This is a genomic window from Bacillus sp. 2205SS5-2, assembly GCF_037024155.1.
Taxonomy (GTDB): domain Bacteria; phylum Bacillota; class Bacilli; order Bacillales; family Bacillaceae_K; genus Bacillus_CI.
In genome coordinates, this window is the sequence record NZ_JAYKTS010000019.1 from 1 (window position 1) to 57,671 (window position 57,671).

The following is a 57,671-nucleotide window of genomic DNA, read 5'->3' on the forward strand; positions in this document are numbered from 1 at the left end:
TTGAATCAAATTTGGGAAAGTGGTAGACTGTTTCATAGGGACGCTCCTTTTTAAATTGTTTGTGTCGTAACAACAATTTTACTAAAAGGGCGTCCTTTTTTGTAGTTTTTTAATGGATTTAATTGGTTAATCAACACTCTTGACATTAAATATCAAAATGGGAAGAACCACAAAACTAGTGAATCCATAGAGAATCGAATCAATGCAAACAAACAAATATCACCTATCCTACTCATTCAGTCATCCCCATTTTCTTCTTTTCGTTTTTTGGCAAACTCTGACTTTGAGTACAAACATTCTCACTTCCCACCTCAATTTGACTTAATTTACTTTTCCAAAATAATAATATAATTCTCAATGTAATTTCGCCATATTACTATTTAAGAGCTACTTTCGGTAGTTATTTCATCAAAAACTTGTATGATATGGCACTTCCAACTCATGCTGAAAACAGCATTTCCAGAGAAAATACCCTTATTAATAGAGGACATAAAATTACCAGCCATACTGTATAGGTACCGCTCCAAATTCTTCTTCAATTGATACGAAATCAGGTTCTACTCCCTCCGCGATTTTTAATACTTCTACATTGAATTCCCACTCATCTCCGAAATCAAATAAGTAGAGGAAACCCTTCCCATCGTATAGTTGTAAGTCACCTATTTTCACATCCGTCACATACGGTCCTTGTAAATCATTAGGGGAATTATAGCAATCTTGACTAAATTTTTTTCCGTCCATAAAAAAAGAATATAAATGGTCATCGTCAAGTTCAAACGCTAGCTGGATTATGTTATGAACATCTAGGAGCGTGTGAGAACTAGAAACTCGGATTATTCTCCAGCATGATGAACTCAGTTTTACTTTAAGTAAATATGATCCTCTCTGAAAACAAGGTCGTTTCTTTGTTAACGTCCGGAATAATTCGCCTTTAGGAAACAAGGAGCTCATTTGTACACTTAGTGGTTCGATATTCTTCTCTTCTTCTGACATCAATTCATTTGATAGCTCATCGGATAGATTTAGTAGGCTACCCAATAAATGTGTTGAATGCATAAACGAATGATGTTCACTCGGCTCCCATGTTTCGAGTAATATATGCTGAATCTCCTTGAAAAAAGGAGTTAAACGAATCGATAATGCATTTGTTGAGTTCGCTTTTCCCTCATAGTCATCCTTTCCCTGATCTAATTCAAAAGTCCAAAATCCAAAATAACTAAAATAATATAAAAAATGTCCATAAGTTTTAGTATATTTCTCAATATCCGGGAACTCTTTCAAATTGATCTCTTGATTAGAAGGTACACTCTCCAATACTTCAAAGAAAAAGTCAATATCAGTAGGTGCTTTTTTCCATTTCTCTCCTTGTAGATTCTGCCAATCAACCTCCTGCCAAAACGTTTCAAACAGGGTGATAAATTGTTCGGTATCTGTCAGCTTCTTGAACTCCTCAATTCGTTGGTGTTGAATCATGGCGATTACTGAAGATTGCTTTCGATTCACTTTGATGAAATCTAGCACGACAGAAAGGTGGTAAAACAGATGAATGATTGGGTACCCAATTTGAGTCGCAGATGGGGAAACATCTCCCTTCACCCCTTTCATTTGCTCCTGAATAGACATTAAATCTTTTTTGGTAAAGTACCCTTTTGCTTTAGTTAATTTAATTGAATGTGTTTTTAGATAAGATAAATAGATTCTAAAGTTTTCGACTAGATAGGCTGGTTTTTCTTTGGTAATCCTTATTTCATTTTTATCGTTAAAATTTTTTGTCAACATCATTCATCTCCTTTGCTGATATTATAAATTAGAGCATACGTGACTATTATATCCTGCAGTATTTTCGATTTCACTACTCTTTTAAAGGATCCTTTCGTAAACGTGGTTGTTATAGAATTTATTATTTTGAGGAAACATTTATTTTTCAGAAAAATATCCTTAATCTCTAACGGTGAAATAACCCAAAACCACTCATATACACAGTTTGTTGAATACTAGCGAACAATGTGAAAACTGTCTCTTCAATAATGGCTCTATTCGAATAGTTTGTTACAAAAAAATTATAATAGATGGATTTAACTATTTCATTTTCATCAGAAATTTTTGATTAATAATACAAGAAGATGCTCGAAACCCTTCTTAATCATGATTTACAAACTAATGTAAAGAGCAACAATTCTTTCGAAAACAGCTTTAATAGAAGAATTTAACGAAAGTGGATAGATAACTTAGCTTCTGCCCATGGTTACACTTAAAAAAGGCTGTTTTCTCAAAGATTTTGGCTTTTCGAATAAGAAGAAATCACTTGACTTGTAGGACTTCGTGATCTTTTCATAATGAAAACTTCTTCATTTCTAGATAAAATGGAAGAAATCAATCGAGAAAAAACCCCTACTGCCTGTTTTTCCTTTGTGTCAAGAGCAACAAAGTATCCGAAAAGAGCCAACAAAAAATAATATATACTTTTTAGCAGATATTAATTTATTTTGTCTTTCATGATTCAGAATTTACAAATAAAAATTGAATAGCTTCATGAACGGAATATGAGAGGTAAATGAATAACCTAATTTATTACAACAGACATGACACCCTGGGACTAGAATATAATGATTTCATTTTTCGTTTTTAGTTAGTGGCTACATGATGCGGTTTCCGGGCGAAATCAACTTACATTTATGCTTTGTCATATCACTAGTCCTACAATGTCTCCTTCAATTCTGTCATTTTCATTTCAAGAAATTCCACTTTTCTTAGTGTAAAAATCATTATTGTATCCCCTTTTTTCAAAAATGGAAGCTGACCACACTTCCATCTTTGAAAAAAAATATCTAGCTATTCTAATTCATCTTCCGCAGCCTTTTAGTGACAGAGCTCTTATATTTGTACTATACAAGGAGAATATTTTTAACATAGACAGGAAAAAGAAAAGTGCATGGTTCAGGAAGAAATACCAAAAAAATTTCTATTTTTATCTTTTCTTGATTTTTCAAATTAGCCAACTTTTCCAATCAACCCGCTACTAATATGATAAACTAAAAAGTATCGACGGATTAATAAGAGGTGTATTTTATGAAACGCTTTACTATAATCGGAGTAATTGCTCTGATTGTACTAATACTTTGTATAAGTATTTTAAATAATGATTACGAGGAAATTGGAAAAAGTATGATTTTAACAATTTCTATTGGTGGAGCAATTCTTTCGGGAGTCATCACTTATTTTTTATTTCCACAACACGAAAAGGATGTAACAGGTAAGTAAACGGTGTAAAGCAAACTACTTTGAATAGTAGTTTGCTTTTTTTTGCATTTCATCTAGTTTTATTTTAAATATACCTTCTTTCATTTAATGAAAGTCTCTATTTTCTAACGTAACGGTACAAGTCTCCAACTTCTTTGGCCGAAAATTCGAAGCAGTTGGTTAAGCGGATAATGTCGTTTTTTTCACTACCTTGGATCGAATAAAGCGCATGGAATTTCCATCTTGGTGCTATATTGAATATTCCCTAAAAAGAGTGCTTGATCATGAAAAAAGTGGTTTTCTGGCACTGCCAATAGTTCGGAAAGATCTACATTCATGGCATTTTTCTTTAATCATATGATGAATCAAACATCCTAGTCACAATGTCGATTAAACTGATTATTGACACTATTCTCTTCCAAATAAATGAATGGCATTGGAATCGATTCCGATGCCATTCAACCGTTTGCGACCGATCAGAGTCCTTGGCGGATAAAATGGCTTCTAAATCGACACAGTTCATTCATTCTTTATGACCACTAGCGAATGAAGACGACACTTCCCTTTAGTCTTCCAAAAAGTGATCAAGGCTTTTGGCTCAATCTCAAGTACCTGGTTGAGGAATCGATCACATGTAGGCGACTAATGGCAAGAAAAAATCGGATGGTTTTAATTCTCTTTTGTTTGGATCATAAGGCTTGTTTGGAAAGTTTATTCTTCGTACCAGTTTATAATCTATATATAGCTTTGTTTCGGGCATCATATCATCGAGTTTTTGATGGAAATCAACAGTAATAGGGCAGGTTTAATCAAAAATCAGATGAAATAGCTACAATTTGTACGGAAAGAGCCTTTCATATAGACATGATGTGCATAGACCTTTCATACAAATCTGAAGAAAGTGAATACCACGTTCACGGAAGTTGAGAAGCATGTATATTTTCAAACTCAATAAATCTTTGAAGTACTTTCTTATACTTCAGCTGTTTCGCAACCTTCTCCGGACTTTCGCATTCATTTAAATGGACACCAATAGAGAGTTGATGAATTTTATTGGTCGTTCACTTATGTGGATGTTGTGGTATTCCAGCCCATGAATTTGCTCCTATTAATTAGATTTTTGGGCGAGAACTACCCACCGTAATAATATGGAGTTTTATTATTCACAGAAACGTGGTTTTATCATAATTTACAGGAGAACATATTCTACTAATTTTTCAAAAAATATTGATAAATCAATAAATCATTAATTCAAATCTAATGATTTATTTCACTTAAATTAGACAAGTATCTATACAAATTCATTCAAACAACCATATGTTAATATGAACCAACCTATAAGAGGAAATTTTTTTACACCTATGTTGAATCTGCTTTTCGGAGGTGAAATGAATGCCGTTTTACGGATATAGATTTGGCCGTTTTGGTCGCGGGAGAAGATTTGGAAGACGTGGATTCCATGTTAGATTTGGGAGACGTGGATTTGGAAGACACGGGAGATATTAATACGAAATTTACAAGGAGTCTTCCGGATAAGGAGTCTCCCTCTTTTGCTAAGGCTCTTTTCGCAATTAATCAAAAATCAGATGAAATAGCCACAGTGTATATGAAAAGAGCTTTTGCAAAATACTTAAACTAAGACTTTATTCGTAAATTTTGTTGGTATTCGCAAAAAAAAGGATGACAATCCCGTGCTATATCTTTATTGAAAATGAAGTTGGTACGAAATGAACACTGAAGTTTTTCTCTATCGTAATTTACTCACTTCCGTGAAAAGTAACAATCTTTGAGAATACTGCCAAAGCTAAAAATCATGAAAAAAGAGAACAGTTTTATCTGTCCTCTTCGAATTTTTAGTATCCTCCGCCGTAACCACCTACAGCTGCTGCTCCAACGATAATTAACAAGATGAATAATACGACAATTAACGCAAATCCACCTGCATATCCGCCTCCTGACATTCACTACACCCCATTTCATCGAAATATTCCGAATGGAAAGGACCATTCTCTATACTATATTGTGATAAGTAACAATCAGTGTAGGCATTCTAATGTTATTTTGAAAAATAGTTCGTCCATTTATTAGGATGATTTTGTAAAGTTTGTTGGTTTCAGTCCAGCCTACAAGTTTTGGAAAAAAATGAATTGGATCATCTATTTGAAATTAAGAACTGGTTATTTGCACAAAATGATTGATTCGTTAGCATCAATGTGCAAGAAATGAGCCATTCATTTTTATTGATGAAGGACCGATAGCGCTTTTTATCAATGTTGATAAAATTAATTTTTCTTTTTCATCATCTTGGCCAAACCAGAAAAATCCTTTGGTACCTTTCCTGTTAAAATGGCATGGACAATCTTATCTTCCTTTTCTTTTGAAATTGGTCGATTGGCTACATTTGAAACTTTCTTCACAAGATTTCGAACGGTTGTTTCGTCTTTTAAGTTGGCTCCTTTTGCAGATTGGGCTAGTTTCATAACTTCATTCATTTTGACTCCCGTTTTTTTTTCAATATTTCCAAAAAATTTATTAAGCATGATTTTCCTCCTTTCATTAGAAGGTACTGCTACTATTGAATTGATTGTTCTAAAAGGTATTGATACAATTTAGTGAGGAAACCTCTCCCTTTCTGAGTGAGATTGTTAATTGAGTCAGAATATATTCACAATGGGGATGAGTTTAGAGTCTCAAGGACTGCTGTATATTGTATTCTTGAGTAATAGATTCATTAGAAATAGTAAAAAAAGGACCTATCTTATTGATAGGCCTCATTGAAAACTTAATAAAAACAAGCGGCGCCTACAATAATCAACAAGATAAAGAGGACTACGATCAAAACAAAGCTATTCCCATAGCCTCCGCCGTATCCATAACCTCCAGTGCTACCACAACACATATGACTTCACCACCTATACTTATCATTTGAGAAATTGTCTCTAAGATAGACTATGATGAAGGGGTGTAAATTGTATAGGGTATGTATCACAAGTATCGAAATTTCCTCATCGAAGAAAGGTTTAATAACTGGATTAATAAAAATCACAGAAAATCTCCCTCTCATTAAGAGCATTCCGAAAATTACTATGTTGTAAATTTATTTGAAAAAACTCTTCATCCATAAACAGAGTTAAATCTAACCTATATAGTTCAATCTCATGAATAACAGAAATATTTCCACTTACAATCATGACCCCAAATTCTCAAAAAATGCATTTCAAATCGCCTTTAATTTTCATTGATATCGTCTTCAAATTTAAAGTCCCCTGTTTTGTATCACTAAAAGAACTTACCATTCATTCTTATGGAAGCACTGATAAAACTTACTTTTCTCGACTGAAATAGTGTTTCCTTACTATCAAACTTGTTAATTAAAATCGGGTTTCATCCCAATTGAAGAGTTTAATGTATGAATTACCAATATTTACTCACAATCATCTTGAACTGAATTTTTTTAGATAAATAGTTGGTCTAAGGTAGGCACATCAATGACAATTCTATGAAAATACTTAGGGTAATACTACCTTTATTAGAGATAGATACTACTTCGAAAAGCTATATCCCCTCGAGAATACAGTCTTAGTACTTAATGAAGGAAATAAGAAAGGATGTACAAAATGAAGAAAACTATCAGTATGATAATTTGTTTTTGGTTGACATTTGTCTGTGTCACATCTGCTCAAACAAACTTATCAGACTCTTCTACCCTCTTAGAAAAAACACTCACCGCTAGCTTACAAAATGAATACAAAGCACAAGCCAGGTACAATGCAATAATTCAAGAATTTGACCAGTTTATTCCATTTGTTCAAATCAAAGAAGCGGAACAGAGGCATATCGATGCTATTCAAAGACTGTTTGAAGACTATAATCTGCCTATACCTGAAAATAAGGCGCAATTGACTATCAACACACCAAACTCGTTAAAGGATGCATTCAACCAAAGTGTTAGAGCTGAAATTAATAATATTGAGATGTATGAAGAATTCATTCATCTTGACAACTTGCCTTCCGATGTCGAAAGGATTATGAACAATAATGCGAAGGCTTCACGCATGAATTTATCCGCACTGGAACGAGGAGCCGGTCGATATCGATGATTTTTATGCTTAATTGAGGATTAAACTAGGGTAAAAATGATGGACAAATGAGGAAGATTAAAAGGTAATTTCACATCATTTATTAATTGCAACTATATTTTTCGTGGAAATCGCTTACATTTTTTAAAATATGAATACTCTATAAACATTGACTAATTTCTCTTGCCGGACACTTCTAATTAAGGTAGAGTAATTGTAATATTAATGTGAAATACATCACACACTATTGGAAAGAAGTGTTTCAATTGAATGATGGAATTAGACAATGTACTGAGCTTGCCTTAAAGAAGAAAAGAATTTTAGAGGGATCTGTTGTCAACTACTTAGTTCGTGCTGCCTTAGCTGGAGTCTATATTGGATTTGCTATAATTTTATGCTTTAAACTAGGAGAATCCTTTCGACTAGTCGATTCCCCGGCCATTTATTTAATGACATCGATTTTTTTCGGAATCGCATTATTATTGATTATTTATGGTGATGCGGAGCTATTCACTGGAAATACAATGTATTTTTCAATCAGTACATTACGAAAAGAAACATCATGGAGAGATCTTGTTAGCAATTGGCTTGCTTGTTATTGCGGAAATATTTTAGGTGCCTTATTTTTTACAGCCATATTTATTGGAACAGGGCTATTCAGTGATATTAGCGAAAATCATCTCCTTTTTTATTTTGCTGAAAAGAAAATGCATGGTACTACTTTAGAGTTAGTATTCAGAAGTATTCTTTGTAATTGGCTTGTATGCCTAGCCATATGGATTCCAATGCAACTCAAAGGGGATGGCGCTAAGGTAATGGCTATGATGTTACTTGTGTTTACCTTCTTCCTTTCTGGTTATGAGCATAGTATTGCTAATTTTGTTTTATTCTCATTAGCACTAGCACTACCACATCCGGAAACTATTACATTCGCTGGCATGGTTCACAATATTCTCCCGGTAACGATTGGAAATATCATTGGTGGTGCAGTATTTATGGGAGCCCTTTACACCTTTTTGTCTTCTCCTGCAAAAAGAAAAGATCCTGCACTTGTAGTGGTAAAAGAACCCCTCTTTCATTTTCCGAAATTAAAACGCAATTAAGCAAACGTGAAACTATGTAAAATAAATGGACAAAAGCACAAGGGAAGCCCTTGTGCTTTTTGAACACAACCAAAATAAATGTTAAAATTCAAAATCTCCAGCAATATCAAAGAAAATAGGTTGTGAAATTATTTTTTTGATTGTTGATTTGAACTATTCCGTATAAAAATAGTATTGTTCTCGTCTATCTGTTTGAGAGAATCCTTAATGATTAAATTGCTCTCTTAGTCTATCCTTATCTTATACATTAGTAAGCAATCAGCAAACTCCACTTCAACATTAAACAGTCTCTCAGCAGAGATCGTCCTTGTCTTTAAAAAAGTTGGAGACAAATATAATATGAAGATGAGTTTCTGATGCAATAACAAAATAATGCAATAATCATGTAAGGCGATTGATTGTCGATAGATCATTTAAGCTAAACTGTCCGCTTTACTTTCTGAGACAATGAAAGCCCTACCTCTCTTTCATCCTTACGGCTCCTAGGCCGTGCCAGCGTGAATCAGTTCATTAATTGGAATAAAATTAAATGGAATAAAATGAGTTTTGAGAGGAAACGAAATTCGTGGTTTCTTCGGCGCAAAACTGTGAGATCGTCTAGGCCGGAATTCATAAGTGTGAGATTTCTTATGTGAAAATACAAGGTAATTTAGTCTTGCCCTCCCAATATTAAATTTCAAGATTTTAGCTAACAGACTAGATACGGTTAGCAAATATTTTGCTTCATTCTATTATGGACATTTAGCCAACCTTTATTATATAACAGTATCCTATTTCTGTCAATCCGATTAACCTATCATTTCTTAGATACCTCTCTCAATATTATTTAGGTCTTTAAGCCGCGAAAATCGGTAAAGTACTATTCCTGCAAAATGACCAACACTGGAAGTATTCAGTTTGGGTTATTTGGTTGATATGTTACCTGAGGGGCTTTCCTCATAACTGAATCCCCTGAAGTTGATTCCCTTTAACACTAAACGTCAAACCATTCCCTCCTTATTTTTTCTATCCTTCTTTTAGAAATGCTCCTTTCGTATACATTATGGCTACTTTACCTCATCTTTGATTAAATCCTTCATTTCACTATTGATTTCCATCAAAAATAGACGAATGGATGTCCGAAACAAAGCAATATCTTAGATGATAAACTATCACAAACTATACGAAAACAGCCCTTTGAAAAGAAATTGAATATACTTTAATGAAGATCAACCTCGTATTTTCATACAACTTTTTAATTTATCCAAAATTTTTTCGTTTTAATATCTGAAAATTTAAAATAAATCGAATTTAGTAAAATTATGGTAGAATCAAACTAGGTTTTTAAAAGGGAGGATAATTTATGCAAAAATTAAAAACTATTGGTATACCTATTTTTACGAGTTTTCTCTTTCTAGGGCTATTATTTCTGCACCAACTTAGTGAAGTCAGACAAGTACCCAATGAGACATGGAGCCGCTCCGTTCCATTGAATGTTTCCTTAAATGAAAAACCGGAAGTATTTAAACAAGAAGACACCGTTTATTATTCCACTTCAACGAATGTTCAAAAAGTAACATTCAAGGAAAACATGACATTCAGGGAAGAAAACTATCCCATTTCATTTCCAAAAGGAAGAGGATTTTGGTCTGATGGAGAACAATTTATCTACATAAAAAACGATCAATTGATTCTAAGTGATACGAAGGAAGAACAAGTCATTGCTGATGCTGCAGTAGGAGTTCAAGGTCAGCACCATAATGTAGTATTTTGGAATGAGGAGTCCTTATTCACTTACAACCTCAACAATGGAAAATCTTCACTATTAACAGAATTTAAGAATTCTATATCTAATGCCTATTTCTTAAACAGTGGAGAATTGGTTGTCGTAGTTCCTGATAAGGATAATGTTCTTGCTGATTTGTTCTATATTACTGAGGAGAATCCTTCTCCCATTCTTTTGACAAAATTAGCGGATAATCAAAATGATAAAATTCAGGGACTTACTGGAACATTGGATGAAGCAGGTGAACTTTTAATTATCATCGAAAAGACTAGTCGCTCTCAGGGTGTCCTTGCATATAAAGCATCAAAGTTAGTCGGAACACTTGATGATTTTTCTTCAAATAATATAGAACCAGAGACCATATCTTTTACCCATAAAAATTATTCTTATGAGTTCTCTACCCCACAATCACTCAGCTTAATCACAACGGCAGATGAAACGACATTATTCTTTACCGCCGAAGACCTGAACATTGGAAGAGAGAATACTATAAGTCTATATGCGGGAAAATTGAATGGAAATGAAGTGCAAAGTGAAGTAGTATCTACAACCAAAAATATCACATATGCTCCCATTCATGTTCCCAAACTATCCTCTTTTTACTGGTTGAATTATGATGGAAAAGAATTAAACTTATATGGTGCTTCTACCAATGAAAATATCATTGAACAAAGCTTAGCTTTAAGCAAAACTGATTATTTGGACGCCTTTTATAATAGCTTTCTTATGATTTTCAGTGGCTTTATTGCTCTATTAACATCCTTTTACGTCTTTCTTCCTTCTTTATTTCTATTAATAATGTTAAACATATTCAAACCAAACATATTTGAATCAGATGGAATCAATTGGGCGGAATATACTTCAATAGGCATATTCCTTTTCATGCCTATATTTTATCTAAACCAGGCAATGGATTCATATTTTTATCAAATGGCACCTTCGTACTATTCATTTGATGGAAGTATATGGTTTATTTTAGTATTACTTTCCATTGTCACAACTATATTATGGAAAATCGGACGTGATCCCGATTGGAGCGCATTTGCAGGAGCGTTCTATTTCATGGGGGTGTACATGATGCTCTTCGTTTTGAGCGTAGGCCCATATTTTTTCAATCTATTCTAGTTTCAAAATAGAATTTCTCCACAACAAAAATTACGAGTGATTTCTTCCTATGGGATCACTCGTTTTTTGTCTAATATTTCTTAGTATAGATGTGCATAAACTCCATCAGAAGAAAAGGACGATATTAAATAGTAGTAATTCACCACGACTCATTCTTCATGCAGCACCCATCAGTTTTAATCAATTCATCCCTTCAATAAAGTCTCATCTCAAAAAGATTGTGGTTATTTATAGACTCTTTTCGTATACATTTTTGCTATTATATCTGATTGTTGACTAAATCCTCCATTTCATTATTGATTTCCATCAAAACAGACGAAATGATGCCTGAAAAAAAGCTCTATCATAAATGATAACCGGGTACGAAAAGCAACAAACTTTGCGAAAACAGCCTATTTAAATGACATTCGCTTAAGGTCGCCTCAGTTAAAGGATTCACTTGATCCCCTAGTTCTTATACTATTATTCCTCCTATCTCTAATCTAGCTCGATTAATCATAGATTCAGAATAAATTTCTCCTTGCTACCTCTTCATTTCAAGAGTATCTACCTTGAATCTCATTTTCTATGTTCTTCCCTTTAACTTGGCCATATTCAGTTATGATTATCAATTTCCCAGTAGCCATCTTTCAGAAATATTCTTCATAAATTGCAACCACTCTAACATTAATAGTATCGAGATAACTATCACTAATGTCATAATTGTGTTTAGCTCATTACGCTCAAAAGAAGATTGGATGATGGTAGAGCTATTAGATTCATCTTCACCTTTGCCCTGAGGTCATTTGACTTTTCGAATACGGTATATTTCTAAGTAAGATTATTCGTTTAACAAATATCTTAAACAGGGTTTCTCAAAACATGATGAACCTCTGTACAACCATGAAGAATTTTTTTAGTTTTTCAAAGTAGATTCTCATTCTGACAGAGTTAGATTCTTTTCCTAAAATTGAATAGAACAACATACAAAATAGTACAAGTGATCAACCAAGCCCCTCCTGCTGAAAATCCACCAACCACATCACTAGGAAAATGAACACCTAAATAAATTCTACTAACTCCAATCAGTATGGAAAAAAGAATACCTAATACTGCAATGGTCACTTTTGCCCAGCGATATTCGACCAAACGGTAAATAACAATTGTAAGGGCTCCGTAAAAAATGATTGACCCCATTGAATGTCCACTCGGAAAACTATACCCACCCTGCTCAACAAGATGCTCAATCGCTGGACGTTCTCGTTGGAAAATATTTTTCAACAGTGCATTAAACCCTGCTCCCAACGCATTCACACTAGCAAAATAAAATGCCAATGGATATTTTTTAAATACGATTAATCCTAAAGTAATAAGTAATGTTAACAATGTAATCCATTCAACTCCACCAAAATAGGTGACGAATGTCATCACATTAGTCACTCTTTCTGTTATCGAGATTCTCACCACATTAGTCACATCATTATCAAAAGCGTGTATCTCATTTTCTTGGAGCTCATCAACAATTTCAACAAATCCCCATGAAAAAATAATTAGTGTGCTTAAGGCTAACGCCAATAAGACAACGGTTTTATTAATTAGCATCTTTTTTTCTACATTGATCATGGTAAGCTTACCTCGCTTTACTATTTTCTTTATGGACATCATCTCAGATAATCCTCTAGATCTTTATTTTATTCCACAATACAGCTTAGACAAACCTTTTACAGTTTTTAATTGGCAAGATCGCGAGGATAATATGGTTTAATATATAAATTTAGATAAAGTCGAATGTGATCTCTCCCTAAAATATTGGTCCCCTAATCAATTTTCAATGCTATACCTCATCAAATTACAACAGAACACGATTTTTCGTGATTCCCATTCAAAAAAGGATCCTATGTCCTCTTGCTCATTATTTTTCCGTTCTCGCACATCCCCAAAGGAAATACTTCTTAATGGGAATCGTACAATCAAGGTTCACCCCTATATATATTTATTCCCCGTTTATCTCCATACCTTATTACTTATCATTACATCTGAATCGGTGTTTTCTTGTATTCCCTCGTTCCAATGATACTATTTTAATTTGGTATGAGTAAACGAGCGGCGGTTTTTTAATTCCCTTTTCATAATATTTCGGTAGTCCTTGTCAATTTTCTGTGATAAAAAAGCATAAATATACCTTGAAATTGAAGCTCTCTAAAGTCAAGCTCCTTGAGAATTGATGCATCTGCCGTGAGCATCATCGTTTGAACTAAATTTGTCCTCCAACAAAATCAGCCTCCTTCTATTCATTCAACAATCTCCTTTCTTCTTGTCCATTCGATGTGCCTAACTTGACATCATTTCAAGAGAATTATTTTGTTTTCAGCTGCCTCGATATGCATGAACTTTTTTCAAAAAATCAAATTCAATAGTTATGGTGCTCGGTAATAAAGGATGTTTTCGTAAACTCATTTGCTTTTTTTACTAGGCTATTTTCATATACTTTGCTGCTCTTGAGACAAAGAAAAAACAGTCTGTAGGGTTTTTTTGATTGATTTCTTTCTTTTTATCTAGAAATGAAGAATTTTTCATTAGGAAAGGCTGTTTTCGCAAAGTTTGTTGCTTTTCGTATCAGTCTATCATCTATGATTTAGCTTAGTTTCGGGCATCATTTCGTCTATTTTTGATGGAACTCAACAGTGAAATGAAAGATTTAATCAAGAGTATGATGAAATAGCCACAATGTATAGGAAAAGAGCACGAAATCATACAAGTCATGAGATTCCTACTTATTCGAAAAGACACAAACTTTGCGAAAATAGCCTTTTACAATTGAATATTGAGTTAAACAAGCTATCAAAATGATTTTTTTCAATATTTTCTATTTTCATTTAGAGAAGGCACTCATGCCTGGAAGGTTTTGTCGAAGTGATAAAAATTGGTTTGATCTGTCTGGGTGAATACTTGAAGTTTCTTCTAATATTCCATCGCGTAAAAAAATTTAAATATTTAGCAAAGTGGAATCATTCTAAACAAAGCCAATATTCACCCCGAAATAAGCCATTTCTATGGAGGAATACACCTAATTGTTGAACCCAAGCGAAGCTGCTTTGCTCACCTCTCAACATCAACAATAATTTTCAAGTGATATCTCCACTTATTATCCAATAAAAAACGATCGACTCCGATTAGGAACTTCGATCGTTTTAGACATACTTCTTAATTTTGCGATAAATGAACTGCTACGAGAGATTTCGCATATTCTTTAAGATTAGAATATTCTTTTTCTTCAAGAGTGGAATGCTTCTGAATGAGGATACTGTTTTCAGGCTTATGAAAATCAAAATCCACTATTGCTTCATATACAAACGTTGCATTTCCAATTAAGTCAATAGAATACGTTTCATCCTCTTGTAAATGAGGAACACATTTTACCATACCACCATCGTTATAAACAATCATAGGTTGACCGACGGACCCAGTTCTGGCTAATTGAAAAATGAGCGTCGATGCACTCATTGCAGTTCCGCATGCATTCGTAAATCCTACTCCCCGTTCATAGGTTCGAACATAAATCGTTCCTTGGGCAAGTTCTGAGACAAAACTTACATTGACCCCATCTGGGAACATTGTATTCTGACCATTTACTGCTTGAGCAATATCTTTTTGTTCTTCAGTTCGTAAGGATTCAGCTTCAACAATCGCAATTAAATGAGGATTTGGTACAGCGACAGCACTAAACGATAAGCTAGGAGATAATTCTTCGAGTGAAGCGTTTAAGAGAATTTCTTCTTGGTTCCTACACATAGGTAAATCAGCCAATTCAAATGAAACGGGAGATACTTCAACTTGATACGTAGGAATATTTTCATAAATAGATGGCTTTTTTGAAACGCTCAAATCCGCCTTTAAAGTTTCAATAATCGCTTGACTTACACCCTCTTTTTCACAAACGTAGCGAGCCACACATCGTAAGCCATTTCCACACATGGAAGCTTCTGATCCATCAGCATTATACACTCGCATTTTGGCCATAGCATGTTCGCTATCCATGACGAATAAAATCCCATCCGCGCCAATACTGTTTTCTCGGTTACAAAGACCGATCGCTAAGATCTCTCTTTCTTGGTTCGTTAAGTCAAACTCATGCTCTCTTTCATCAATAAGAATAAAATCATTACCCGATCCATGGCACTTAATAAAATCAAACTCCATTATATTTCCTCCTCTTGCTCACTTCTAATCTCTTTTCTTAGATTGCCATATTGACCAGGATAGTGCAATAATATTAAAATGAAAAAAAGAGGTGATTCATATGTATAAAGACTATCGCTTTCGTTTTAAAGTGCAAAAAGTGGAAGAAATTAGCCTCCAACAGGATTCTAGGATGGTTACTGTTGAAAATAAAGTATTTACTGCCGACCAGGAGATACTTTTTCAAGGTAACATCCGGGTAGAGATCAACAAAATCGGAATATACCCCCAGCCAGCCGATTTAAAAGCAGTACCTCTCCCAGCCTCCTTAGTCCGTCTATTGACAGTAGAACTAAAAAGATACATTAAACCGCAAAGAAAGTTTTTAACTCCAGGTCTTTATGTTTAAATGAATAACAGATTGAATACTATATTCCTATTATTTCATTTTCTAGTAAGTTCTCGGACCATTCACGGGCTCCTTCATACCATGGTATTAACATATGCGGTGTTATGTGCTTGCCTTCGATAAATCTATCCATCACTTTCCAATTCCCTTTTTCAAGAGCAATTACCGCTTCTAGGGTTTCTTTTAACTCATTCTCTGTCCCCATTAATGCATCTTTCATTTTTTTATCTAGAGGTAAGTCTTTGAGTATCACTTCCATAGACCTTTGTAATATCGTCTCCATTAATGAAAACATGCCGAGAAGAAAATAAGTGGATGACTCTTTTACACCCAATTGATGTTTCCCTATATATTCACACAATTTCCCTCTGATAAGACAAAGGCGCATAACTTCTTTCGAGAGAGATTGCGTGCTCCCCCATTGTTCTCTAACAGCTAAAATATAAATCCACTTTTGAACTTCGTTTAAGCCGATTAAAACTATGCCTTGTTGAATGGATTTAATTGGTTGAGAGGTTCTATAGGTGAAAGAATTAATAAGTTTTAATAACTTGTATGATAAAGACAAATCTTTTTCAATAAATGATGCGATTTTCCTCACATCAGGATCTGAAGTACTTAATTGCCTAATCACTTCAATATAAGAATGAAAATATATCGGGACGTCATGGCTACTTATTATCTTTGGCCTACTAAAAAAATAGCCTTGAAAATATTCATAACCTTTCATTTTCGCTTCCTGGTATTGTTCCCTTGTCTCAACCTTCTCCGCTAGCAGTTTAACTTTGAAAGCTTTCGCTAGCGTTTCAATATTCTTTCGGTTTTGGAGGGTTGAATTCATAAAATCAACCTTGACAATGGTTGCACTTCGAAGCAATTCCACACTAAAGGGATTTTTTGTGTCTAACACAAAATCATCAATTGCAACCTGATATCCAAGTGACTTTATATTCTTTACTTTTTGTATCAACTCATTTGTCGGGAGAACTTCTTCTAATATTTCCACTACTAATAATGTCTTTGGAAAGTGATTCGTGATGTCATCTGAAAGCATTCCTTCTGTAAAATTGATATAATACGGCTTTCCATTTGTGACTTGCTCGATACCAATCGTCAAAAAACTATTTACGAGAACTTCGGCTGTCGCAATGTCACCGTTTGAATGGTCAAAGGAATTGACAGAACTATGTCTATAAAGCAATTCATAAGCAACGCATTTTTCATATATATCAAAGATAGGTTGGCGAGCAACAAAGACCTCCAAATAATATACACTCCTTATCTGTTTCACATACCTTCATCATACCAATATAGTAAAAATCTGTCTATTTTATAAGAAAAAACACCTAAACATTAGCATAAAAAAACGCTCCGAGTGCGAGAAAACTCAAAGCGTTTCTTTTTAATGTTCTATTCAACTAGAGTTCCTTTTAACGGGATAATCCCTACTATTTTAAGTTTTCATAATCATATATTAAAGTTACAACAAAGTCGCCATCCTAGGACACCCAATTAACCAAATCGATGTGAGCCAATTCATCTGTTAATTCATCCATGTTTTTCTGAGCAACACTGGACATTTCTTTTGTTTTTTCATCATTATTAGAGGCTCTTTTCGTATCCATTGTAGCTATATCATAGATTATTAATGGATACGAAAAGCCACAAACGTTGCGAAAACAGCTAACTAAAAAGGAAAGTGATTTATTTTTAATATTACCTAGTATTTGTTGATAAATCTTTTCATATCAAAAAAATAGCAGACCAATTAAATTACTAATTGGTCTGCTATTTGATGTGTTATTTGCCGTTTTGCGCTCAAAAACCGAATCCATAAAAATTATTATGGGAATTTTTCAAGAAATATGAATTGCGACAAAATTCATTAAGAATAAACCAGCAATGATATATAATGAGAAAGAAACTTCTTTTCCTCTCCCATTTGCTAATTTTAAAATAGGATACAGTATAAACCCGATTGCAATGCCATCTGCGATACTATACGTAAAAGGAATCATTGCTATGATGAAAATCGCAGGAAGTGCCTCGGTTAAATCCTTTAATTCCATATGACGTATATTTTGAATCATTAACCCGCCGATTAAAATCAAGATGGGGGCAATAGCATGATTTGGTATCCACTTAATGTATGGAATAAAGAAGATAGATGCTAAAAACAAAACACCGGTAGTTAACGAGGTTAATCCAGTACGTCCACCAGACGCTATGGCTGCCGAAGTTTCAACGGTCGATACCGTCGGACTTGTTCCAAATACTCCAGAAAACATGGAAGAAATGGAATTTGCTTGAAATGATTTACTGTATTTCTCCGGTTGTTTCAGCAGATCAACATGACCATGAACAAGACCAATGTTTTCAAAGACCAGAACCATCGTAACTGAAAACACACCAACAAAAAATGGAAAGCTGAGTAGATTACTGAACGAAAGTGCACCAAAGACATCACTGTAAGATTGCAATGATAGTGTTGAACTTTCAACGGTTGGCTCTATTTGAAAAATAAGGGCCAGGACTGTACCAAAAGCGATACTCCATAAAAAGCTTCCTGGAATATTACGCAAAAATAAAATGAGTGTGACAAGTAAAGTTAAGATTGTTGCGATTACCGTTAAGTCACCAAAATTTCCTAGTGCAATCAACGCATCTTCTCCACGGGTCACGATTCCACCCTTTTCTAGTCCAATCAACATTAAAAACAGTCCTAGACCTACCGTTATGGCATCCTTTAATGAGGAAGGGATGGCTTTACTTAACACTTCAGAAAGTCTTGTAAACGCAACAACCACAAACAATATTCCCGATACAAACACTACCGCAAGTGCCTCTTGCCAACTCAGGCCCATTGAACCAACTAAGGTGAATGTGAACATGGCGTTAATTCCCATACCAGGAACAAGCAAAATTGGAGCATTTGCCCAAAATGCCATTAAGGCGCACCCAAAGAATGATGCAAATATTGTGGCTAGGACGGCCCCTTCATACGGAATACCCGCTTCGGTTAAAATCAAGGCATTCACCGCAATAATATAAGCAATGGTTATAAAGCCAATAAAACCTGCCATAACCTCTTTCCTTACCGATGTTTCATGTTGTTTTAATAAGAATATTCCTCTTTCTTTTTTCATAAATATCTGTCCTCACGAACAAATCCCTCTCCCAACCCGCTACGTTATGTAGTAGCCACAAATTATTATTCTAGCAGACTCTCCTTCTTTTGCCAATGGTCTGACCTCTTATTTTTCAAAGCTGTTAATTCCTATTTCAGCAAGAAATGGTCAAATCCCACTCCAATTAAATATACAGAGATGTATTCACCGCTATATTCCCAGGTGTTTTCACCGAATAGTAAATGCCAAATCGATTATTGAATTCTTTCGCCACAGCTTTATGGAGAGCAGGAGTTTTCACTCCCGTTACAGGATCAATGGTAATCATATTGCATCTTTCGCATTCTTCCAGCGGTTGAAGTACCACATCCCCAATTGTAATATCGCTTGCTAGTAAGGTCTCTTCCTCAACATCATCTTCCAATTCCACAAGAAAGTTCGCCCTAAAGCGTAGTAAGTTTACCTCTTCTCCCCAAAGTGCTTTAAGCGTATTTAATTTTTTTGTCGTAATTATTAAGATTGGTGCTACGTCATTATATAACCCTGCCTCTTTTTGAACACTTTCTAAAGAACCGAACTCGATTGGTTGTTGGTAGAATCTTTCAATCACTTTCTTTAAAGATGGTGTCCCCCAATTAAAGTGGTTACCTTTTCGGTCCTTGATTACCACTTCTTCTGAATGATCACTTTGAAAGGAAGCTTTAAAATTGATCAGCTCCGGAATTTCAGATTGACTTAACAATCCCTGGCTATCTGCATCTTTAATAGCAAAATAACGATCACCCTCTAGTCCATATAGGGTGACAAGAATTTTTTGAAGCGATTCTCCTTCAAATGACTTAACAGGATACCGAAAAATTTTTGAAATTTCACCAATTTTTTTCAAAAGACAACCTCCTTTTAATTTATCTTTCTTCCTTTATTTTATTGGCTAGAACAAGAGATACTAGACATTTTCTTATGGGAATAGATGATAAACTACCATTTCTATTACGTCTTTATGATGTTCAACGATTTATCAGAGTGTCAGACGATACCCATGTTTTATATCAGTTTTCCTCTAATTTAATATCGCTTTTTGCATGTAGATTATTGCTATTCAATCTAATTTCCAATGGGAAACTCTCTTTTATTATGGATTTCGTACAATACTTTACCAAAAGCTGTTTTAGTAACGAGTGTTGCTTTTCGCAATAATCCATAGATCGTGATGAAGCAAGGATTCGGAGACGTTTCGCATCATTGTTAATCCGATGTATGGAAAGAGAGGAAGGTTTCCGGCCATTTGTCTATACTAGAGCAACAATGAATGCGTAAAGTAACATTGTTCTTGATATATCCTTTACCATAGATTCCTCACCTATTTTTCTCACTTAATACGGTAGAGGAATGTCGGTATATGCTTTGTAATCAAGTGAAATTCACTAAAATATCTAAATTTTCAATTTTTTTCACAAAAAAAAAGGAAAATTTGCTTTATTTAGCGAATTTAATAATGTAAGAACATACGTTTTCGAGAGGTGGAAAATATGGATAAAATCAGTTGCATTGCATTCATTTTGTTCCAATCCGAAGATCCAAGGGTTAAAGATATTTCGTTGAAGCTTGTCGCTGGTGATCTTTCTCTTAAAGAAGTGAAAAAAATCAAGTATTGTTTACCCTATCTCAAGAAATCTGAAGTAATTCTAAAAAATAAGACTAAATTAAATCAAGAAGAAGTTTGTCGATTTGTTGAGGAATATCTCTTTGTCCATTAAATGGTAGGAAACTGACGAATTATCGCCAGTTTCCTACCAAATTCTTATTGAAACGAACGCAATAGATTTCCCATTTCAATCGCAGAAACAGCCGCTTCCCATCCTTTATTTCCTGCTTTCGTACCTGCTCTTTCAATGGCTTGCTCAATAGAATCAGTGGTGAGCACCCCAAAGATTACAGGAGTATTTTCTGACATTCCAGCATTCGCCACTCCTTTTGCCACTTCACTGCTCACGTATTCAAAATGAGGAGTTGCCCCGCGAATTACCGTCCCTAGGGTGATAATAGCATCATATTTTTGCATTTGAGCCATCTTTTTAGCGACCAACGGAATTTCAAACGCTCCTGGGACCCAAGCAATGTCGATATCTTCTTCTGACATCCCGTGACGTAGTAAAGCGTCCTGAGCTCCACTTAGAAGTTTACTTGTAATAAATTCATTAAACCTACCAACGACGATTCCAATTTTCAGACCTGTTCCTACTAGATTACCTTCATAGATTGCCATGATTGTTTCCTCCTTATTATTGTTCGCTGTTTTGGCAGCCGTAAACATATCATTTAAATTTTAGTTTTTGGGATATCTTTTCATAGTTTATTAAACGAAATCCCTGAATAATCAAGGGTTCCATCCAATTGTAAATCAAATAGCTACACTGATTACGGTAATAAATTATTGAAAAATATGCCCAAGTTTCATTTGCTTAGTTCTTAGGTATTTTTGATTGTTTTTATTAGAATCTATTTGAATCGGAATTCTCTCAACCACTTCCAGCCCATATCCTTTGATTCCTGCTATTTTACGAGGATTATTGGTTAACAAATTCATCTTTTTAATTCCTAAATCACGTAAAATTTGCGCTCCAATACCATAGTCTCTCAAATCAGCCTCAAAGCCTAATTTATGGTTTGCTTCTACCGTATCAAGACCTCCTTCTTGAAGCTTGTACGCCTTTAACTTATTAATTAAGCCAATACCCCTTCCTTCTTGTCGCATATATAATAGAACACCGGAACCTTCTGTTTCAATCCGTTGCAAAGCAGCTTCTAGTTGGGGGCCACAATCACAACGATTTGAACCAAATACATCTCCAGTTAAACATTCTGAGTGAACTCTAACTAAAAGAGGTTCCTCGTTGATCTCTCCTTTTACAAGTGCGATATGCTCTTTATTGGTCAATTTTTCTGTGTAGGCAATCGCACGAAATTCTCCGAATGCGGTAGGTAGTTGAATTTCAACTTCTCTTTGAATGAGTGCTTCATTCTTCCGGCGATACGAGATTAAGTCTTGAATGGTAATGATTTTTAAATCTAATTTCTCAGCAAGTTGAGTCAGATCGGGTAAGCGAGCCATTTGCCCATCTTCTTTAATAATTTCACAAATGACTCCTGAGGGTTTAGAACCAGCTATTTTCGCTAAATCTACCGCTGCTTCGGTATGGCCTGCACGAGTTAATACTCCACCCTCTTTAGCGACTAAAGGAAAAATATGCCCTGGTCTTTTAAACTCTTTGGCGTCTGAAGAGTCATTCATTAACTCTAAAATTGTAGTTGCTCTTTCAAAAGTACTAATACCCGTATGAGTGGATATATGATCCACACTAACAGTAAAAGCTGTTCCGTGTGAATCGGTATTTTGACTCGTCATGTAAGGGAGATCAAGTTGTTCTGCTTTGTCTTGGGTGATAGGCACACATACTAAACCACGACCTTCTTTGATCATAAAGTTAATCGTTTCTGGAGTAATTTTGTCCGCAAGTGCGACAAAATCTCCTTCATTTTCACGGTCCTCATCATCAACGACGATCACCATTTTCCCCTCAGTTAGATCCTTTACAGCTTCTTCAATCGTATGAAACATCAAAATTCCCTCCTATTCTGTGAATCCATGTTGTTTTAAAAATTGAACATTTATCGATGAATTAGATGTGGATGAACCGTTCTCTTTCTTCAGGAGTCGATTCAAATATTTTGCGATCATATCACATTCAATGTTTACAACATCGTTCTTTTTTTTGCTGCTTAAACTCGTATCTTTTTGCGTTTGGGGAATGAGTGAAATCGTAACGCAACTTTCCTGATCATTGACAGAAAATATCGTTAGAGAAGTTCCATCAATCGCAATCGATCCTTTCTCCATCATATATTGCATGAATTCTTTTGGCAGGTGAATATTTAGGTAGAGTGCATTCTCAATATATTCTTTTCTTTTGATGACGCCGGTTGTATCTACATGTCCTGATACAAAATGACCGCCAAAACGACCATTTGCCTTCATGGCTCTTTCTAAGTTCACTTTTGACCCTAGTGGAAGGACTTTTAGAGAAGTGGCATGAAAGGTTTCTGGCATCACATCTGCTGTAAAACTAGACGGAGTATATGTGGTTACCGTTAAACACACACCATTCACAGCTATACTGTCACCAATGGCCAAGCCAGAAAGAATCGTGCTACATTTTATGTACAATTCCATCGATTCCGTTTTTTTGCTTACTGCTCCTATCACGCCTATTTCTTCAATCAGACCTGTGAACATTTTTCGACCTCATTCCCTTTTGGCTTAGCAATAATTTTCAAATCTTCCCCAACAAATTCAATACTTTCAAATGTGAGGGACAATCCATTTGAAATAGTCTCAGCGCCGTTTCCACCGAACACATTAAGACTATTTTGCCCGCCAATAATCGTTGGAGCCATGTATAAAATAAGTCGCTGAAATAATTTTTCAGATAAAAAGCTACCGTGAATACTCGCTCCCCCTTCAACCAACAAAGAAGTAAGCTGTCTCTTACCAAGTTCTTTTAAAACAAATAGTAATGACACCTCGTCGATTGGACTTCTTATGATGACACAATTACGACTTGCTAATTCTGCTTCTTTTTGTAATGATGCTTGGTTACCACAAATGACGATAGTTTCACTTAACCCATCTTGCACTACATGGCTGTTAAGCGGGATTTGTAAATGAGTGTCTAAAACAATTCGAATAGGGTGATTTCCTGTGCGGGGCAATCGCGTAGTCAGGTTGGGGTTATCGTGTAAAATGGTGCCAATCCCTACCAATATGCCGTCATGCCAATGACGATATTGGTGGGCATCTTGTCTTGCGAGCTCTGAAGTGATCCACTTGCTATCCCCTGTCGAAGTAGCGATATTCCCGTCAAGCGTCATTGCTGCCTTTAAAGTGACATACGGAGTTTTATGTAAGAGATAATGAAAAAATTCCTTATTCAAATCTCTTGCCTCTGCTCCCATCTGCCCAACTTCAACATCGATTCCAGCGCTTTCCAGTAGGGATACACCCTTACCAGCTACTAACGGATTTGGATCTAGAGTAGCAATAAACACTCGTTTAACTTTTTTTGAAACAATCAACTCTGCACAAGGAGGTGTTTTTCCGAAATGGGCACACGGTTCTAACGTGACATATATATCCGCATTTTTCGCATCTTCACCAGCTTGCTCAAGGGCATAGACCTCTGCATGTGCCTGTCCAGCTTGTAAATGAGCTCCTGAACCTATGACCTTCCCATCCTTCACAACAACTGCACCTACAGTTGGATTTGGGGAGGTTTGTCCTTTGGCCGCTAAAGCTAATGAGATCGCTGTTTTCATATAGATTTCATGCACACAATCAGCTCCTCTAACGTTCATTCAAATATATGAACTTTTAAATAAAAACACAAAAAACCTGAGCGTAATGATCACTCAGGGCAAATGGCATGACTAAATAGGCGAAAAATAATACTATTTTCGCAGAGTTCCTTCTCCCATCCAGACTTTAACTGTCGGCTTTGGAGTTTCACCAAATCCACCGCAAAATGCGGGTCACGGACTAAGAGCTAGCGCTCATCACCGCCGGTTGGGAATTCCACCCAGCCCCGAAGGATAACCTATTGAATTACTATTACTATACCATATCTAGAGTATAGTATGAACAATTGATACTTGGAGAAAAATTTGTTGCCATAATGCTTAGCTTTTCATTGAATGGTGTATGTAGAACAAGAAACCAATTTCATTTTTTGAATTCCGTTATCACACTTCAAATAAATCTTTTTCGCAAATTTTGTTGTTCTTCGAACTAGATTACTAACTGTGTTATAACTTTGTTTCTTGTTATTACTTGGGCTATATTTAAACGTAGGTAGTAAAAAAAAGGAATCCATCAATAATTAATTTGAATAACATCAATGAATACGAATATACTTTCGCATAAAAAAAGACGAGTGCACGAAGCAACTCGTCCCTTCTTTTACAAATTAAGAAACTTACAACACCCTTCAGCAATGTGAAAAAGCTACTATACCCCGGCAGTTATGATAGTTTGGTACTTACTCCTTTAATGAAATTCTTCCATTCGGAAATGGGTAGCTTTATGTCAATGAATGAAGGACTAAGATGGCAATGCCTAGATACTTACTGATTCATCTAAGACATTTACACATTTTGTTTTTTTAACTGATTGGTTTTATGCATTTACATTCAGATTTACAGATGAGTAAAGAAAATCTTGGTTGAATTGAATTTCCTTATCCGTGAACTACACGCCACTTAACACCCTTACGGTTCGTTTGAAGTGGGTGCTTCTTGGGAAGTAGATCCTTTTTTAGCTATCTATATTTACCAAACTATGAGGGTAGTTCCTCCCCCTATGGAAGATACCATTTACATGGCTAATTTTAGCAAGTTGATACTTGCATTTATGTCTCTATCATGATGGACATGGCATTCAGGACAATCCCATTCACGAAGTTTGAGATTTTTCACTTCTTTGTTTTTGTAACCACAACACGAACATAATTGACTGCTAGCATAATTCTTAGGCGCGATAATCAAATCACGACCTTTCCACATTACTTTGTAGCCAAGATATTCTCTGAATTTAGCCCAAGAGACTTCACTGATTGCTTTTGCCAACTTATGATTCTTTATCATATTTTTCACCTTCAAGTCTTCAATCACAATCACTTGGTTTTCGTTTGTGATTTCATTACTTACTTTGTGAAGGAAATCATTTCGTTGATTGGTAATCTTTTCGTGAAGTTTAGCCACTTGTAGTCTAACTTTAGTTCTATTACTAGACCCTTTCTTTTTGCTTGACAAAGAACGTTGAAGAAAAGCTAGTCTTTTTTCAGCCTTTCTCAACCATTTAGGATTTTCGTATTTTGTACCGTTAGACAATATTGTAAAGTCTTTCAATCCAACATCAATGCCAACCATTGTATCAAGTTTAGGGTACAACTGTTCGTTTTCCTCCACCAAAACAGAAGCAAAATACTTTCCTGTTGGAGTTTGAGAAATTGTAACAGACTTAATCAGCCCAGAAAATTGTCTATGTTGCTTGATTCTTACCATTGTTTTCAACTTTGGAAGTTTGATATAACTGTTTTCAATGCGAACAGTTCCTTTTTGGTTGTTGGTCGTATACCTATGATGATTGTCTTTTTTGCTTTTGAACTTTGGAAATCCAGTGGACTTATCACGAAAGAAATTAGCGTATGCTTTGTTTAGATTCATTTGTGCATTTGCTAAAGCAAGGCTATCCACTTCCTTTAGAGACGGAAATTCAGCTTTATATTGTGCAGGAGTAGGATGTTTAATGGATTTGTCTATGCATTCTTGAGATTTTTTATAAGAATCGATTCTATCAGCAAGCATTTTGTTATACACCAAACGCACACATCCGAAGGTTTTTGCGAACAATATTCGTTGTTCCTTATTTGGATAGAGACGATACTTATATGCTTTCAACATTACCAACACCTACTTCCTACCTTGCTTTTCAATGGACTGTTTGATTGTTTCTATGGAAGCACCGCCCGTTGTAATCAAACAGAAGCTTCTTGACCAAAACATTTCTTTCCAAAGCTTTTTTCGAACCAAGGGATAGTCACGTTTTATCAATCGAGAACTGGCACTCTTATAAGCATTTAGAAACTTGGATAATTCACTATTAGGATGTGCCTTGAACATGACCTGTATATGGTCTTTATCGTGATTCCAATCTTCAACCGAAATATTATACGACTGGCCTATTCTCACAAAAATATCTTTTGCATAGTTGGACATACTATCATCAAATATTTGTCTACGATATTTCACTACCAATACTAGATGATAGTGCAAAAGAAAGACTGAATGTTTATTACTATCTAATTTCATTATGTTATCAACCTTTATGTATGTACAGACTGATTTTAACATAATTTACTAATAGCTACAAATACTTTGGCTGACGCCAACCGAAAATTCATCTCCCACATACTCATTGGGCTACGCCCTTCACATTCCTTGAAGTGAGAGAATTCTTTTCGGAAACCTAGTTAAATATTCTTTCTTCTTCCCTAATGACTATCATTTTAATCATAATTTTTTAATTTAATTTGATTTTTTATGATAAAATGCGTCAATAGTAAGATCATCCTTTTCTCCCATTCTGGTGTTTTTATGTGAAAGGCTAATACATGCGAGGATGGGTCAAAAAGTACTTGCAAAGAAGTTGGCATAAAGTCTTTCATTAAATGTGCAAGAGCAATTTTTTGTTTTTTAAAAATGATCTGTTCATTTTCCAAACATATATCAATTCTTTTCCCTCCCATTTCATGAGAATGAGAGAGGTTAATTTCTCCATCAACTAGTTTTCCGTGTAGGAGAAGGTTATTTTCATTGTATAAGAGAAAATGGAGTTCTTTTTGATTTAAAAAAACGGCTTTTGAATGATAGACTCTTTGGCCATTTGTATTATAAAAATTCACACAGTGGTTTTTCCATTTAATTGCCACTAACTGTTGACCTTTTGCTCGGCATCTGATCCTATTTTTCTTAGACACTCTAAACGAAGATTCTGCTTGCATTTGATATAGAATTGAAATGAACATGAATGCAGTTGATAGAATCATCGATATACTGTAAATCAAGTCTACCTTTTGACTGATCAGAAAAAGATAGAATACACTCAAAAACAGCGCAAAGACACTCAATCTAAGATATCTCCCAGCTAACTGATTATATATATCCACGATGGTCATGTTTTGCTCCTTTTTCAGTCGTTCTAACTGACTTGTATCACCGACTTAGAGTCATTTGCTTCATAAACCTAGGATTTTTCACTTTATCTATTAGGCTCATTTCGCATGCTTTGTGGCTCTAGCATATAAAAACGGATGTGAACACACTTTTCTTTCCTCATCTCGAGTTAAAAATAATACGAAAAAATGCCCGAAATCACTCTTCATCTCGAAATAGGGACTAATTCGAAAAACCACATTCTTTGCGAAAACAGCCATTTATTAATAAAGCATATGCAGTAATGAATTGATTTAGTAGAACTTTTCATACAGAGTTATGCAGACATTTCAAAACCTCCACAAACTAATTGTAGAGGTCAGTAGATCAGTTATAGAAGAGTGCGTCAGCATTATCCCGCAATCTCTGTAAATCTATCAATGCTTCTAATCCATCACGAAATCCTTCTAAAAAAGGCTTTCAAGCTTGGTCGTATCTCTTTCAATTCTCCCTACTTTCAATGGTTGTTTAGGGCGGATCAAAAGGACATTCCCTTGTTTTACTTGCTCTTCTAAGGAAGCTATGGTTTGATTATACACAAAATACCGACTTTTCGTGGTTTCAATTAGTTTTGGATATTGTTTGCACTTCTTTTTTAACAGAGGCTCGTTTGATATTCGGCATTTCTTGTTAAGATGACAACTTTTTTTGAAAGCCATCTTGTTGCGTTTTAAGGATTGGAACAGGATCTGCTATCCCCCCATCTAACAGTTTATAGGGTGCATACTCTACGATTGGTGCTACGACTGGCAGAGAGGCGGATGCACGAATAATTTGCAACAAATCATTTTGATAATCACTTCTAGTAAAATACCTCGACTGACCCGTTTGACAATCCGTCGTTCCAATTACAAATTCCGTCTGATTTGAAAGAAAAGTGTCGTAATCATAAGGAACGAGTTTGTTTGGAATTTCATCAAACACATAGTATACCCCTGCCATTATGGACATCGAAACCATGACTTCTGTTCTCCTCATCTGTTTCCTGTTGTATTCATCCACGGATCCTTAATAAAAACGTTACTTTTGGGGTCACAATGCAAAAAAGGACGCACTGCCTAACCAACATTTGTTTGTCCTTTGCAATTTTTAAATCTTTTTTCATATATTAGAATTCTATCCTAGTCAGCAAAAGTGAAAAAAAGAGCTTTCATCTTCTTTGCATCGAGTTATTCCGGATACATCTCTCGTAAAAAGGAAGTAGACTGATGGATTAATTCCTGCAAAACGTCCACTTCAATGTCCGCTACTTTATTAATATACACACAAGCTTTTCCTGAGGTATGTTGACCAAATTTGTTTAATAATTCATCTCTTTTCGTATCTCCAGTAGCAAAGTATAGACTGATTTTTGCCTTTCGTGGCGAGAAGCCAACGAGTGGAGCATCTCCTTCATGTCCTGTTGGGTAACGATAATGATACGACCCGAAACCGATAATACTAGGTCCCCACATTTTCCCTTGATACCCGGTAGTTTCCGTGAAAATGTCGAGTAAGCGATAAGCATCTTCTCGCTTTCTGGGGTTATCAACATTTTCAATAAACTCCATAACACTGTTATCCTTTTCTTTTGTTTTTAGTTCGTACACAGACAGTAACCTCCTTATGGTTTTTTGAAATGTTTTTTGAAATGTTTATTGAAAAACCGATTAATATCACGTTTATCTAATGGATTAACAGCAACAATCTTAGCGAAAATAGCCTTTCCTAGAGAATGATACATTTGGTTGTAGTCAAAAAATCTCAATAGGGATAGACTTCGTGGATCTGTTTGGATCAAATTTATTTCCTCTAAATAATGATGCCTTTTATTTTTTGAAACTCAATCTTCAAAGTTTAGGAAAAATCCTCACATTAAGAGTGGACATGAAAAACTTTAAAACTGCGAGTGATCGTTTTGAAAGATCAACCTCATCTGGTCTGAGGTAGAACATGAAAATTAACCCTTGTTTACATTCAATATCTGTACCAACAATCCTTTATTTTACACTTCCAAAGTTCTATTCTGAATTTTTTTCTTACAGAAGACGAAACACGAAAGGGATTTTGTATCGCTCTCCCTCATAGGCTTTAATTGCTGCCACAACTGGAAATACGACTAAAAATATGCCGAGCACCACCCATAATAATGCTCCAACTAAGACTATCACAAGGATCGAACAAATAATCCCATAGACCGTATAAGAAAGGAAAAAATTTATATACTCTCTTCCATGATAGTCAATAAATTCTGAGTCATCTCTTTTCAAAAGCCAAATAACGATCGGACCTAAAACCGCGGTAAAAAAACTAATGACATAAATCGCAGACGCCAATAGTCGTTCATCTTGAGAAGGCATTGAATCTCTCCTTGTTGTTCAAATTCTTTCTTCTATTCTTTTGTTTTGTTTTCCTTCCTTATTATATGAACATCCTTCAATTTAGTTTCATCGATATTCAAGGAATGAGGGTCGACGTTTTTGAATATATGTGTAGAGATGAGTTGTCCAAAAGGAGGGACAAGATTGCTGACTACTTTTGAAGCTTTTATTTTAGGCTTGATTCAAGGTTTAACCGAATTTTTACCGATATCAAGTACTGGACATTTATATCTTGGCCGTCATGCCTTCGGGTTAGATGAAGCGGGTTTATTTTTAGATACGATGTTACATTTGGGTACATTACTTGCCGTTTTGGTCGTTTTTCATAAGGAATTGCTATATATTTTGACTCATCCGTTTTCCAAATTGAGTGGTCTATTGGTCATAGGAACGATTCCAGCAGTCATTGTCGGCATTTCATTTGAAGACTACTTTGATCAAATTAGTCAAACAGGAAGCACGATTGGATGGGAGTTTCTCATCACCGGATTGATTTTATATTTTGCGGATGATATTAAGAATGGACATAAGACGATTCACTCTCTCCAATACGGAGATGCATTATTTATTGGCATATTTCAAGCAGCGGCCATTTTCCCTGCTCTCTCTCGATCCGGCCTCACTATCGCAGCTGGATTATTTCGAAAACTTGATAGAGAAACCGCAGCCTATTTTTCATTTTTACTTTCCACTCCAGCAATTCTAGGAGGTATTGTCTTTCAAGCTAAGGATTTGTTTTCCGGTCATTTCGAAAGCATTAGCCTCCAAGCCTTATTCATTGCCACTGTTTCATCTGCTCTATTCGGCTATTTTGCTATGGTGTATATGTTGAAAATATTAAAGACCTCATCATTAAAAGTGTTCTCTTATTATGTATGGGCACTTGGGTTCATCGTGCTAGTGGGGCAGTGGAGTGGCTTATTTTAAGGAGGCGATTTTGTGGAGGAATATATAACAAATATTGTGTTATGGCTAGGTAATTGGAATTATATCGGAATTGCCCTTCTTTTGATGATTGAAGTAATCCCAAGTGAAATCGTTTTAAGCTACGGAGGATATTTAGTTTCAACCAATCAAATTCACTTTCTCGGCGCACTCGTCGCTGGAGTAGTCGGTGGTACACTGGCTCAATTATTTTTGTATTATCTTGGCGTTTTAGGTGGACGACCCTTTTTTGAGAAATACGGTAAATGGTTGTTGATCTCTCAGAAGCATCTTCATGCATCAGAAATATGGTTCGAACGTTACGGGAATGTGGTGGTGTTTTTTGCCCGCTTCATTCCAATTGTCCGGCATGCGATTTCTATCCCAGCAGGTGTCAGTCGCATGAATGCACGATCATTTACAGTTTATACGATTGGAGCTATGATTCCATGGACCGTGTTATTCCTATTATTAGGCATGAAACTGGGTCAGCACTGGGTAGAAATTGAAACGATCGCAGGACCGTATGTCAAGCCTGTCATCTCCTTTGCTTTATTTTCTCTTCTTCTCTTTTTTCTTTGGAACTATCAAAAAAGAAAATAATAGCTTCATAGCGATAGTTGCCTAAACCAACTTGTAAATCTTTTCATATACTCCGATACACACAAAGAACTTATAGACAAAAATTTACGGATTGAATTACTTATAAGAAGCTTTAACAAGGCTTTTTTCGAAGGATTATTGTTTTTCAAAAAAGTCTATATTCTGATTGAAAAAGAAAGGTCACGTGGCATCTTATTGTCTTTTATTGAGGCTCTTTTCGTATACATTGTGGTATTTCATCTGATTTTTAATTAAATTGCCCATTTCACTGATGATTTCCGTCAAATATAGACGAAATGATGCCCGAAACAAAACTATATCAACGTTTATAGACTGGTTCGAAATGCCACAAACTTTGCGAAAACAGCCTTTATTGAACGAAATTACCACTCAATAGGATCATTCTTATGGTTATTGAATTATATAGCGCATTTCATACCAATGAAACTACAAGGAAGGAAGAAGAAAAGACAATGAAAATTCTATTAAAAAATGCACTCGTCTACCCCATCACGTCTTCTTCTTTTCAAGGAGACGTGATGGTGATTGACAAATCCATCGCAAAAATGGCTCCTTCGATACCCGCAACTCCTGAAATGAAAGTCTTCGATTGTCAAGGAGCCCATCTTTTCCCTGGCTTTATCGATGCGCATACTCATCTCCGTTTATATGACGAGGGAACAGGCTGGGCAGGCAATGATGCAAATGAAACTGTTGATCCGCTTACCCCACAGATTCGTGCTTTCGATGGAGTCTATCCATTGGATCCAGGCTTTCAAGATGCATTAAAATATGGCGTCACCACGGTTAATGTCATGCCAGGTAGTTCTAATGTCATCGGAGGGACGACGACTGTTTTAAAAACAACCGGTAAAAACGTATCAGATATGATCATTTTATCTACTTCTGGATTAAAAATCGCTCTTGGAGAAAATCCGAAACGAATTCACTCCAATGGAAAAGAAAATTCCATTACCCGGATGGGGATTATGGGGATGCTTCGAGAAGCCTTTTCCCGTGCCTTCTACAAGACAAATGAAGAAAATCTTCGGTCATTACCTATCATTCAAGCTTTAAGACGCGAAATTCCGGTTCGTATTCATGCACACCGAGCAGATGATATCTTATCAGAACTTCGCTTTTCGCAAGAATTTAATCTTGATTTACGCATCGAGCATTGTACAGAAGGACATCTCATTGCTGAAGAGTTAGCTAATTTAGATTTAAAAGTGACTGTCGGCCCTACCTTTACAAGGAGATCAAAGGTGGAACTAAAAAACAAAAGTTGGAACACTTACTGGAGCCTTATGAAACATGGGGTGGAGGTATCCATCACGACTGACCACCCTTACACCCCGATTCAGTATTTGAATATTTGTGCAGCCATTGCCGTTCGAGAAGGTTTAGATGAAGACCTCGCCTTAAAAACTATCACCATTTATCCCGCTCGAAACTTGAAAGTCGATGATCGGGTTGGCAGTATTGAAGAAGGCAAAGACGCTGATATTGTCCTTTGGAATCACCATCCATTTCAATTTATGGCAAAGCCTATCCTTACGATGATTAATGGCGAAGTGGTGTTTCATAGTTTGTAGAATCCTTGGGAATTATTTCTTATAAAAAAATAAAATTAATAGTAGCAAAAAGAATTTTTTTTTAGTATGATACGAAAATAAACAAATAAATATACGAATCAATTCGCATATTGACTTAGTGAAATATTGTGTGCAATTGAGGGAAGGCAAATGGTGCGCCACCGATACAAGTCGGTTCTAGTGGGTTCGATTCCCACCCCGAAATTTTTTATGTTAGCTAATGAAAAATTTCGAGGGTGGTATTCGGATTCTCTATCCGACTGCCCTCTAGTGGAGGGAAAAAAATGCTTAAAAAACGTGACTTACACGAATGTCATGACCTTTATGAGCTAATGGCGCACCCGGATGTCTTCCCTTTTGTGCGTCATAAAGCATATTCTTATGATGAATTTGTCTTTTTGACAAAGAAAACGATGGAAGCTGAAGAAAGCGGAGAACTGATCTCTAGAACCATTTTGGATGAATGGGGCAATGCCATCGGTACTATTAACCTATTTGATATCGAAGAAGCAGCAGGCTTCCTTGGCACTTGGCTTGGAAAACCGTTTCATGGGAAAGGATATAATGTTCCTGCTAAAGACGCATTTTTTCAAGAACTTTTTTATGACCTCGGAATGGAAACGATTTTTATGCGTATTCGCAAAGAGAATCCTCGCTCTCGAAAAGCAGCCGAAAAACTTCCTTATGTTGTAAAAGCTAATGAAACACGTGCTCATCTGTATCAACAGTTAAATCACGCTGGAGATATTTATGATCTTTACGAAATTCCTAAAGATTTATATACTCTTCATATTTTACGTCATCCTGAGGAAGACCAAGAAATTCAAGCTCTTGAAGCCTAACAACGCGTCTGACTAGAGGGGCTTCGTTTGAAAACTATCCAAACTAGAGATTTCAGAACCATTGCTTTACTCAACAAACATTTGCAAGAATTTCACGGAGCGCTTTATCGAGTTTTTCAAAAAAAAATAACAAATGATGATTTTTGTAATCCTTTTCCAGACTGAGGACTAGAGTAGTGCGGGATAGCTTGGATCGAATAACAGCGCTACGACGAAAATCCATTCTGAAGCTCATTCAAGTATTTGGATAATTGGATACAAAGCACTTAACAAAAGCCTGCTAACGTGTTCTTAGCAATAAAGATTATCGCAAATGAACAATAGAAACATCTTCTATTAATTCGCAAACTAACACTTACTGGAAACAGCACGCGAAAAGCTCATAGTATTAATTGAGTCAGTATATACTGAGGAGAAAATACAAAAAATCAAGCTAAACAACACCTTATTTCCCACATTTATAGCAAGTGAAATAACAATAAATATTGAATACCAAAGAGGTTGGAGTATTTAAGGATTCCATCACTTTTTTTAATGAAGGCTCTTTTCGTATACATTTTGCTTTTTCTTCTAATTTTTGACTACTTCCCCCCTTTCACTGTTGATTTCCATTAAAAACAGATGAAATGATTCCCAAAATAAATCTAATTCGTAGATAATAAATTGATACTTAAAGCAAGAAACTTTGCGAAAACAGCCTCAACAAAAAAGAGCTACAGAGAGTAGCTCTTTTTTGTCTAACCTTTTGTCTTTATCATCGACGTTAGCTGTGTGTACATTTCTTCGATTGTGAGAGCACCATTTGACGTTTCCATGGCTTGAACCATATCAGATTGCTTTTCCTTTAGTTGACGAACTGCTGTTAAAAAGCTATCACTTGTTAGTTCTTCTTCTTCTAATTTGAGAGCATAGCCTTGTTTCACGAACGAATCTGCATTAGCGATTTGATCACCTCGACTTGCTTGACGGGAAAGGGGAATAAGTAACATCGGTTTTTTTAATGCGACAAATTCAAAAATTGAGTTGGATCCTGCTCGACTAATAACATAGCTAGTAGCAGCCATGAAGTCAGGCAATTCGGTGGTCACGTATTCAAATTGCTTGTAGCCTTCGCGAGCAATCGTCGAATCGATATTCCCCTTCCCGCAAATATGTAGGATTTGGAATGTTTTCAATAGTTCTTCTAAATTGGATCGAACGGATTCATTGATTTTCTTTGCTCCTAAGCTACCGCCCATTACGAGTAGAATGGGTTTAGCACTATGAAAATCAGCTAATCTTCGTCCTTTTTTCGCCTCCCCTGCAAATAGCTCTCGTCGAATCACCGCACCTGCACAAACAGCTTTTTCCTCTGGTAGATGTTTGACCGTTTCTGGAAAAGTCGTAAATATTTTGGTCGCAAATGGGGCAGCGAGTTTATTCGCTAGCCCAGGAGTGAAGTCAGACTCGTGGACTGCTACTGGGACCCCTGCCATTTTAGCTGCCATCACAACTGGGACGGACACAAAACCACCTTTTGAGAAAATAATTTCAGGTTTTTCCTTTTTGATCGCCGTAAGCGCTTCTACAAAGCCTTTCATCACGCGAAAAGGATCGGAAAAATTCTTCCAAGAAAAATACCGGCGCAGTTTACCACTAGAAATGCCGATATATGGTACCTGGCAAAACCCTTCCGTAATGATCTCTTTTTCAATGCCATTTCTAGATCCTATATATGACACTTTCCAACCTTGTTCTAGAAAAAAAGGAATTAAAGCTGCATTCACCGTAACATGCCCGGCGGAACCACCGCCTGTAAATAATATTCGTTTATTCATCTATCTTACTCCGTTCTTTAGTAGTTTGCTTATGGTCTTTCAAGACAATTCGTTTTGCTACATTGACTCCTGAAATCGTCACCATTGGCGAGCCTCCACCTGGATGCGTCGTGCCCCCAACATAATAGAGATTTTCTATATCTCTACTTTGATTGAACGGACGTAAAAAACTGTCCTTCATGCTATGTGAAGAAACACCGTACAATGCACCTTTATACGCTGAAAATGTATCGCGAATAAATTGAGGCGGGTAGATTTTCTCGACCTCAAGATACTGTCGAATGGGGACACCCATCCTTTCTAGCTTATCATACACTTTCTCTTTGTACGCAGAAATTTGTTTTTCGTTCATTTCGATAGCCGGTGCATTGACTAAAATAAAGAAATTACTGCCCTTCGATCTCTCAGGATCGGTTTTTACTGAATGACTAACGTAAATGGTTGGATCATCCGGTAGTTTATGATGGAGGAAAATATCTTCAAATTCAGAATGATAGTCTCCTGTAAAAAAAACATGATGATGATGAACCTGTTCTTGTCGCTGATTTAAACCAGCTAAAATAACAAATGCCGAAATCGAAGGTTCATAGGCATCTAATTTTTCATCAGTAAGACTTGGGCGTTCTGCTTCAGTTAATAATTTTTTTGAAGCAGTAATAAAATCTCCATTAATGATTATTTCAGCAGCTACCCTTTTCTCCCCATTGGATAGGAGCAAACCATATGCCTTCTTATTCTTGAGTAATATTTTTTCTACTTTCGTATCAAACGTCACCTTGCCGCCGAGCTTTTGAAAGAGTTTGAGAAAACCCTTGGCAATATTCGTATTGCCACCGATAGTGTAATACACGCCCTCATTCATTTCAAGGTGACCTATCAACGAAAAGGTTGCTGGGCATTGGTAAGGAGAAGATCCGATGTAGGTGGCATAGCGATTAAATGTCATTAAGATCTTTTCATTGGAAAAATAGCGTTCATGAAAATGTGCTAACTTCTCAAACGGGCGAACCTTCATCAGTGCAAAGCCTAATCGTAGCGAAAGATAGTCCTTCCAAGAAGTAAATGGCGCATAAAAAAATGATAGTTCGGCTTCCTTATATATCCTTTCTACTTCTGCTAAATAGTCCGGATAAGCTCTACTACCCTTTTCATCCAACTCCTCAAATTGAGCGAGCATATTGGCTACGTCCGTTGTTTGCTGAAAAATTGTTCCATCTTCCCATTGATTTACAGTATGTGCATTTAATTTCAGAAATGAGAAATAGTCGTCAGGATTTTCGCCCGTTTCTGCAACTACATTTTGAAACACTCGGGGCATGGTGATCGTATTTGGGCCATAGTCAAAGGAGTACCCATCGATTTCTACTGGCATCATTTTCCCACCTGCGTGAGCGTTTTGTTCAATAATTTCTACTTGATAACCCTTATGCTGAAGTGTAATTCCTGCAGCTAAACCACCAAGTCCTGCTCCTACGATAAGAATTTTTTTCATAAGTATGTTCTTCCTTTCCACTCCACTCCTTGCTGTCCTAAAAAGCGAATCATGGAGGCCCAAAGCAAGATAATCAACGTCGCACTAGCAAACGGAGTGAGTAAAAAATGCCATCGTTCGCCCCTATTCGCTACGTCCACTAGTCCGGTTTGTAAGAAGGTGAGTAGCAACGGAACGATCAGTAACAGGCTTCCTGTTATGAAACCAGCAAGAGCCAATCCGAGAGGCAATACATAACAGGTAAAATACACTAATGTAAAGACCCCAACAGCAAAAGGTGATTTCCCTAAGCCAATGTATATATTTTTAAGAAATCCTTGCCAAACTTCTTGATTCGTTTCATACATTTTACAGGTTGAGACTCTCGATATATTTGCAAGGGTTACGCGGTAGCCTTTTTTCTTCAGTAAACGAGCGAAGTGTACATCCTCCAGTAGAGAGTTCTTTAGCGCCTTGTGTCCCCCCACTTGTTGATATGCTTTGGATTCAACAAACATAAATGCACCATGAGCAGCGGTAAATGCCGACCACTTCGTTCGATTACTTATTAGATTTGGTAGCAAGGTAAAGACGAAAAAATGTTGAAACGGAACTAACAACTTTGCTAGAAAAGGTTTCGTTTGGAAATGTGAAAATCCACTAACCATACTCGATTGATAGGTCTTAATCAAGTAGAGGGCTTGTTGAACAGCGTCTTTACCGACAGAAATATCAGCATCAAGAAAAAAGAAATAGTCCCCTTCCGCCTCCGAAGCTAAGCGATGACATGCATGAACTTTTCCGACCCAGCCATTTGGCAACGAAACACCGTCCATAAGACGAAACCTGTTGTCTCCGGCAATTGCTGTAGATAATAAACGGTTCGTCTGATCCGTTGATTGATCATCCAAGAGGAGAAATTCAGTGTGTGTATACGATAAATTCTTTAGTGTCTGTATTAATTCAGGAACATTTCTTTCTTCATTTCGAAGTGGAACAAGAACCGAGACTAGGGATTTTTCGTTCTGGTCAATCCGTTTTAAACTCGGCATAGTTTGGATATTTACAATTGTAAACAGGATACTTAGTGTTAATAGCCCTATCAAAATAAAGATCAAGAAGACTCCCCCTTATGAAAGAACCTTTTCACCGTAGTCGGTAAATCACTTAAAGTTTGAAAACCTTTTAGCAGATTCTCATAATCAACTATGTTTTCTTCTATGAGATCAGCTCGAATGTGATTTAACAAACCTTCCACTTTAGTTTGTAGCTCTACCGTTAGATCATCTCGACTTTGGTAATTAGCTTTCTTAATCAGTGTTTCCTCACCTATGCGAATGAAAAGTTCAGGTCTCTCATAATGCCTAAACGAATAATACATTGCTACCGGGATTACAACTAAAGATTGCTTTTTTGAAATTAAGTAGCTCGCTCCATTCATAAAGGTTAAGGGTCTTTTTTCTACATGTTCTTCTTTTCCTTGAGGAAAAATCCACAAGCTTTTCTGTTCATCCAATAACTTTTCCGCAAACTGTAATGACTTTACCATATTTTTAGGAGAAGATGGATCCACTGGGAATGCACCGATTTTTTCAAAAAAAGGATGATCTATCAGTCCTTGGGCACTCATCATGGCATAGCTATCTTCCTTAATGAGCAAATGATTTAAATAAAAAATAATCAAACCATCCCACCAGGAGGAATGATTCACAAGATATAATTTCGACCTAGCAGAAGCTTTTTTTCGTCCATCTACAATATGTATGGCATGAAATTTACGTTTTAATTGAAAGGTTATATATAGGGATAATCGCTTTTGAAAATATTTACTTTTTTTAAGATTATTCATTGTGCACACTCCATTTCCTGAATGACATGGCCAAAATAAAACTAATCATTGTTATCGTTACACCCACTAGTAATCCATTTACAACGGCTGTTAGAAGAAACATTCCTAAAACGAGTAAATATAATAGTCTCATTCGACGTTCCCACACTGAATCGGAATTGAAGGTTTTTTCTGAGACAAAAATATAGATAAGAGATTGTAAGAAAAAAGACACGAAAAACCAACCAAAAAAATTTTTCGTAGGAATGTTATAATATACTCCTCCTTCATCCCAAATCCAATATTCTTTTACAATGAAAGCCACAGGATCAATTATTAAATCCATCGTCACCGCTAGCAATGACGTCCCTACTGCATAGAGAATGCCCCTTGATATCGTTTTATTTAGTTGGAGCAAAGGAATAAAAAACGCCATACTCGTAACAATGACCATAACCCAAGCGAATCCAATCGTAAGAGGGACACCCAAAATTTGAATGCCAAAATCCTGTTCATAGTGATATTGACCAAAAATCAATCCATACTTCACTCCTAGAAATTCAGCAAAAATAGTTATTCCAAACACGAATAGCACAAATAGGAATATAAACATCCGTTTAGTAAAAGATAATAGCCAATAAATACAGGCTACAGTACCCGCTAAATACAAAAACACAGCGTTGGCCCATTCTAAACCTAGCGGTAGCAAATTAAAGCCGACTAACGCCAACCCTACTACATACCAAATGAGAAATATCCCCCATATCCACTCAATGATTGATATCATATCTGTCTCCTTTCTGAAGATGTCAATCAGCTCTCTTTTACACAAAAAACTGAATTATTCAAATGCTTTTAAAATGAGCTTCCTGTGCTATAATTTACCACATTAGCTATGTATGTGCTTACTAGATGTGTAAAAGGAGATCTCTTTATGATGCAAACATTTTCCACAAGAGAAAAACTTTCTCGATTTTTTATTATATTAGTTCCCATTCTTATTACACAACTTGGAATGTTCTCGATGAGCTTTTTCGATACGATGATGTCTGGACAATATTCTCATATTGATTTAGCGGGAGTCGCAATCGGTTCATCGCTTTGGATTCCTGTTTTTACCGGATTAACAGGCATTCTTTTATCAATTACACCCATTGTATCTCAAAATGTAGGTGCTCAAAACGATGGTGACGTTTCCTTCTCTGTCATACAAGGGGTTTATGCCTCCCTTGCCCTTTCCATTGTCGTCTTAATTGGAGGATTTCTTGTTTTGAGTCCACTTTTAGACAGCTTAGCTCTGTCTTCGGAAACCATGACCATCGCTAAGACCTATTTACTCGCCCTATCCTTTGGTGTGATTCCGTTATTTGTTACAAGTGTTTTGCGATCTTTTATTGATGCGTTAGGGTTTACAAGGGTTTCGATGCTGATCACATTATCTTCCTTGCCCATTAACTTCATCTTTAATTATGTCTTTATTTTTGGTGAATTTGGGTTTCCTGAATTAGGGGGTGTAGGAGCAGGTATCGCTTCTTCTATTACTTATTGGTCGATGATGTTTATTTCGATTTGGATCATACAAACGAAGAAGCCGTTTAAAAAATATCAAATTTTCAGTTCCTTGTTTCCAATTTCCTTAAGTAAATGGAAAGAAATTTTTGTAATTGGACTACCCATTGGCTTATCAATTTTCTTTGAAACAAGTATCTTTTCTGCGGTTACTTTATTTATGGATGAATACGGAGCAGTTGTGATTGCAGCCCACCAAGCTGCGCTAAATTTCGCCTCTTTCCTCTATATGATTCCTTTAAGCATATCACTTGCTCTTACGATTGTGGTTGGATTTGAAGTTGGAGCCAAACGGTTTTCTGATGCAAGATCCTACGCCATCATGGGGGTTGTTACCGCCCTTTTATTCGCCGGGGGATTTGGTTTATTTTTATTCTTTGAACGTGATGCGGTCGCCCTCATCTATACTGATTCACCTGAAGTGGCTACACTCGCTGCCCAGTTTTTGTTGTATGCGCTATTCTTCCAATTATCAGATGCGGTTCAGGCTCCTGTACAAGGAGCACTGCGCGGCTATAAAGATGTCAATGTGACCTTTATGATGACGTTAATTTCCTATTGGGTTATTGGATTGCCTCTGGGTTATGTACTCGCTACCTACACCTCTTTTGGTCCCTTTGGATATTGGATCGGCTTAATCGCTGGCTTAACGGCAGGTGCGTTAACTTTATCCGGCCGACTCCATCTTGTTCAACGCAGAAAACACCTTGCTCATTTAAGAAAAGCTTAAGGTTAAAAGCCCTATTAGAGACGTGTTAACTTGGGCATGATGCAAGGTTAGAAACACTGTTAATTTACATTCTCCATTACTTTACGAAAAAGGCTGATACCCGTGTATCAGCCTTTTTCGTGATATATTTTCCTTAATACATCTTTTCCTCCGGTTACTGGTAGAATACTACCAGTAATAAAATCAGCCTTTTCTTCACATAAAAAACCGACTGTGCGAGCAATATCTTCTCCTGTTCCTGGGCGCCCAATAGGTACTTCGCTATCTTCTACTCCTCGAGAAGTAGCGATATCGCTTTCCTTCCAGTCCTCCAGTATATCTCCTGGACACACCATGTTAGCCGTGATGCCATTGGGGGCTTCTTCAATCGATATGGTTCTTGTTAATGAGGCAAGTGCAGCTTTACTAGCAGCGAATGCTGAACGATAAATCCAACCTGGTGCTGTTTCCACTCGATCATACCCAAATGTAATAATACGACCCCATTTCCACTTTCTCATCACTGGAATAATCAACTTAGAAAGGTAAAAAGCTGAGCTCACATTACCATTTAAGATATATTGCCACTCATCTTGACTATATTCAACAAGGGCTTTGCGTTCTTTTATGTAAGGTCCTGCATTATGAATCAAAATATCGATTCGCTGAAAATCATTGAGAATCGCATGCACCATCCTCTCACAGCTTTCAGGATCAGAAACATCGCATTGAATGGCTTTTGCTTCAATGCAGTATGTTTGTTGGAGGTATTCGACGAAAGACATTGCTGCATCCTTGCTATGACGGTAATTAATAATAATCGTATGACCGAGTGCGGCGAAGTGCTCAGCAACTTTTTTTCCGAGTCCTTTTGCGCTACCGGTTATTAAAATTACTTTTTGGCTCAAAAAAATCCTCTCCACTACATTGGCATTATCTCAATACTATTCTCATTGAAGATGCATTGCAACTCTCAACGCTTTATTTGCCTAAATGACCCTATTTAGAGAGAATCTTATCGTAAGCATAGAAAGGTTGATTTTTGCCAAACAAAGTCGGAATCGTCCCTACCTTCTTATACCCGTTTTTTTCAAATAATGCCTGTGCTTTTTTATTTTTGCTGTATGTATCTGTTCTCATATATGGTACTCCTTCCTGAACCGCAATTTTTTCGGCATGCTGAATTAAATTTGATGCGATTCCTTCACCTCGCCCCTTTACATCAACGGCGATTCGATGAAAAATATATGCTTCTTGGTTTGATTGCCAGTCAATGTATTCATATTCGGGTGTTTGCTCTTGGTCGACTGTAATCATTCCCACCGGTTCATTTTGATCATTAATGGCTACATATAAATTTTCTTTATAGATGTCGGCTCTAAACACTTCTTGGTTTGGGTACTCCTCTGTCCATTGATCATTCTGGTTTTCTTCCATAACGTGTATCGTACCTTGGACAATTGCCATAATTCTATCCATATCTGCTGGTATTCCTTTTCTAATCTGTCCCATTATTAATTCCTCCTAAAATAGTGCTAATACATTACTAGTATTCGTTTTTGTACTGCAATTAATCGAGTTCAATAAAAAAACAGTTCCAAAGAAAGGAACTATTTAATATAGATTATTTTCTTAACTTAGTGGCTCATTGCTCAAAGAAAAAACAGGTAGAAAATTTTTTGTGTGATTTCCTCCTTTTTATCTCGAAATGAAAAATTCCACTTATGGAAAAGCTGTTTTAGCAATGTTTATTGCTTTTCGAATCAGTCTATTATCTATGATTTAGCTTAGTTTCGGGCATCATTTACGAAATGCGAAAGTGGCTGCTCAGGGACGGCAGGCATCTGGCAGAACACGTAGTGAATCCCGATTCACGCAGTGGGCTGACAAATGCCCGAGTCCCTAGCCACTGCAGCTGGATCACGAAATGCGAAAGTGGCTGCTCAGGGACGGCAGGCAAATGAAGAACTCGGAGGTGATGCCTGCATCGCTGGAGGGTTATTCATTTGACCCCGAGCCGCAAGCCACCGCAGCTAGATCCGTCTATTTTTGATGGAATTCAACAGTGAAATGAAAGATTTAATCAAAAACCAGATGAAATAGCCGCAATGTATTCGAAAAAAACTTAAAGAAAGGAGCTCGAAATCATACCAATAAAAATCTCATATCATTTTGAAAAGCCAGAATTTTGCGAAATCAACCTTAAATAAACCGAGTGAGTAGACCAGTAATTTAAAGATATTAACCTAATCTAACCATTGATTTTCTTCAAGAAACATTCAGATAAGACGATTTCGCACTCACATCTGCAGGGATTACTCGACAATTGACCACTTGCAGACCTTTTTTCCGAAGCATTCTAACTGCTACATTTTTCTCTATCTTGCTTGAAGCAATAACCCCAACCTGATTTGCCTTTATTTCATGGCTGTGGCGATAAATATACCCACATGGTATGTGAAAATTGGACTCAACTGGTGAAGCATTACTTTCTTGATAATCACGGACATCAATCCATGTTAAGTCTGATGAAGTCTGGCATGATTTTTTCTTACAATTAGTAGGAGTATAGCGATAATGTATAGAGAAAGAAATTCCAATTATTAATAATAGGAGTAGGATCATTGAAAAGATACCTCCAATAATATTTTTCATTATCATATACCTATACTGGTATTTTTTCAACTATTAGGATTTCCACGATTAATTCAAGATCTTGTTAGAGACTTTTTCCTTTATTCTACTACATTACTTTTAACACCCCTTCCCATCTAGATAACGTCATTGCCGCTTTTTCAAGATAGGGAGGGAGAGATTTAACGAGCAAAGTTATTGTTCATGCGGTTTCCAATTTCTTTTTTTCAGCTCAAGATAAACATCCTCATATTTGAAAACTAAAAACACTTGAGCCTTGTTTGGTAGGTCAGATTTTAGCACACGATTATATGCCCGACAGTATTTTTCCCAAGGTGTTTTTCTAACTCTTGGGTGTGTGGCTTCATCTAGAAGTTCACTCTCGATTGCTTTTACAAGGGCGAGTGCTTCTTCTCCCTCATCAAATGGTATGGTTCGATTACTCCAAAGTTGTTGATAATAAGTAAATAATTGAGAATCTATCATAATTTATGCTCCTTTACAAATACTAAATAAAAATCAAGAAAGGAGAAACAAGATGTCTACTCCCTATCGTTGTCCTGGTTGTAAAACTAATAAAACTCGATTTAATTTGATCGAACAAGTCTCTCACGGTGTCAAACTCAATCCACAGTCTGGTGAAGTTCAAGAAACTTATACCTCAGATAACGCAGGTCCTTTTCATATTCCATATAATGGACCTGACGTACGCGTTCAATGTGCTGCCTGTGGGCTCATTGAAGATGAGAAAACTTTTGAAAAGTTTGGAGAAAGTAACTATCAGTAAATACAGTTTTACTTTCAAGATCAACCATTTTCAGTTTGAAGGCTCTGATCCATTAACTTAATCGGATCCCGTGGGAAATAACCAGATTTGTACTAACTCCCCCTCTCTCATCACTGAAGGGGAGTGTTTTCCGTTTGTTCTAACTTTTTTAACTGATTTTTCAATTCATCAACCTTCAATTGTTCGCCGATGATGACCAAATTTTTCGGCATATTCATATCTTCCGGCAAAAACATCGGCATTCCATATGAATATTGAAAGGAATAGGGATACTGAAATCCAGTGAATGGAATATATCCTTTCATTCGATAAATAGTATCTGGACTTTTTCTTAACCAGTTCTCAAATTGTTCTTGATCCACTGAATTCGTAAAAGTATAGACAAAGGATTGAAGAGATAATTGTTTTTTATCTCGAGTCGATATTGAATTTAGAATATCTTCTTCACTTGTTTGCAAAGCCTCAATATCTTTTAATGAAAGCTTGCTATGAGTCGTTATAAGTGTGCGAGCACTTGAATTAATCGACTGAATTTCAAACACGACTTTCCCGACAGCATTTTCTGATAATAAATCCGTCTTGTTTAATAACAGCAAGTGTGAATGGCGAATTTGCTCTCTTAATAGTTGAAGAACCTGGGGAGATAAAAATTCTCGATTGTCCCATTGAAGCACATCCACAATGGTAATGATTCCTTTAAAATTCCAGTGGTCTGCGAACAAAGGCGACATCACACTATCAAGAACTTCAACTGGATGGGCAGCTCCCGTTGTTTCAATTATCAGCACATCCCACCCCTTATTAAACAACAGTTCCTGCAATTGGGACTCAAGCTTTTCTTGGATAGTACAACAGATACAGCCATCTAGTAATTCTGCTAAAGGAATCCCCTCTTCCACCTCATCCGAGTCAATCGATACCTTTCCTAATTCATTCATTAATACGGCCGGTTTTTTCCCTTGTTTTTTTAACATTGAAACCATTTGTTTCAACAATGTTGTTTTTCCACTACCTAAAAATCCTGATAAAATATATATTTCTCGCTTCATTTGATATGTCCTTTCTTTTCGTGTAAATATTTACATTTTAATCAGAGATCTACCATGAAATAAAAAATGATTCGAATGGTATTCCCGGAAAATCCAGACTTTGTTGAATTCACTTTTTTCACTAAGGGTTTAATCGTATACATTATTGCTATTTCTTCCGAGTTTTTTATGAATCCTCCATTTTGCTGTTGAAATTCATCAAAATAGACGAAAGGATGCCGCGAAACAGAGCTGTATCATAGTTCATTCGCTGGTACGAAAAGCACAAACATTGCGAAAACAACCTTTTCTAAAGATATTTTCACAATGCTTCTGCTATGAACTAAGCTCTACAACATGATGTAAATAGATTTCAAATCTTCTTTTGCATCATATCGAAGTTTCTTCACCACTAGGGCGTTTCCTTTTCACATTTGATAATAATTAAGCAAATTATTCAAAATGTACCATTTCTAACATTCAATAGTATCATTATATCTAGAATTCATATACTTTTTTCCAGATGAAATCCCCTTCAATAACTTGAGAATAACCGGCTAAAAGATTAGAAGGATTCGCTTATCAAACCCTATTCAATTAAATCTTAGTGGACTACTAATGCGCTTCTCCAAACTGAATCCAGCCATATGTAATCCAATATAGAGTATACTCTACTCTCCCTTTGGTTTCAATTTAGGCAAGTCCAAGCTATTGACATCACCAGAAAAACACTCTGCAGTATACATGGTTAATAAGCTAGATGACCCAAAATAATGTAAACAATTAATTAGCCGTATTATGAAGGTGAAATAGCTTTATTGAATGGATTAATGCAGATGTCCATACCTTCTTAACTAACACCTTGTTTGGAATTTATTTATCCCTATTTAGGTAAGGCTAACAGACCCATTTCGTTAGTCAGACTGATATACTTGTTGATGAAAAAAATTTAGTTTTGCAATGATTATTTCAAGCATATGCTAACATTAGGACAGCGAAAGGCGGGACTAGGATGTACTACGATCATATTGTACCGGTCAACTTACGATTTTTTTTGAATAACCCGTCAAAAGAAGGCTTCACTGATTTGCTGCTAAACAATACGGGCGAAACCGATTTTCTTGATTTTAAAACAAAGTGGGTCGAATTCACAAAGCTAGCCAAACACATTTTGGCCATTGCTAACTCTGGCGGAGGCTGTATGCTGATCGGAGTCAAACAGCTCGATGATGGCACTTCTGAGTTTTGCGGTCTTAGCGATGAGGAATTTTTAGATAAAGCAGATGTGGACAATAAACTTGATAGCTTACTACCGAAATACCTTAAATACCGTACAGAAGATTACTATTTTACTACAAACGAGACAACTCATTTTCATAATAAATTATTTCAGGTATTAATCATTGAGTATGACCCCAAATACGTACCCTATACGTCTGTCGTCACCCGCGGGGAGCTGCGTTATGGTGCTATATATATCCGACAAGGAACCAAGTCATTAGAAGCAACGAACGACAAATTAGTCGAGATGATTTTAAGAAAGGTTCAATCCGGCGGCTCGGATAGTAATGATTTAACCCTGCAAGAGCACTTAGAACAACTAAAGTCACTCTACCATGAAGAGGTTTCGCATCAAAAAGAAACTTATCAACACTATATACAAGACTTAATTGAAAAGAAAAAGGCCCGAATTGAGGCCTATCTAGATGTGTTGGATATTAAAAAAGAAAGTGAGGATTAGGTACAAAATCACTGAGACGCTATTCCTAAAAACTAATTTTTGGGACATGATTTATAAAAGGGATTCTGTAAATCATTAAAAAGGGGGAATTGCTTGATTTCAGTTTGAAAGTGCAGAGTATTCATTGTATTTTTATGATTGATGACTTAGAGCCCCAGATGTATCTTTTTTAGCTGAAGTGTTCCTCTTTGTATTTGACTCCCCTTTTATTAGTAAATGGCTGTTTTTGCTATGAATGTCGCTCTACGCAACAGTACATTATCCGAGAAAACCTATGGGTTCAGGGCATCTATTTGGTTCTTTTTATACAAAATCCATACTAAAATAGCCGATTCCTTTGAAGATTTGATTAAATAACCTAATAATTCTATTTACCCAAGGTGCTTCTTCTTCACTCCCCTCACATATCTACTTCATATAAGTATATAGATCGTCCTGCATGACGAATACACTCGTCGAAACGTGTTCATTTACGCCCGATGAAAGCACTCTATGTTCGATGGACATCGAATTTAAATTGAGCAAAGACCTTCCAATTCTTAATATATCTTTTGACCTCATATCTGTTTCAATCGCCTTAAGTGCAGCAGTTGCCAGACTTAATCCTTCTTTGGAACGCACTAATTCTTGAATATTGAATAGCAATTCTCCAGTGATTCCCTCATCTGACTTTTTTTCTTTAACCTCAGCAATTGCGACTAATCTCTGAAGTTTATTAGTGAACTCGTTTGAAGTGTTCGTCACGATTGATTGAATTTCACCAATATTCACACTCGCCCAATGATCAATTCCCACCTGAAACTGTTCCTCAATAATATCCTTCACCACATCTATTCCTCCAATGCTAAAGGAATGAAAAAGGTCTTTTTCCTCTGAACCAGAAATACCTACGACTGTATCAGGTAGAATTTCTACTAATTTAACCGAAGATTCACCATTTAGTTGCGCAAGGATCATCTTCCGAGGTTGTTGACTTTTCTCTGTTTGCTCATATCCAACCAATAAAAAACGCAATGGTTGTTCTTGTAAGCTATCTGATTGTTGATTGGACTTAGAGAATACATCCCCTTTCGTTTCTTGAAAACTGGTGAATGTATCCTGAAGCTTGCTTTTTTCATTCCATGCCCCTGTGGTAAAAACATGTAGAAGTCCAATCGCAATAAGTAGTTGCAAAATGAACCGAATTTTCTTCATTGCAGTCACCTCTTTTAGATATACTACCATTGTTGGGATATCTTCCGGTTTCTATACCAGGTAATCCGGAATGCGCATGGAACTAGACACCATACCACTGAAACATTCAACCTGCTTGTCTGCACAAAAAAAAGAGCGAGACCATAATAGTTGGACTCACTCTTTTGTATCTGATCACAAGAGGCTTTTCTCCTAATTTTGTTTTATAGGCCTAGTACGTCTATTGCCTTTTGTAATTGAGGATCTTCTACTATTAGTTTTTCTTGGATTTTTTGCATCAACGAAACAGTTGTGTCACCCGTAAGAATGCCTGTTACTTCTAATTTTTCTGACGACTGATACTCTTTAAGCGCCTCTATCGCCTCTTTATCAAGCATCCCATCGATTTCGCCTGGGGCATAACCTAACAACTTAAGCATCTCTTCTGCTGCTTTAATCTGATCTGATACATCATTCTCTTTCCACTCATTTGTTGGCTCTATATAGGGCAAAGAAGAGTATTCTGGTAGTTTCACGACATGCGTAGGTTCAATCCCTTTTGTATGAATCCAATTGCCATCAGGTGTTAACCATTTACTTGTAGTCATTTTAATATTAGATCCATCCTCGAAAGGTTGAGCAGATTGAACCGTTCCTTTTCCAAACGACTTTTCCCCAATCAACGGAATATCAATTGTCTCGTTGATGGCAGCTGCTAAAATCTCAGAAGCACTTGCACTTCCTTCGTTAATTAACACACTGACTGGAATATCAATCTTTTCGCCGCCTTCTGCAAGAACTGGTTGACGATTCCCTTCACGGTCCTCAATTTGAACGATTTTTTCCCCTTTTGGTACGAAAAGATTCGATATCTGAATCGCTTGATCCAGAAGTCCTCCTGGATTTTGGCGAAGATCAATCACCATTCCTTTCATTCCTTTGTCCTTCATGGTCTCCAAAGCAGAAGTTAATTCACTATAAGTCTTGTCAGAAAATGACTTGATTTGAATCAGTGCAACCCCATTTTCTTTCATCTCGGCTGTCACACTTTCAATCGGAATTTCATCACGAGTTATACTGACATCGAGCGCTTCACTATTTCCAGGTCGTTGGATCGTTAACACAACCTCTGTTCCTTTTTCCCCTCGAATAAGCATTACTGCATCTGTCGTGCTAAAGCCTTGAACACTTTCCCCATCGACCGCTAAAATCTGATCATTGGGCTTTAATCCTGCTTTTTCAGCTGGCGCCCCTTTAATTGGTGATACCACGGTGATAAACCCATTTTTAGATTGGATTTCAGCTCCGATCCCTTCGAAGGAAGAACTTATTACTTGATTAAATTGTTCCGCTTCTTCAACAGACATATAATCTGAATAGGGATCATCAAGCGATTCTACCATACCATTGATAGCACCGTTAATCAGTGTTTCTGTTTCAATGTCCGTATAATATTGTTCATTTAATTTATCATACGCTTCAAATAGTTTTTCAAATTCAGCTCGCTTTTCTCCAGTTAAGGGCTCTGGTACACCCACATCCACTGCTTTTTCATCGCCAAATGCTAAGGCAAATGTTGTTATTGCTGCGGTAGCAAAAACAAGAACAAACAATAGCATAAGAAAACGAAACTTCCCAATTTTAAAGTAACTAGAAGAATTTTGTTCTTCGGAAGTTACTTCATTATTTTCTTGATCCAAACCCTTCACCACTTTCATCCTGTGTAAGAAACTGCACTGTTTTACTAAGGATAGCATTTTTACGGTGCCTCAACAATCTCTAACCCTTTTATTTTCCCAAGTTTTTTGTCGGATAGTCATGGTTTATCAAAGTTCCACGTAAAAAGACTTGTAAAAAGAGCAATAATCGTAATCGCTACGATGGAAGGTATAAAGGTATGAGAACCTACAACTACCACGCCAAAAGAAAGAATAACTAAATCAAACATAAAAATCAATAGACCAGTATTCACTCCAGTTGCTTTACTAATTAAAGCAGCCACAAGATCAATACCGCCTGAAGATGAGTTGGCTTGAAGAAGCAAACCAATGCCAATTCCAACAGTTATTCCTCCCCCTATGACACTAATCAAAGGGGAAGTATGAATAATGAATTGTGTTGGTTTCAACAGATCAATAAAAAAGGATGTAAGCCATAAACCATGAATACTATTAAAAAACAAGGGCTTGTCTTTCAAAAAGGCAATAAAATATAGAGGAATGCTAAACAAAATCATAATCAAGCCAGGTTGCACATCCAACCAATAATGAAAAACCAATCCTACCCCTATCATCCCTCCATCTAGAAAGTGATGAGGAACAAAGAAACCATTGATTCCAATTCCAATTAGAACACTCGCAAGAATTAATCTCCCAATTAAATTCCTCATAGTCCCTCCGGTAACAAAAAATTCCGAATTTATTTTCCAGCTGCTCAAGAATCATTCATTTGCCATGTTTCATAACTAAGAAACAAAATACACTCTACATAGTCATCTTATGAAAGAGGTTGGACAATTCAGACCGTATAAATGAGGAATTTTAGTTAGTTAAACTATCTCACTTTTCAAAAAGGACACCATCCATTGCTAGGTGAATTGTCTTTTGCATATTTTTTTCAAGGTTGTTTCAGGAGAATTTGTTGCTTTTCGAATCAGTCTATAAACGATGATATTGCTTTTTTTCTTGGCATATTTTCGTGTAATTTGGTGGAAATAAACAGAAAAATGAAAGATTTCACCTGAAATTAGACTTAATAATAAGAATTTATACGAAAGAACAATTATCAATAAGCTCTTTGCACAATAAAAGTAATATTTAGGAACCTCTAAATTTTTTAACGTATTCCTCAATAAATCAGTCTTGTACCATTATTGTCATTAGATTTCCTACTCAAAGAAATTCTTCCGTAAAATTCTAGAAGATGCCTCAAAGCACCATTTGACAAAATCATAGATAATAAACTAATACGAAAAGCCACAATCTTTGCGAAAACAGCCTTTCCTAATGAAAACTTCTCCATTTCTAGATAGAAAATAAGAAAACAGTCAAAAAAACTTACTACCTGTTTTTTTTGTCCCAATAGCAACATAGTATTCGAAAAGAGCATAAAAAAAAGACGAATGAGATTATTCATTCGTCCTCCAAAAATTATTATTTAATCGCAGCATCTAAAGCTACTTCGATCATCTCATTGAACGTTGTTTGTCGTTCTTCCGAAGTAGTTTCTTCACCCGTAATAATGTGATCACTCACAGTTAAGACCGATAAAGCATTACGTCCATACTTAGCAGCTAGTGTATAAAGAGCAGATGTTTCCATCTCAATCGCTAATATACCGTATTGTGCCCATTTTTCGTGGTCCGCATTGTCGTTATAGAACATGTCAGCTGTAAAGACGTTTCCGACCTTTAGATTTAATCCCTTTTCTAGCCCGGCGTCATAAGCATTTTTCAGTAAATTGAAATCAGCTGTTGGCGCAAAGTCAATACCATTAAAGGTTAATCGGTTCATTTGCGAATCTGTAGATGAAGTCATCGCTAAAATAACGTCACGTACTTTCACATCTTTTTGAATTGCTCCACATGTACCAACACGAATTAGATTCTGTACATTATAGCTTTGCATTAATTCATTAATATAAATTGAGATAGATGGTACACCCATCCCTGTTCCCTGAACGGATACACGTTCACCTTTATATGTTCCGGTATAGCCAAACATATTTCTTACTTCATTATAGCATTCTGTATTTTCTAAAAAAGTTTCTGCAATATATTTTGCACGTAAAGGATCTCCTGGCAATAATACCGTTTCTGCAATTTGCCCTTCTTTTGCTCCAATATGAATACTCATAATCATAACCTCCAATTTTTATGTAATCAGGCCTTCATTCTAAAGAAGTCTGACTTCTTACTTCACCTATACATTGTAGCCGTTTTCATTTAAATGTGCAATGTAAATTATGTGTATTATGCCCGAGCACGGGAATACTATTTGTGAATCATTTGAAAGGGAGGTTTGACATTTGGATAATCAGAAGAAAAAAATTCAACAAGCTGTACAGCATGCGAATGAACCCACACCTTCATCCCGAAGTAGAACAAAACCTAAATCATCAAAAAGTGACCGAGAAAAACTTTAACGAGGTGATAAAAGTTGGGAAAAAAACATCGTAACCGTATAAATGGACAAAAGAAAAACAATCATATTCCTAAAGAAGCAACAGATGCTGAATTAGTTGCTCACGCAAAAGAATACTCAGCGGTTAATCGAAAAAATGGACCTGGAGATCATCTATAGTCTCATAATTTACACAAGAAATCTCTGTAATCAATTGTTTCTATGAAAATCAATACAGGAGGCTGAATCCTACCTATTTCTTCAATATAATGGCTGTAAATAAAAGGCTATTGTTGCATGGGTTGCTGCCTTTGGAAAATGGGTGAAAAGCAGATTTGCATGCCTTCTTTCTCTTTTCCTGATGAAAAATTCGCTTCTTCGCTATTTAGTATTTAGTTCAAACAACTATGTAGGTTTCGGAACTCAATCAATTATTCTTGTAACAGGTGGTGAATGCTGAGCGAGCAATTGAACTCATTCCCTTGTCCGGTTTGGTTTTTCGCTTGTTTTAATCAATATGTAGAATCCTGACATTAAGCTAAAATGGTAGCATCAATTGAACCCTAGAAAATTGTCTTGTCAACACTAAATAGCGAAGAGCCAAAAATTCTTAATAACTAAAAAAAAATAGGAAATCAATCGAAAAAACCCTACTGCCTTTTTTTTTGAGCCAAGAATCACAAAGTTTACAAATAAAGCAAAATAGAAATAGATACCATCAATTTGAAGAACAACTTCTAAAATAAAGAAAACGGCTTATAAAATAGCCGTTTTCTTTAACATATATGAACACGATTCACCGTTTTCCACCCTCCGGTTTCTAATCGATAGTAATGGTGTCCCGATTTACCCTCATCAATAAAAACAATATCACCTGTCTGAATATAGCGTGCATTATAGTCTTTAGGCATTAAATCCCCTACATTAAACATACGGAAAACTTCATAAAGTAACTGTTCATGATTGGAGCCTTTTAAACGAAGGCGATACACTTGAAGATATCCTTTTCGTTGACCAAATCCTGGTGTTTGAAAAATCGTAACATCAAACTGCTTATTTGCCAATTGTGAAATAGCAAGTTTTTCTAGTAAAGGCATCTACACTCCTCCAATTCAGAATAATCAATCATTATACTAAATTAGATACGACCAGCGAGAATTCCTTCATTGAATATACACTTATTTTGTCGAATTTTCACGAATATCTTTGAATTTCTTGAAATAGCTTCTCTTTTATCCCATGCCTATCCTGTGCAAATACCGTCATACGAACAAAGTTCTCATCCATTTCGAACGCTTCAGCAAATAACCCGCCAATTCCATTAGCTTTACGATCTACTTGAAGTAACAATTCAGCACTTTGTTCATCTTGAGTTAAAATCGTTAATTCTAGCTCATCAAGCTTCCCACGGAAAGGACCACTCGTTGGGACAAACTCAAACTCTTGTAAAAACGGATATTTGCCTCGAATTGAAGAAGGTGCCACCACACATTCTACTTCTCGAATCCGAAAACCTAGGTCTTGAATTGCTTGTAAAAGAGATTGTGTTAAGGTGTTTGGTTGAACTTCAATATAGTCTTTATCAGAAGGATCTACAGCTTTTTTAATCGTTAGCCCAGTGGAAACCCAGACGCCTGTATTTCCATATGTTAATGGTGTATCATACGGTAGCTCGAACGAGAATGGTATTTCTATTGTTTCCTGTTCTCCCACTGTAAACGGTTCATTTAATTGTGTTTTGAAAATTGAAGCCGTGTCGGTAAATTTACGATCATCTGATTCACGTATATAGGATGTTTGAACAGAGAGATAAATGCTGTCGATCTCTTGTTGAACATTCCCTCCGATGATGGAAACAACCCCACTCACCTTTTCACCTGCACGATACACCCCTTTTTCTAGTGAAGTATCCACTTTTGCGGAACCAATTCCAAAGCTAGCAAATACTTTATTAAATAATGACATATCCCTTCTCCTCCTTTTGTACCTGTCTCATTTTAATTTGGTGATCTATTCGCTACTGTTCCTCTTTTGTTAATCTTTATTGCTTTTTAGATTTTTGATGAACCCCTCTATTTTTGCATTGATTTCAGTCAAAAACAGATGACATGTTGCAGCGACCACATTCTATTAACATTATGGATACCCTGTTAAAACCAACATTCATGGGAAATCAGCTTTTACCACTTAATTCTACTTCTATCCCTGTTAATCCTTCATTGAAACATAATACCTTAAAGGAATTTTTTTCTTTAGAAAGTAGAAAATTCACCTATTTACCAGCGCACTATGTATGTTACGGTTTAACCAACAAAAAGTTTCAAATAGGAGGATTTTTTTTGAGTTTCTTTTTCAGAAAACAAAAATATCATTCCTTGTTAACTGAGGAGTCATTAAATGTCATTCTTCATGATATAAACGAGGACCAACAATTTCATCCGACCATTCATTTAACCACAGAAAAAAATTTCATAAAGGAAATTAAAGCGAGTGTTCAACTTCACAATCGGAATAACCTCACTCGAACGGCGGCTTATCTGAAGTTTTACGAACAACATCCAGAAATTCAATGGTCCTTTTTAGCCCATATGGTGTCCAGAAATGCAGGATACCATATGACAGATCTAAAAAGCGTTACTACTCATATGCTTCTCTCTGAAAAAGAAACGAAAGGCTTGTTTCTTTTTTTAGAAAAAGCCAATTATGAGATCTTTTCAGATGCCTATGTGCAACTGTTACTATATGAAAAGAGCTTGCAACTTGATAGACCACTTTTTCATTTACTTAATGCCTTTCACGTTTCCCCTTTCATGAAAAAAATGTGGTCAATGTTTTGGAAGGAAAAACAGAAAAAAGTCCTTACAGTGGCAATGATTATCAATGAGCAACAGATGCTACAAACCCGTGTATTAACCGCAGAAGAAAATAGGAACTGGCTCCAAAAGACCATCCTAACTCTTCATGATAAACTTAATCTAACGACGATACTCTTTCCTTATCAACGTAAAAAGCATGCACCCTATGACCTAACCGGACTCGATGTACATCAATTCGCCAACGTAGACCACCGAATTCTTACAGGCAAATCATTGTACAGCTTATTATTCCACCCGAAAATACACAATAGCGCTCTTCAATTTGCCTCAAAAACGCCCCATACAGCTTCGAGAAAAGATTATTGGCCACATATCTATAAAAACCAAGTAGAAGCTCACTCTGTCCATTCTCCCCCCCTTAAAGAGGCTTGGCAAAACGTAACGACCCTCCCTCTACAAAAGAAAGAATGGTATTCTGCTAATTTGATAACAAAAATGACGTATTGGTTTGCATTGCAACAAAAAACACCTAAAAACAAGTCGAACTCACAACGAAAAATCGCCAAATGGCAAAAGGCTCTTCAAACAACCTTTCTCCGCTAAGAAAAGCATATGTTGCCTGTATATCACCTTATGGGCTTGAGCCGATTGTGCATAGAGCCAGGCACCAAAACCATTAAAATGTATTTTTCTTACTCAATAAATAGGCAAACCTCCTTGATAAAAAGAGGTTTGCCTATCTATGCTCATCCTATTTTTTACAACGTTTTTCCAGTTCTTATGGTCGATTGTTCATTCCCCACGTTAGGGATGTTCGATTTCCTCGTCGATGATGCACTTGTCAATTAAGTATTCGAAAGTAATATCCGCTAATTCGTCTAGTTCGTCCTCTGAAGGTACATATCCTCGAGAAACTAATTCTTTCATGAAAAAGGCTGCAATTTCTTCAGTATCAATAATCACTTCAATCTCACGCATCCAATCGCCCCCTTTTGTTATCAATCTATGAAGCTGAAAAGAAAGTTATGCAACTCTCCTTTTTTCTTTATCATGTTTTTCTGAGGACAAGCATAGGTTGGATTATTAGAGTAAACAAGAAGGAGTGGTCAATTTATGTTTCAGCAATGGAAAGAAAAACTCATTTTTGATTTAGAAATGGAAAAGGGGAAAATTGATACCCTGTTTGAAAAGGTAATTTCAGCTGTTTTTATTAGTTTTTTAGTACTAGCTGTTTCTTTGTTTTGGATAATCATTAGCTAAGTGGTTTCATCCTTAGAAAGAGAGGATTTTTTTAACTGTTGAAGAATATCGGTCATTTTTCGAACGTAATCTTGATCTTCAAACAACTGATAGAGGATTTTGTAATCATTGTAGCGGTCCAATAAATAATCCACTAACTGATTATTCGTATAGTCTGGTGAGTTTAATGCAAGAGGTCGATTTTTCGGGAAAAGAAAATTGTATTTTTGTAAAAAGATATCTGCATAACTTCCGTCTGCAATTAGAGAAAGATCTTCCTCATCTGCTTCTAGCCACTCACCATCCTTGACCCTATTTAACTCGTAAACAATCTCTTCCCACGCGTCCTCTTTGTAGCGCCATATCTCTGTTCGAATACCAACAACTTTAAATAAATCATTTTCAAATCCGTCTACCTTAACAAGATCACCAAAGAAAAAAAGATATTGAATATCAATCTGTTCTTTGTCAACCAATATCCCTTCATATTCAGTCAGTGAAAAGAGAACCTCTTCCCGAAATAACCCTTCACTCTCGTTGACCTCATATAGAATTTCTTCTTCTAACCGCTTAATATCTGT

55 protein-coding genes, 2 pseudogenes and 1 riboswitch (1 of these 58 running past the window's edge) are annotated in these 57,671 nt (G+C 36.2%); of the genes and pseudogenes, 17 read left to right on the forward strand and 40 right to left on the reverse strand.

The genetic code is table 11. The features are described 5' to 3' along the window. Positions 1-495: 495 nt before the first annotated feature. Entirely contained in the window at positions 496-1,779 is a 1,284-nt protein-coding gene (locus tag U8D43_RS13155; RefSeq protein ID WP_335871641.1) for a plasmid pRiA4b ORF-3 family protein, read from the reverse strand. A gap of 1,290 nt (positions 1,780-3,069) precedes the next feature. Here U8D43_RS13155 and U8D43_RS13160 point away from each other — a divergent pair. Beyond that, complete coding sequence (locus U8D43_RS13160; protein ID WP_335871642.1) at positions 3,070-3,261, forward strand: histidine kinase; 192 nt, start codon at positions 3,070-3,072, stop codon at positions 3,259-3,261. A gap of 1,420 nt (positions 3,262-4,681) precedes the next feature. Then, entirely contained in the window at positions 4,682-4,879 is a 198-nt protein-coding gene (locus tag U8D43_RS13165; RefSeq protein ID WP_335871643.1) for a hypothetical protein, read from the forward strand. A 214-nt stretch (positions 4,880-5,093) separates the two neighbouring features. On the opposite strand, the gene U8D43_RS13170 is transcribed toward U8D43_RS13165, so the two are convergent. From U8D43_RS13170 to U8D43_RS13180, 3 genes are all read right to left on the reverse strand, one after another. Then, a complete protein-coding gene (locus tag U8D43_RS13170) occupies positions 5,094-5,201 on the reverse strand; it encodes a YjcZ family sporulation protein (RefSeq protein WP_335871644.1) in 108 nt (35 codons plus the stop codon). Between the two features lie 321 nt (positions 5,202-5,522). Then, complete coding sequence (locus U8D43_RS13175; protein ID WP_335871645.1) at positions 5,523-5,780, reverse strand: stage VI sporulation protein F; 258 nt, start codon at positions 5,778-5,780, stop codon at positions 5,523-5,525. A gap of 242 nt (positions 5,781-6,022) precedes the next feature. Further along, positions 6,023-6,139: a YjcZ family sporulation protein gene (locus U8D43_RS13180; protein WP_335871646.1), complete on the reverse strand. Its 117-nt coding sequence runs from the start codon at positions 6,137-6,139 to the stop codon at positions 6,023-6,025. Positions 6,140-6,857: 718 nt separating this feature from the next. On the opposite strand from U8D43_RS13180, the gene U8D43_RS13185 reads away from it, so the two are divergent. From U8D43_RS13185 to U8D43_RS13195, 3 genes are all read left to right on the forward strand, one after another. Beyond that, entirely contained in the window at positions 6,858-7,340 is a 483-nt protein-coding gene (locus U8D43_RS13185; RefSeq protein WP_335871647.1) for a DUF2202 domain-containing protein, read from the forward strand. Positions 7,341-7,585: 245 nt separating this feature from the next. Further along, positions 7,586-8,422: a formate/nitrite transporter family protein gene (locus U8D43_RS13190; protein ID WP_335871648.1), complete on the forward strand. Its 837-nt coding sequence runs from the start codon at positions 7,586-7,588 to the stop codon at positions 8,420-8,422. Positions 8,423-9,764: 1,342 nt separating this feature from the next. Next, positions 9,765-11,312 (forward strand): hypothetical protein, encoded by a 1,548-nt coding sequence (locus U8D43_RS13195; RefSeq protein WP_335871649.1) that lies wholly within the window; start codon positions 9,765-9,767, stop codon positions 11,310-11,312. A 930-nt stretch (positions 11,313-12,242) separates the two neighbouring features. On the opposite strand, the gene U8D43_RS13200 is transcribed toward U8D43_RS13195, so the two are convergent. Together U8D43_RS13200 and dapF are read right to left on the reverse strand one after the other, a co-directional pair. Beyond that, positions 12,243-12,956 (reverse strand): phosphatase PAP2 family protein, encoded by a 714-nt coding sequence (locus tag U8D43_RS13200; RefSeq protein ID WP_335871650.1) that lies wholly within the window; start codon positions 12,954-12,956, stop codon positions 12,243-12,245. Between the two features lie 1,539 nt (positions 12,957-14,495). Further along, a complete protein-coding gene (dapF, locus tag U8D43_RS13205; RefSeq protein WP_335871651.1) occupies positions 14,496-15,491 on the reverse strand; it encodes a diaminopimelate epimerase in 996 nt (331 codons plus the stop codon). A 100-nt stretch (positions 15,492-15,591) separates the two neighbouring features. Here dapF and U8D43_RS13210 point away from each other — a divergent pair, with 100 nt between their 5' ends. After that, positions 15,592-15,879, forward strand: coding sequence for a hypothetical protein (locus U8D43_RS13210; protein WP_335871652.1), 288 nt, complete (start codon positions 15,592-15,594; stop codon positions 15,877-15,879). A gap of 19 nt (positions 15,880-15,898) precedes the next feature. Here U8D43_RS13210 and U8D43_RS13215 read toward each other — a convergent pair whose 3' ends face one another. The 5 genes and pseudogenes from U8D43_RS13215 to U8D43_RS21030 all read right to left on the reverse strand — a co-directional run. Next, positions 15,899-17,143: an EAL and HDOD domain-containing protein gene (locus U8D43_RS13215; RefSeq protein WP_335871653.1), complete on the reverse strand. Its 1,245-nt coding sequence runs from the start codon at positions 17,141-17,143 to the stop codon at positions 15,899-15,901. Between the two features lie 235 nt (positions 17,144-17,378). Next, the gene (locus tag U8D43_RS13220) at positions 17,379-17,504 is read right to left on the reverse strand and encodes a hypothetical protein (RefSeq protein WP_335871654.1); all 126 of its coding nucleotides are present in this window, start codon (positions 17,502-17,504) and stop codon (positions 17,379-17,381) included. A gap of 231 nt (positions 17,505-17,735) precedes the next feature. After that, a complete protein-coding gene (locus U8D43_RS13225; protein ID WP_335871655.1) occupies positions 17,736-19,025 on the reverse strand; it encodes an NCS2 family permease in 1,290 nt (429 codons plus the stop codon). A gap of 166 nt (positions 19,026-19,191) precedes the next feature. Then, positions 19,192-19,485, reverse strand: a pseudogene (locus U8D43_RS21025) (MOSC domain-containing protein); the annotation flags it as partial. Positions 19,486-19,668: 183 nt separating this feature from the next. Continuing rightward, positions 19,669-19,893, reverse strand: a pseudogene (locus tag U8D43_RS21030) (MOSC N-terminal beta barrel domain-containing protein); the annotation flags it as partial. 643 nt (positions 19,894-20,536) lie between these two features. Here U8D43_RS21030 and U8D43_RS13235 point away from each other — a divergent pair. After that, on the forward strand, positions 20,537-20,764 hold the full coding sequence (locus tag U8D43_RS13235) for a hypothetical protein (protein ID WP_335871657.1): 228 nt from the start codon (positions 20,537-20,539) through the stop codon (positions 20,762-20,764). 44 nt (positions 20,765-20,808) lie between these two features. Here U8D43_RS13235 and ribH read toward each other — a convergent pair whose 3' ends face one another. The 11 genes from ribH to U8D43_RS13285 form a co-directional block, all read right to left on the reverse strand. After that, positions 20,809-21,273: a 6,7-dimethyl-8-ribityllumazine synthase gene (gene ribH / locus U8D43_RS13240; protein WP_335871658.1), complete on the reverse strand. Its 465-nt coding sequence runs from the start codon at positions 21,271-21,273 to the stop codon at positions 20,809-20,811. Between the two features lie 165 nt (positions 21,274-21,438). Then, a complete protein-coding gene (locus tag U8D43_RS13245) occupies positions 21,439-22,626 on the reverse strand; it encodes a bifunctional 3,4-dihydroxy-2-butanone-4-phosphate synthase/GTP cyclohydrolase II (RefSeq protein ID WP_335871659.1) in 1,188 nt (395 codons plus the stop codon). Between the two features lie 12 nt (positions 22,627-22,638). Next, entirely contained in the window at positions 22,639-23,301 is a 663-nt protein-coding gene (ribE, locus tag U8D43_RS13250) for a riboflavin synthase (protein ID WP_335871660.1), read from the reverse strand. Beyond that, positions 23,286-24,419, reverse strand: coding sequence for a bifunctional diaminohydroxyphosphoribosylaminopyrimidine deaminase/5-amino-6-(5-phosphoribosylamino)uracil reductase RibD (ribD, locus tag U8D43_RS13255; protein ID WP_442893609.1), 1,134 nt, complete (start codon positions 24,417-24,419; stop codon positions 23,286-23,288). The genes ribE and ribD overlap by 16 nt, the downstream gene beginning before the upstream one ends. A 104-nt stretch (positions 24,420-24,523) precedes the next feature. After that, positions 24,524-24,658, reverse strand: a riboswitch (FMN riboswitch). Positions 24,659-25,433: 775 nt separating this feature from the next. Then, the gene (gene tnpB / locus U8D43_RS13260; protein ID WP_335871661.1) at positions 25,434-26,522 is read right to left on the reverse strand and encodes an IS200/IS605 family element RNA-guided endonuclease TnpB; all 1,089 of its coding nucleotides are present in this window, start codon (positions 26,520-26,522) and stop codon (positions 25,434-25,436) included. Between the two features lie 9 nt (positions 26,523-26,531). Further along, a complete protein-coding gene (tnpA, locus tag U8D43_RS13265) occupies positions 26,532-26,930 on the reverse strand; it encodes an IS200/IS605 family transposase (protein ID WP_335871662.1) in 399 nt (132 codons plus the stop codon). Between the two features lie 197 nt (positions 26,931-27,127). Further along, positions 27,128-27,796, reverse strand: coding sequence for a hypothetical protein (locus U8D43_RS13270; protein ID WP_335871663.1), 669 nt, complete (start codon positions 27,794-27,796; stop codon positions 27,128-27,130). A 444-nt stretch (positions 27,797-28,240) separates the two neighbouring features. Continuing rightward, the gene (locus U8D43_RS21035; RefSeq protein WP_442893610.1) at positions 28,241-28,492 is read right to left on the reverse strand and encodes a DUF6363 domain-containing protein; all 252 of its coding nucleotides are present in this window, start codon (positions 28,490-28,492) and stop codon (positions 28,241-28,243) included. Beyond that, positions 28,464-28,793, reverse strand: a complete 330-nt coding sequence (locus U8D43_RS13275) for a patatin-like phospholipase family protein (protein WP_335871664.1) — start codon at positions 28,791-28,793, stop codon at positions 28,464-28,466. The genes U8D43_RS21035 and U8D43_RS13275 overlap by 29 nt, the downstream gene beginning before the upstream one ends. Before the next feature lie 209 nt (positions 28,794-29,002). Then, positions 29,003-29,422, reverse strand: a complete 420-nt coding sequence (locus U8D43_RS13280; protein ID WP_335871665.1) for a DUF1801 domain-containing protein — start codon at positions 29,420-29,422, stop codon at positions 29,003-29,005. A 429-nt stretch (positions 29,423-29,851) separates the two neighbouring features. Further along, complete coding sequence (locus tag U8D43_RS13285) at positions 29,852-30,172, reverse strand: DUF4870 domain-containing protein (RefSeq protein WP_335871666.1); 321 nt, start codon at positions 30,170-30,172, stop codon at positions 29,852-29,854. 168 nt (positions 30,173-30,340) lie between these two features. On the opposite strand from U8D43_RS13285, the gene U8D43_RS13290 reads away from it, so the two are divergent. The 4 genes from U8D43_RS13290 (at position 30,341) to U8D43_RS13305 (ending at position 34,157) form a co-directional block, all read left to right on the forward strand. Then, entirely contained in the window at positions 30,341-31,120 is a 780-nt protein-coding gene (locus tag U8D43_RS13290; RefSeq protein WP_335871720.1) for an undecaprenyl-diphosphate phosphatase, read from the forward strand. 12 nt (positions 31,121-31,132) lie between these two features. After that, positions 31,133-31,720 (forward strand): undecaprenyl phosphate transporter UptA, encoded by a 588-nt coding sequence (uptA, locus tag U8D43_RS13295; protein ID WP_335871667.1) that lies wholly within the window; start codon positions 31,133-31,135, stop codon positions 31,718-31,720. 473 nt (positions 31,721-32,193) lie between these two features. Next, positions 32,194-33,315 (forward strand): amidohydrolase, encoded by a 1,122-nt coding sequence (locus U8D43_RS13300; protein ID WP_335871721.1) that lies wholly within the window; start codon positions 32,194-32,196, stop codon positions 33,313-33,315. A 284-nt stretch (positions 33,316-33,599) separates the two neighbouring features. Then, complete coding sequence (locus tag U8D43_RS13305; protein WP_335871668.1) at positions 33,600-34,157, forward strand: GNAT family N-acetyltransferase; 558 nt, start codon at positions 33,600-33,602, stop codon at positions 34,155-34,157. A 737-nt stretch (positions 34,158-34,894) separates the two neighbouring features. Here U8D43_RS13305 and murG read toward each other — a convergent pair. From murG to U8D43_RS13330, 5 genes are read right to left on the reverse strand one after another with little or no spacing between them, the layout of a single operon-like run. After that, entirely contained in the window at positions 34,895-35,974 is a 1,080-nt protein-coding gene (gene murG, locus U8D43_RS13310; protein ID WP_335871669.1) for an undecaprenyldiphospho-muramoylpentapeptide beta-N-acetylglucosaminyltransferase, read from the reverse strand. Next, positions 35,967-37,466, reverse strand: a complete 1,500-nt coding sequence (locus U8D43_RS13315; RefSeq protein WP_335871670.1) for a phytoene desaturase family protein — start codon at positions 37,464-37,466, stop codon at positions 35,967-35,969. The genes murG and U8D43_RS13315 overlap by 8 nt, the downstream gene beginning before the upstream one ends. Then, on the reverse strand, positions 37,463-38,563 hold the full coding sequence (locus U8D43_RS13320) for a glycosyltransferase family 2 protein (protein WP_335871671.1): 1,101 nt from the start codon (positions 38,561-38,563) through the stop codon (positions 37,463-37,465). The genes U8D43_RS13315 and U8D43_RS13320 overlap by 4 nt, the downstream gene beginning before the upstream one ends. Further along, a complete protein-coding gene (locus U8D43_RS13325) occupies positions 38,560-39,294 on the reverse strand; it encodes a lysophospholipid acyltransferase family protein (protein ID WP_335871672.1) in 735 nt (244 codons plus the stop codon). The genes U8D43_RS13320 and U8D43_RS13325 overlap by 4 nt, the downstream gene beginning before the upstream one ends. Further along, entirely contained in the window at positions 39,287-40,060 is a 774-nt protein-coding gene (locus tag U8D43_RS13330; protein WP_335871673.1) for a carotenoid biosynthesis protein, read from the reverse strand. Before U8D43_RS13330 ends, U8D43_RS13325 begins: the two co-directional genes overlap by 8 nt. A gap of 147 nt (positions 40,061-40,207) precedes the next feature. Here U8D43_RS13330 and U8D43_RS13335 point away from each other — a divergent pair, with 147 nt between their 5' ends. Next, positions 40,208-41,572 (forward strand): MATE family efflux transporter, encoded by a 1,365-nt coding sequence (locus tag U8D43_RS13335; protein WP_335871674.1) that lies wholly within the window; start codon positions 40,208-40,210, stop codon positions 41,570-41,572. Between the two features lie 107 nt (positions 41,573-41,679). Here the strand turns inward: U8D43_RS13335 and U8D43_RS13340 are convergent, their stop codons facing one another. The 4 genes from U8D43_RS13340 to yoyC form a co-directional block, all read right to left on the reverse strand. After that, positions 41,680-42,459, reverse strand: a complete 780-nt coding sequence (locus U8D43_RS13340) for an SDR family oxidoreductase (protein WP_335871675.1) — start codon at positions 42,457-42,459, stop codon at positions 41,680-41,682. A 91-nt stretch (positions 42,460-42,550) separates the two neighbouring features. Then, positions 42,551-43,063 (reverse strand): GNAT family N-acetyltransferase, encoded by a 513-nt coding sequence (locus U8D43_RS13345; RefSeq protein WP_335871676.1) that lies wholly within the window; start codon positions 43,061-43,063, stop codon positions 42,551-42,553. Between the two features lie 756 nt (positions 43,064-43,819). Then, the gene (locus tag U8D43_RS13350) at positions 43,820-44,176 is read right to left on the reverse strand and encodes a hypothetical protein (protein WP_335871677.1); all 357 of its coding nucleotides are present in this window, start codon (positions 44,174-44,176) and stop codon (positions 43,820-43,822) included. 204 nt (positions 44,177-44,380) lie between these two features. Further along, positions 44,381-44,671 (reverse strand): protein YoyC, encoded by a 291-nt coding sequence (gene yoyC, locus U8D43_RS13355; protein WP_335871678.1) that lies wholly within the window; start codon positions 44,669-44,671, stop codon positions 44,381-44,383. A gap of 52 nt (positions 44,672-44,723) precedes the next feature. Here yoyC and U8D43_RS13360 point away from each other — a divergent pair, with 52 nt between their 5' ends. Then, the gene (locus U8D43_RS13360) at positions 44,724-44,972 is read left to right on the forward strand and encodes a DNA alkylation repair protein (protein WP_335871679.1); all 249 of its coding nucleotides are present in this window, start codon (positions 44,724-44,726) and stop codon (positions 44,970-44,972) included. Positions 44,973-45,082: 110 nt separating this feature from the next. Here U8D43_RS13360 and U8D43_RS13365 read toward each other — a convergent pair whose 3' ends face one another. Beyond that, entirely contained in the window at positions 45,083-46,021 is a 939-nt protein-coding gene (locus tag U8D43_RS13365; RefSeq protein ID WP_335871680.1) for a CobW family GTP-binding protein, read from the reverse strand. Positions 46,022-47,012: 991 nt separating this feature from the next. Between U8D43_RS13365 and U8D43_RS13370 the strand changes: the two genes are divergently transcribed. After that, complete coding sequence (locus U8D43_RS13370; protein ID WP_335871681.1) at positions 47,013-47,741, forward strand: AlbA family DNA-binding domain-containing protein; 729 nt, start codon at positions 47,013-47,015, stop codon at positions 47,739-47,741. Positions 47,742-48,149: 408 nt separating this feature from the next. Here U8D43_RS13370 and U8D43_RS13375 read toward each other — a convergent pair whose 3' ends face one another. The 4 genes from U8D43_RS13375 to deoD all read right to left on the reverse strand — a co-directional run bounded on the left by U8D43_RS13375 (position 48,150) and on the right by deoD (position 52,768). Then, positions 48,150-48,935: an LCP family glycopolymer transferase gene (locus U8D43_RS13375; RefSeq protein ID WP_335871682.1), complete on the reverse strand. Its 786-nt coding sequence runs from the start codon at positions 48,933-48,935 to the stop codon at positions 48,150-48,152. 203 nt (positions 48,936-49,138) lie between these two features. Further along, entirely contained in the window at positions 49,139-50,623 is a 1,485-nt protein-coding gene (locus U8D43_RS13380) for a lmo1851 family serine protease (protein WP_503627497.1), read from the reverse strand. A gap of 107 nt (positions 50,624-50,730) precedes the next feature. Further along, entirely contained in the window at positions 50,731-51,303 is a 573-nt protein-coding gene (locus U8D43_RS13385; RefSeq protein ID WP_335871684.1) for a YitT family protein, read from the reverse strand. A gap of 763 nt (positions 51,304-52,066) precedes the next feature. Continuing rightward, positions 52,067-52,768, reverse strand: a complete 702-nt coding sequence (deoD, locus tag U8D43_RS13390) for a purine-nucleoside phosphorylase (protein WP_335871685.1) — start codon at positions 52,766-52,768, stop codon at positions 52,067-52,069. 303 nt (positions 52,769-53,071) lie between these two features. Between deoD and yoyE the strand changes: the two genes are divergently transcribed. After that, positions 53,072-53,215: a protein YoyE gene (yoyE, locus tag U8D43_RS13395; protein ID WP_335871686.1), complete on the forward strand. Its 144-nt coding sequence runs from the start codon at positions 53,072-53,074 to the stop codon at positions 53,213-53,215. A 596-nt stretch (positions 53,216-53,811) separates the two neighbouring features. Here yoyE and U8D43_RS13400 read toward each other — a convergent pair. Then, positions 53,812-54,132 (reverse strand): hypothetical protein, encoded by a 321-nt coding sequence (locus U8D43_RS13400; RefSeq protein ID WP_335871687.1) that lies wholly within the window; start codon positions 54,130-54,132, stop codon positions 53,812-53,814. A 97-nt stretch (positions 54,133-54,229) separates the two neighbouring features. Next, the gene (locus U8D43_RS13405; protein ID WP_335871688.1) at positions 54,230-55,000 is read right to left on the reverse strand and encodes a sporulation protein; all 771 of its coding nucleotides are present in this window, start codon (positions 54,998-55,000) and stop codon (positions 54,230-54,232) included. A 374-nt stretch (positions 55,001-55,374) separates the two neighbouring features. Between U8D43_RS13405 and U8D43_RS13410 the strand changes: the two genes are divergently transcribed. After that, on the forward strand, positions 55,375-56,454 hold the full coding sequence (locus U8D43_RS13410; RefSeq protein WP_335871689.1) for a DUF2515 family protein: 1,080 nt from the start codon (positions 55,375-55,377) through the stop codon (positions 56,452-56,454). A 201-nt stretch (positions 56,455-56,655) separates the two neighbouring features. Here U8D43_RS13410 and U8D43_RS13415 read toward each other — a convergent pair whose 3' ends face one another. Then, positions 56,656-56,829, reverse strand: a complete 174-nt coding sequence (locus tag U8D43_RS13415) for a YozD family protein (protein WP_335871690.1) — start codon at positions 56,827-56,829, stop codon at positions 56,656-56,658. 135 nt (positions 56,830-56,964) lie between these two features. Here U8D43_RS13415 and U8D43_RS13420 point away from each other — a divergent pair, with 135 nt between their 5' ends. Continuing rightward, positions 56,965-57,111 (forward strand): hypothetical protein, encoded by a 147-nt coding sequence (locus U8D43_RS13420; protein ID WP_335871691.1) that lies wholly within the window; start codon positions 56,965-56,967, stop codon positions 57,109-57,111. Here the strand turns inward: U8D43_RS13420 and yodN are convergent. Beyond that, positions 57,108-57,671: the 3' portion of a germination protein YodN gene (yodN, locus tag U8D43_RS13425; RefSeq protein ID WP_335871692.1), read on the reverse strand. It continues 78 nt past the right edge of the window; only the last 564 of its 642 coding nucleotides appear in the window; its start codon lies beyond the right edge, outside the window; its stop codon occupies positions 57,108-57,110. The two genes, U8D43_RS13420 and yodN, sit on opposite strands and share 4 nt — an antisense overlap.

Coding starts and splice junctions, on each gene's coding strand:
- U8D43_RS13235 (WP_335871657.1), top strand. CDS start 20,537: ATGGATAAAATCAGTTGCATTGCATTCATTTTGTTCCAATCCGAAGAT.
- ribH (WP_335871658.1), bottom strand. CDS start 21,273: ATGGCAATCTATGAAGGTAATCTAGTAGGAACAGGTCTGAAAATTGGA.
- U8D43_RS13345 (WP_335871676.1), bottom strand. CDS start 43,063: ATGGGACAGATTAGAAAAGGAATACCAGCAGATATGGATAGAATTATG.
- U8D43_RS13375 (WP_335871682.1), bottom strand. CDS start 48,935: ATGAAGAAAATTCGGTTCATTTTGCAACTACTTATTGCGATTGGACTT.
- ribE (WP_335871660.1), bottom strand. CDS start 23,301: ATGTTCACAGGTCTGATTGAAGAAATAGGCGTGATAGGAGCAGTAAGC.
- U8D43_RS13170 (WP_335871644.1), bottom strand. CDS start 5,201: ATGTCAGGAGGCGGATATGCAGGTGGATTTGCGTTAATTGTCGTATTA.
- U8D43_RS13350 (WP_335871677.1), bottom strand. CDS start 44,176: ATGATCCTACTCCTATTATTAATAATTGGAATTTCTTTCTCTATACAT.
- U8D43_RS13245 (WP_335871659.1), bottom strand. CDS start 22,626: ATGTTTCATACGATTGAAGAAGCTGTAAAGGATCTAACTGAGGGGAAA.
- U8D43_RS13180 (WP_335871646.1), bottom strand. CDS start 6,139: ATGTGTTGTGGTAGCACTGGAGGTTATGGATACGGCGGAGGCTATGGG.
- U8D43_RS13370 (WP_335871681.1), top strand. CDS start 47,013: ATGTACTACGATCATATTGTACCGGTCAACTTACGATTTTTTTTGAAT.
- U8D43_RS13360 (WP_335871679.1), top strand. CDS start 44,724: ATGTCTACTCCCTATCGTTGTCCTGGTTGTAAAACTAATAAAACTCGA.
- U8D43_RS13220 (WP_335871654.1), bottom strand. CDS start 17,504: ATGGATACGAAAAGAGCCTCTAATAATGATGAAAAAACAAAAGAAATG.
- tnpA (WP_335871662.1), bottom strand. CDS start 26,930: ATGAAATTAGATAGTAATAAACATTCAGTCTTTCTTTTGCACTATCAT.
- U8D43_RS13200 (WP_335871650.1), bottom strand. CDS start 12,956: ATGATGTCCATAAAGAAAATAGTAAAGCGAGGTAAGCTTACCATGATC.
- U8D43_RS13275 (WP_335871664.1), bottom strand. CDS start 28,793: ATGGTTTCGATGTCCATAATGGCAGGGGTATACTATGTGTTTGATGAA.
- U8D43_RS13315 (WP_335871670.1), bottom strand. CDS start 37,466: ATGAAAAAAATTCTTATCGTAGGAGCAGGACTTGGTGGTTTAGCTGCA.
- U8D43_RS13195 (WP_335871649.1), top strand. CDS start 9,765: ATGCAAAAATTAAAAACTATTGGTATACCTATTTTTACGAGTTTTCTC.
- U8D43_RS13210 (WP_335871652.1), top strand. CDS start 15,592: ATGTATAAAGACTATCGCTTTCGTTTTAAAGTGCAAAAAGTGGAAGAA.
- U8D43_RS13285 (WP_335871666.1), bottom strand. CDS start 30,172: ATGCCTTCTCAAGATGAACGACTATTGGCGTCTGCGATTTATGTCATT.
- yoyC (WP_335871678.1), bottom strand. CDS start 44,671: ATGATAGATTCTCAATTATTTACTTATTATCAACAACTTTGGAGTAAT.
- U8D43_RS13405 (WP_335871688.1), bottom strand. CDS start 55,000: ATGTCATTATTTAATAAAGTATTTGCTAGCTTTGGAATTGGTTCCGCA.
- U8D43_RS13225 (WP_335871655.1), bottom strand. CDS start 19,025: ATGAAAAAAGAAAGAGGAATATTCTTATTAAAACAACATGAAACATCG.
- U8D43_RS13305 (WP_335871668.1), top strand. CDS start 33,600: ATGCTTAAAAAACGTGACTTACACGAATGTCATGACCTTTATGAGCTA.
- U8D43_RS13420 (WP_335871691.1), top strand. CDS start 56,965: ATGTTTCAGCAATGGAAAGAAAAACTCATTTTTGATTTAGAAATGGAA.
- U8D43_RS13365 (WP_335871680.1), bottom strand. CDS start 46,021: ATGAAGCGAGAAATATATATTTTATCAGGATTTTTAGGTAGTGGAAAA.
- ribD (WP_442893609.1), bottom strand. CDS start 24,419: ATGAACGTTAGAGGAGCTGATTGTGTGCATGAAATCTATATGAAAACA.
- U8D43_RS13330 (WP_335871673.1), bottom strand. CDS start 40,060: ATGATATCAATCATTGAGTGGATATGGGGGATATTTCTCATTTGGTAT.
- tnpB (WP_335871661.1), bottom strand. CDS start 26,522: ATGTTGAAAGCATATAAGTATCGTCTCTATCCAAATAAGGAACAACGA.
- dapF (WP_335871651.1), bottom strand. CDS start 15,491: ATGGAGTTTGATTTTATTAAGTGCCATGGATCGGGTAATGATTTTATT.
- U8D43_RS13325 (WP_335871672.1), bottom strand. CDS start 39,294: ATGAATAATCTTAAAAAAAGTAAATATTTTCAAAAGCGATTATCCCTA.
- U8D43_RS13175 (WP_335871645.1), bottom strand. CDS start 5,780: ATGCTTAATAAATTTTTTGGAAATATTGAAAAAAAAACGGGAGTCAAA.
- U8D43_RS13155 (WP_335871641.1), bottom strand. CDS start 1,779: ATGTTGACAAAAAATTTTAACGATAAAAATGAAATAAGGATTACCAAA.
- deoD (WP_335871685.1), bottom strand. CDS start 52,768: ATGAGTATTCATATTGGAGCAAAAGAAGGGCAAATTGCAGAAACGGTA.
- U8D43_RS13335 (WP_335871674.1), top strand. CDS start 40,208: ATGATGCAAACATTTTCCACAAGAGAAAAACTTTCTCGATTTTTTATT.
- U8D43_RS13160 (WP_335871642.1), top strand. CDS start 3,070: ATGAAACGCTTTACTATAATCGGAGTAATTGCTCTGATTGTACTAATA.
- murG (WP_335871669.1), bottom strand. CDS start 35,974: ATGAATAAACGAATATTATTTACAGGCGGTGGTTCCGCCGGGCATGTT.
- U8D43_RS13185 (WP_335871647.1), top strand. CDS start 6,858: ATGAAGAAAACTATCAGTATGATAATTTGTTTTTGGTTGACATTTGTC.
- U8D43_RS13385 (WP_335871684.1), bottom strand. CDS start 51,303: ATGAGGAATTTAATTGGGAGATTAATTCTTGCGAGTGTTCTAATTGGA.
- U8D43_RS21035 (WP_442893610.1), bottom strand. CDS start 28,492: ATGGCTTTCAAAAAAAGTTGTCATCTTAACAAGAAATGCCGAATATCA.
- U8D43_RS13300 (WP_335871721.1), top strand. CDS start 32,194: ATGAAAATTCTATTAAAAAATGCACTCGTCTACCCCATCACGTCTTCT.
- U8D43_RS13415 (WP_335871690.1), bottom strand. CDS start 56,829: ATGCGTGAGATTGAAGTGATTATTGATACTGAAGAAATTGCAGCCTTT.
- U8D43_RS13270 (WP_335871663.1), bottom strand. CDS start 27,796: ATGACCATCGTGGATATATATAATCAGTTAGCTGGGAGATATCTTAGA.
- U8D43_RS13400 (WP_335871687.1), bottom strand. CDS start 54,132: ATGCCTTTACTAGAAAAACTTGCTATTTCACAATTGGCAAATAAGCAG.